This window comes from Pseudomonas grimontii (assembly GCF_007858185.1).
In the GTDB taxonomy this organism is placed as follows: Bacteria; Pseudomonadota; Gammaproteobacteria; order Pseudomonadales; family Pseudomonadaceae; genus Aquipseudomonas; species Aquipseudomonas grimontii.
In genome coordinates this window covers 1-56495 of sequence record NZ_VFES01000022.1, presented here as the reverse complement: position 1 = coordinate 56495, position 56495 = coordinate 1, and the positions used below count along the sequence as shown (strand labels likewise).

Below are 56495 nucleotides of genomic sequence, written 5' to 3'. Positions count from 1 at the left end.
GCGAGCTGATGAGCGCCATCCGCGCCGTACTGTCCGGTTACAACTACTTCCCCAGCCAGGCCTTGACCCCCGGCGATGAGAGCGGCAAGGAACTTGAACTGTTCAAGGCCGTTAACGATCGTGAGTTGATGGTATTGCAACTTTTTGCACAAGGCCGCACCAACAAGGAAATCGCCAAAGGTATGTTCCTGAGTAACAAAACAGTAAGTACATATAAAAAGAGGCTGATGCAAAAACTTCAAGCCAAATCCTTGGTAGAACTTATCGAGATGGCAAAACGAAACGCGCTAGTGTGAGAAAGCGGATGCCCAGGCGTATAAAGGACTATTTGATTATATTGAGTGCCGGTTTGTGCTTCAGCACCGCTGTGCCTGCAACCCCACCAGCGAGCCCGGAGCATTTCAACCTATTGAGTCGCGCGAGCTCCGTACAGTTGGAACCCCACCTGAACAAGGCCCAGCGCCAATGGCTCCAGAACAAACGTGAACTGGTACTGGGCGCGGCGTTTCCTGACTACCCGCCTTTTGACCTCACCTCCAGCGGGCGTGACTATGAAGGACTCACCGCCGACTATGCCGGCCTGCTGGCAATGGCGCTGGCCGTGCCGGTAAAGGTGTTGCGCTACCCCTCCCGAGAGGCCGCCATTCGAGCCCTCGAAGCGGGGGATATCGATTTACTGGGCTCATCCAACAGCTTTGAAGCGGCAAACCCCAAGCTGACCCTGTCGGCGCCGTATGCCGTGGACCGGCCGGTCCTGGTGACCCGCGAAGGCGAAACCCGCAGCCTGAGTGATGGGCTGGCCGGCATGCGCCTGGCACTGGTCTATCACTACCTGCCGCTGCACGAGGTGGAAAAGCTGTACCCCAAGGCAATCATCCGTGCCTACCCTTCTTATCAAAACGCCTTGAATGCAGTGGCTTTCGACCAGGCAGACGTATTTCTCGGCGATACCATTTCCACCCACTACATGATCAACAAGGGCTACCTGAAGAATATTCGCATGGCGAACTTCGGCAAACATGAAGCCTATGGATTCAGCTTTGCAATGCCCGAGGAACAGCAAACGCTGTTGAGCATTGTCGACGCCGTACTGAGGGCCGTACCCACCTCCGAACGGGAAACGATCGCCAAGCGCTGGAGTGCCGGCAGCGACATCCTGTTGACCGACCAAAAGCTGCAACTGACCTTTCGCGAAGAACGTTGGCTGAGAGAAAACCCGGTAGTCAAAGTGATCGTGAACCCCACCTTTGCGCCGCTGACATTCTTCGACACCGATGGCAATTTTCGCGGCGTTACTGCCGACTTGCTGGAACTGATTCGCCTGCGCACCGGGCTGCGCTTCGAGATCCAGCGCGGGCGCGATGTGAACACGATGATCGAGCATGTAGAAACCGGCAAGGCGGACATCATCGGAGCCATCATCCCAAGCGTCGAGCGAGAAGCCCAACTGAACTTCAGTCGTCCGTACCTGGAAAACTCCTACGTGATGCTGACGCGCAAGGACGGCCAGGCACCCACAGGCCTGGAGGAAATGGAGGGCAAGCGCCTGGCGGTCACACAAGGCAGTCCGCTGAAAAAATTCCTGCGTGAGCACTTCCCAAAGATCCAGCTGGTAGAAACCGGCGATACGTTCAAGTCAGCCGAACTGCTGGTACAAGGCAATGTAGAAGGCGCGGTGAATACCCTGGTGGTCGCCAATTACTTCCTGTCCTCGCAGATGCTCCAGGACAAGCTTCAAATCAGCTTCAGCATCGGCACGATGCCGGCCACCTTCGGGCTGGCGACATCACGCAGCGCCACCGAACTCAGCTCGATTCTCGACAAGGCTTTGCTCAGCATCGCGCCGGATGAACTGGGAGTGATCAACAGTCGTTGGCGCGGCTATACCGCCGACTCAGACAGCTACTGGCGTGACTATCACCAACTGATTGCGCGCATCGTCATCGGGACCGGGCTGCTGCTACTGGTTTCCCTGAGCTGGAATGCGTACATGCGCCGCCAGATCAAGCACCGAAAAATGGCCGAGCGCGCCCTCAATGACCAGTTCGAGTTCATGCGCGCCCTGGTCAATGAAACCCCGCACCCGATCTACGTACGTGATAACAAGGGGCTGCTGCAGACCTGCAACGATAGTTACTTGCAGACGTTCGACGTCAAGCGCGAAGACGTGATAGGTAAAAGCGCGGTCCAGATCAGCACAGCCCTTGCAGTAGAGGCGGCGCAGTACCATGCCGACTATCAGCGCGTGGTGGCCGAAGGCAACCCGCTGATCCTGGACCGCACCCTGCATATCCGCGGAAAAAAACTGACGATCTACCACTGGATCCTGCCGTACCGCGACTCCGTCGGCGAAGTTCAGGGCATCATCGGTGGCTGGATCGACATCAGTGAGAGACGCCAGCTGTTCGACGAACTTCGCACCGCCAAGGAGCGAGCCGACGAAGCCAATCGGGCCAAGAGCACGTTCCTCGCCACCATGAGCCACGAAATCCGCACGCCGATGAACGCGGTGATCGGCATGCTGGAGCTGACACTCAAGCGAGCGGACCAGGGCCACCTCGACCGCCCGGCCATCGAAGTCGCCTACAACTCGGCCAAGGATCTGCTGGAGCTGATCGGCGACATCCTGGACATTGCGCGCATTGAATCCGGTCGCCTCAGCCTGGCACCGGAACGGGTCAACCTGAGGGAGGTAATCGAGTCGGTGGTGCGTGTCTTCGACGGTCTGGCCCGCCAGAAGACCCTTAGCCTGTTGCTGGAGTTCACGCCTGATCTTGAACACACCGAAGTCCTGATCGACCCGCTGCGTTTCAAGCAGGTGCTGTCCAACCTGATCAGCAATGCCATCAAATTCACCGAACGTGGCCAGGTAAAAATCAAGGTGGAAGTATCAGCCACTGAACTGGCGCAACAGGTCGAGATGAAACTGGTGGTGGAGGACACCGGTATCGGTATCAGCCGGGACGACCAGATGCGCCTGTTCGAACCCTTTGCGCAGGCGGACAACTCAGGCCAGTTGGCCAGGAGCGGTGCGGGCCTTGGGCTGGTGATCTGTCGCAGCCTGTGCGCGATGATGGGCGGGCAACTGAGCCTGAGCAGCGTGCCCATGGTAGGCACCCAAGTGCACGTGAGCCTGAAGATGAATCGCCTGCCGGCGCTGCAGATGGTAGACGAACTCAAGCCCGCCGCAACCACGAACGTGCCTGTGCTGAATGTGCTGGTGGTGGACGATCATCCGGCGAATCGCCTGTTGATGTGCCAGCAGCTCGGCTACCTGGGCCATCAGTACACCGCCGCCCAGAACGGCGCCGCCGGCTTCCAGGCCTGGCGTCAGGAGCACTTCGACCTGGTGATCGCCGATTGCAACATGCCGATCATGAATGGCTACGAGTTGAGCCGCTCGATCCGCGAATACGAGCAGCGCGAACAACTGACGCCTTGCGTGGTACTGGGTTTTACTGCCAATGCCCAGCCCGAAGAGAAACAACGCTGCGCACAGGCGGGCATGAATGACTGCCTGTTCAAACCCATCAACCTTACGGCGCTGGAGCGGCAACTGGCAAAGATCAGTCCTCAACCCACCGGTCTGATCCTGGACATCGGCAACTTCGACGCCCTTACCGGTGGCGACCCGCGCATGAGCCGCCTATTACTGGAAGAATTACTGAACAGCAGTCGCCAGGATCGCCAGGAGTTGGTCGCACTGATGGCTGCACAGGCCTGCGCCGAGGGCATCATCGAGCAGGCTCACAAGATCAAGGGCGCTGCGCGCATCGTTCAAGCCTGTGCGCTGGCCTCGCAGTGCGAAGCCCTCGAACAGGCGTGTGCGCGGGGCGATGAGCCGCCCCTGATCGAAGCGGGTATAAAGTCCCTGGAGAAGCTGATGCTGGAGCTGGAGAGAATGCTCCAAGTGCGGCTTAACGAGTTGGATAGCCAATAAGGGGCGGGCCGCGCCCCCTATTTGATCAGCAGTCGGTCAAGCGCAGGAAAATCGCCGCCAGTTGTTCGATACCCGCCTGATCCTGCGGGGTAAAGCGGGCCAACGACGGGCTATCGAGGTCAAGGACACCAATCAATTTGCCGTCCTTGACCAGTGGCACCACCAGTTCGCTGTTGGACGCGCTGTCACAGGCGATATGCCCGGGAAACGCGTGTACATCTTCTACCCGCTGGGTTTGCCGCGAGGCCGCGGCCGCCCCGCACACCCCACGGCCAAACGGAATACGCACACAGGCAATCTGCCCCTGGAACGGGCCAAGCACCAGCTCTTCATTGCGGTTGAGGTAAAAGCCGGCCCAGTTCAGGTCATCCAACTGGCTGAACAGGAAAGCCGAAAACTGCGCACTGTTGGCGATGAAGTCGCGCTCATCGGCCAGCAGCGACTCCAACTGGGCACACAGCATGGCATAGCCGTCGAGGCCAGTGCCGGCTTGTCGTAAATCGATCATGGTTGACGCTCCAGCAATTTGAGGCCCACCCAGTAACGGGCGAATTGATACGCGCAACGACCGTTGCGGTTGCCACGCCCGGTGGCCCAGCGCACGGCGAGAATGTCGAGGGCCTCATCGCGCTGCCACTGCAAACCCGCCTTGTTCGCCAGTTCACCGATCCAGTGCTCGACCACATCGAGGAAATGTTCCTGAGTGAACGGGTAGAACGACAGCCACAAGCCAAAGCGGTCGGACAAGGCAATCTTGTCTTCCACCGCCTCGCTTGGGTGCAGTTCACCGTCCACACGCTTCCAGTTATCGTTGTCGCTCTGGTTTTCCGGCACCAGATGGCGGCGGTTGGACGTGGCATACAGCAGCACGTTTTCGGGGGCCTGTTCCAGGGAGCCATCGAGCACGCTCTTGAGCACGCGGTAGTCACCTTCGCCAGCTTCGAACGACAGGTCGTCGCAGAACAGGATGAAACGTTGCGGTAACTTGAGCAGTTGCTCAACCACACGCGGCAAATCGGCCAAGTGGTCACGCTCGATTTCGATCAGGCGCAAACCGGCCTTGGCATGTTGCGCGAGCAAAGCGCGCACCATGGACGATTTACCGGTGCCCCGCGACCCCCACAGCAACGCATGGTTGGCAGGCAGGCCATCAAGAAACTGTTGGGTGTTGCGCGCCAGTGTTTCACGTTGCTTGTCCACGCCAATCAGATCGGACAGGCGCATGTCCAGGCTCACGTCCAGCGGCAACAGGAAGCCACTACGGCCCTCGCGCTGCCAACGGGCGGCCAGGCACTGGTCCCAGTCGATGGCTTGGCGTGGCGCGGGCAACAGGGGTTCCAGGCGAGCGAGTACTGCATCGGCTCGCTCTAGAAAGGCACTCAATCGAGAATCCACAATTATTCCTCTGGCAAGTTCTTGCAAAAGATGGCGTATTGGCAACCCTGCGACAGACCGCTTGGGGCTGCGTAAAAAACGATTCATGCCGGGCAAGCCTGAGCTTGTGGATGTTCAGCTATGCTTGCCGGGCGAAGGGAAACGTGAAGTGGTTCAACACTCAATGGATATCAAGTTCGCCCACCGCTTGTCTTATAAACAAGCCCGATTGACTGTGCTGGTCGGTTTCGTCTTGGGAACCTTGCTCAGCCTGATCCAAATCGGCATTGATTATGCCAGCGAAGACGCCTCCATCAACCGCGAAATACGTTCGCTGATCGAAATCAGCCATAATCCTACGTCACGTATCGCCTACAACATCGATGCCGAACTGGCCCAGGAACTGACGCTGGGCCTGCTCCATTCCCCCGCCATCATTCGCGCGCAGTTGATCGACAACAACGGCGTGGTGCTGGCCGATGTCGACCGACCACGCCAGGAAAGCACCTACCGGCCCATCAGTGACTTCATGTTTGGCGCCAACCGCCAGTTCGAAGACCAGTTGTTCCTGAGTCACATGCCCAACGAGTCACTTGGCGTACTGCGCCTGGATGTCGACACCTACGCCTTTGGTAGCCGGTTCCTACGCCGCGCCGAGATCACCCTGCTCAACGGGTTCACACGCAGCCTGCTGCTGAGCGGGATTTTGCTGGGCCTGTTCTACATGATGCTGACCCAGCCGCTGGTGCGCATTATTCGTGAGCTGAGCACACGCAAGCAGGCGCGCCTGGACTGCCCGCCAGGGCATGAGCACGACGAAATCGGTGTGCTGGTGAACGTCGCCAACCAGCAATTCGAAAACATGGAAACCGAAATCCAACAGCGCCGCCACGCCGAAGACCGGCTGACTGAATACCTGGGGCAACTGGAAGACATCGTTTCCGCGCGCACCCTTGAACTCAAGGCCAGCAACCAGCGACTGACCCAGTCCAACGATGAGCTGGAAGCGGCGAAGATGAATGCATTGGGCATGGCCCAGGCCCGGGCGGCCTTCCTGGCGAACATGAGTCACGAAATCCGCACCCCGCTCAACGGCCTGCTGGGCATGATCGCACTGTCGCTGGACAGTCCGTTGAACGCCGAGCAGCGCCAGCAACTGTCTATCGCCCATGACTCCGGCAAAGTGCTGGTGGAGTTACTCAACGATATTCTCGACCTGTCCAAGTTCGACGCTGGCCAGTTGGAGCTGGAACGCATCCCGTTCGACCTGGGGGCGCTGGTGGAAGACACCGCCAACCTGTTGTCGCAGAACGCCGCCCCGAGCGTGGAACTGAGTTGCCTGATCGACCCGCAGTTCCCGGCCCAGGTGCTGGGTGATCCGACCCGTGTGCGGCAGATTGTCAGCAACTTACTCTCCAACGCCTTGAAGTTCACACGCTTTGGTCGGGTTGATGTGCGCCTGCGCACTCACGACGGCGGGGTGCGCATTGAAGTCTGCGATACCGGCATCGGCATTGCGCAGGAAGCGCAGGTGAAAATTTTCCAACCGTTCACCCAGGCCGGTGCCGGTATCACTCGCCAGTTTGGCGGGACAGGCCTGGGCCTGGCGCTGACGCACAACCTGTGCGAAGCGATGAAGGGACGTTTGAGTATCAGCTCGGAAGTGGGCTTTGGCAGCCAGTTCTGCGCAGACCTGCCACTGCCTGCCCATTTGCCCGCCGTACAGCCACCGCCGCTCAAAGGTGAGGTTATCGCCATCACCAACGCCGGCAGCGGCCTGACAGAGTTGCTCACAACCCTGCTGCCCAGTTGGGGACTGGCCCCCCGTTGTTTCACCATGGAAGACGACTTGAGCGGGCAAACGCCTGACTTGCTGATTACCGACTGCCCGGAATGCCTGTTCCGCATACGACCGGGCATTACCGCGCCCATCCTGCTGGTGACCGCCTACGGCAATTTCATGCCCAGCGAAGAAGTCGCGGCGCTGGTGCCGCTGCACCAACAAGCGCGCCCCTTGAGCCGTAACGCGCTGTACCAGATCCTGCAACGCAACTTACGCACCGACGCGCACCTGGTGCTTGACCCCGTCCAACTGGATGCCGCGCCGCTCGCACATCGGGCGCGCATCCTGCTGGTGGAGGACAACCCGGTCAACCAACTGGTAGCCAAGGGTATGCTCAGCAAGCTGGGCTGCGAAGTGATCGTGGCCGCCCATGGTGGCGAAGCACTCACGTTTCTTGAAGAGCAGCGCTTCGATATGGTGCTGATGGACTGCAACATGCCGGTGATGGACGGCTATGAGGCCAGCCGGCAGATTCGTCGCAGCGGGCGCTGGCCGGACCTGCCGATTGTCGCGTTGACCGCCAACGCCCTGTCCGAAGAACGCGAGCGCTGCCGTGCGGCGGGCATGAATGACTATCTGGCCAAACCGTTCCGCCGTGAAGAACTCAACGCGCTGCTGGACTTGTGGGTGCCGGGGACGACAAGTCTTTAAGCTGCGCAAGCAACTGGTCGAGGCCATCGCGCAAGGCATCGGCCTGATTCAGGTCGATGCCGCGATCACACAACAAGCGGGTCTTCAGGCTATGGGCCTGGTCCCGCAGTTGCAAACCGGCCTCGCTCAGGCTCAAGTGCACTTCCCGCTCATCCCTGGCACTGCGCCGGCGCGTCACTAACTCAAGCTGCTCAAGACGCTTGAGCAGCGGCGTCAGCGTGCCCGAGTCGAGCATCAGGCGTTGACCCAGGGCCTTGACCGTCGGCTGCAGCGCAGGCGTGGCGTGCCACTCCCACAACACCAGCATCACCACATATTGCGGGTAGGTCAGCCCCAACTGGTCGAGCATCGGCTTATAGGCACGGGTGACAGCGCGTGACGCAGCGTAGAGTTTGAAACACAGCTGGTTGTCCAGGGCCAGGGACACGGTGGGCAGGTCGGTCATTTGAGCAAGGCTTCGATCTCTTGGGTCAAGTCCTGCGGCTTGGTGGTAGGACCGAAGCGCTTAACCACCTGGCCGTCGCGGCCGATGAGGAACTTGGTGAAATTCCACTTGATGCCCTTGGACCCCAGCAGGCCCGGCGCCTGTTTTTTCAGTTGCACAAACAGTGGATGGGCATCGCTGCCATTGACGTCGATCTTCTTGAACAACGGGAAGCTGACTCCGAAATTCAGCTCGCAGAATTCGGAAATCGCACCTTCGTCGCCGGGCTCCTGCTTGCCGAACTGGTTGCAAGGAAAGCCCAGCACCACCAGGCCCTGGTCCTTGTACTGCTGCCAGAGTTGCTCCAGGCCCTTGTACTGCGGGGTGAAGCCGCATTTGCTGGCGGTGTTGACCACCAGGACAGCCTTGCCGGCGAAATCGGCCAAGGTCTTTTGCTCCCCCTTGATGGTGGTGCACGGGATGCTCAGCAGGTTGTTGCTCATGGCAGTGCCTCGATTAAAGGGGAAGAAGGTGAAACATAGTAGGCAATTCAATTGTGTGCAATTTAATTGACCGGACTGATGGCATCCCATCAACACTTTGTAGGAGCGAGCTTGCTCGCGAAAAACTCAAGGACACCGCGCTGAACCAGAATGGCCGCGTAATCGTTGACGACTTTCGCGAGCGCTCCTACAGAGTCCCGACGCCCTTCAAGTTAACGAGGAACAAGGTCCAGGCACACCGAGTTGATGCAATAACGCAGCCCCGTCGGCGGCGGACCGTCCGGGAACACATGCCCAAGGTGCGCATCGCATTTGGCGCAGGTGACTTCGGTGCGGATCATGCCGTGGCTGACGTCACGGATCTCGATCATTGCGCTGTCGGCGATCGGCGCGTAGAAACTCGGCCAGCCGCAGCCGGAATCAAACTTGGTGGTCGAATCGAACAGCGGCTCATTGCAGCAGATGCAGTGATACACGCCGTCGGTCTTGGTCCCATTGTACTTACCGCTGAAAGGACGCTCGGTGCCCTTGAGGCGGCACACGTTGTACTGCTCTGGATCGAGCATTGCCTCCCATTCTTCAACGGTTTTCTGCAACTTTTCCATCGGTACACCTCGGCAACTGAAAAAGCCTGATCTGTATCTTTTCCATGGATCAGGCGGCACGTATGATTGCGCCTCTTCAAAACGCCAGTCTGGCACCCGCGCTACCGGCATTCAAACGTATTTATGGGTGCGGGCCTTGCAGCATTCACAGTACGGTAGTGCCCATACCGTCTGGATCGTTCATTTTCAGGATCACATCGCCATGCAGGTCAGCAAATCGAACAAGCTCGCCAACGTCTGCTACGACATTCGCGGCCCAGTGCTCAAGCACGCCAAGCGCCTGGAAGAGGAAGGCCATCGCATCCTCAAGCTGAACATTGGCAACCCGGCGCCCTTTGGTTTCGAAGCGCCGGATGAAATCCTCCAGGATGTGATCCGCAACCTGCCAACGGCCCAGGGCTACAGCGACTCCAAAGGCCTGTTCAGCGCGCGCAAGGCCGTGATGCAGTACTACCAGCAGAAGCAGGTCGAAGGTGTCGGCATCGAAGACATCTACCTGGGTAATGGCGTGTCCGAGCTGATCGTGATGTCCATGCAGGCCCTGCTCAACAACGGCGACGAAGTGCTGGTGCCGGCACCGGACTACCCGCTGTGGACCGCTGCCGTGACCCTGGCCGGCGGCCACCCGGTGCACTACCTGTGCGACGAGGGCGCCGACTGGTTCCCGGACCTGGCCGACATCAAGGCCAAGATCACGCCGAACACCAAGGCCCTGGTAATCATCAACCCGAACAACCCCACCGGCGCCGTGTATTCCAAGGAAGTGCTGCTGGGCATGCTCGAGTTGGCACGCCAGCACAACCTGGTGGTGTTCTCCGACGAGATCTACGACAAGATCCTCTACGACGATGCGGTGCATATCTGCACCGGTTCCCTGGCGCCGGACCTGCTGTGCCTGACCTTCAACGGCCTGTCCAAGTCCTACCGCGTGGCGGGTTTCCGCTCAGGCTGGATCGCGATTTCCGGACCCAAGCACAACGCCCAGAGCTACATCGAAGGTATCGACATGCTGGCCAACATGCGCCTGTGCGCCAACGTGCCGAGCCAGCACGCCATCCAGACCGCCCTGGGTGGCTACCAGAGCATCAATGACCTGATCCTGCCCCAGGGCCGCCTGCTGGAGCAGCGCAACCGTACCTGGGAACTGCTCAATGCGATCCCGGGCGTGAGCTGCGTGAAGCCCATGGGCGCGTTGTACGCCTTCCCAAGGATCGACCCGAAAGTCTGCCCGATCCTCAACGACGAGAAGTTCGTGCTCGACCTGCTGCTGTCGGAAAAGCTGCTGGTGGTCCAGGGCACGGCGTTCAACTGGCCGTGGCCGGATCACTTCCGTGTGGTGACCCTGCCGCGCGTGGATGACCTGGACATGGCCATTGGCCGTATCGGCAACTTCCTCAAGTCCTATCGCCAGTAACCGGCATGGCGCTGTACGACCCACATTCGGTCGTACAGCGATTATCTGGCAACACTTCTCTGGCTATCCACTTTCCCCGCACTGCACTTGCGTCTCTACATCCACAAGCCCCTGTAGTTACGGGGCCGCAAGGCAAAAAGTGGCTTTTCACGGATGGCATTCGTCATCGGAAAATCCCTTCAAGGCTCTACATTCAGGCTGTAGGACACAGTTTGAAATAGTCGCTCGGTTGAATCACCCCAAGCCGCACCTTATATACCCCGCAGTACGCGACATATTAAGCATGAGGAGAACTCTACAACCATGATGCGCATCCTGCTGTTCTTGGCCACCAACCTGGCGGTCGTGCTGATTGCCAGCATCACCCTGAGCCTTTTCGGCTTCAACGGGTTCATGGCGGCCAACGGGGTTGATCTGAACCTCAATCAGCTGCTGATTTTCTGTGCGGTCTTTGGTTTCGCCGGTTCGCTGTTCTCGCTGTTCATCTCCAAGTGGATGGCGAAGATGAGCACCAGCACCCAGATCATCACTCAACCACGCACTCGCCATGAACAATGGCTGATGCAAACCGTGGAGCAGTTGTCTCAAGAAGCAGGTATTAAAATGCCCGAAGTCGGGATTTTCCCTGCTTACGAGGCCAATGCCTTTGCGACGGGCTGGAACAAGAACGACGCCCTCGTGGCGGTCAGCCAAGGGCTGCTCGAGCGCTTTTCACCCGATGAAGTGAAGGCGGTACTCGCACACGAGATTGGCCACGTAGCCAACGGCGACATGATTACCCTGGCGCTGGTGCAAGGCGTGGTTAACACCTTCGTGATGTTCTTTGCGCGGATCATCGGCAACTTTGTCGACAAGGTGATCTTCAAGAACGAAGGCGGCCGCGGTATCGCCTACTTCGTAGCGACCATCTTTGCCGAAGTGGTACTGGGCTTCCTGGCCAGCGCGATTGTGATGTGGTTCTCGCGCAAACGAGAGTTCCGCGCAGACGAAGCCGGCGCACGCCTGGCTGGCACCAGCGCAATGATCAGCGCGCTGCAGCGCTTGCGCTCCGAACAGGGCCTGCCGGTGCATATGCCCGACAGCTTGACCGCTTTTGGCATCAACGGTGGCGTCAAGCAGGGCTTGGCTCGCATGTTCATGAGCCACCCACCGCTGGAAGAGCGTATCGACGCGCTGCGTCGTCGGGGCTGATACCCGGGAATGCAAAAAGGGGCGATTGGATCGCCCCTTTTTTTGTGCACGGTTTTTACACCTTGGTGAGCCGATAGGCGCACTCTTCCAGGCGCGTGACACCGTCCTGCACGAACTTCCAACTCTCCCCCAGAATATCCTGGGCCTCGAGCACCTCCAGGCCCCACTGGAAACCCAGTAGCACCTTTACCTCATCATCCGTCACCGCAAAGGGTGGGCCGGCTTTTTGCGTCTGGTCGTAGTCCAGGGTGATCAGCAGCCCCTGGCAGCCTGGCCGCAACAGGCTATTCAACTGCTCGGCGTACTGCGCGCGCATCAGCGGCGGCAAGGCGATCAGTGCGGCACGGTCGTAAAGCGCAGTGCAATCAGCCAGTACCCCAGCGTCCAAGGCAAAGAAATCGCCGCACCATACTTCGATCAAATCAGCCTGGTACACCTTGAACACGCCGTGCCGAGTGATTCGCGGCGTCAGATTCTGCTCGCTGAAAAAAGCTTCAACCGCCTGCTCCGACAGTTCAACGCCGAGTACGCGATAGCCGTTACTGGCCAGCCACATCAGGTCCAGGCTTTTGCCACACAGCGGCACCAGCACCTTGGCGCCCTGGGCAAGTGTCAGCGAAGGCCAATACCGCAGCAGGTAAGGATTGACCTCGGGCAAGTGAAAACCGATCTGATTGCGCGCCCAGCGTTCCTGCCAAAATTTGGGCTCCATGGAATCACCTCCGAAAATTCGATCAAAAAGCGCTAAAACTTATATTAGATTTAGATCAATGATCTGATTGAAGATGGGCCCATGTTAAACCTCAGGACCTTCCTTATGTTGCCCAGCCTGTTTATCTCCCACGGATCGCCCATGCTTGCCCTGCAACCCGGCGCCAGCGGCCCCGCCCTGCAACGCCTGGCCGCTGAACTGCCACGGCCGAAGGCAATTGTGGTGGTGTCGGCGCACTGGGAAAGCCAGGAACTGCTGGTCAGCGGCAGCGCTGCGCCCGAAACCTGGCACGACTTCGGCGGCTTCCCCCGCGAGCTGTTCGCCGTGCAGTACCCGGCGCCGGGCGACCCGCAATTGGCCAACGAAATCGTCGAGCTGCTTCATGCAGACGGTTTGAATGCGCGAATCGATGAGCTCCGCCCTTTTGACCATGGCACCTGGGTGCCGCTCTCGCTGATGTACCCGGCAGCGGACATTCCAGTGGTGCAAGTCTCATTGCCCAGTCACATGGGCCCTGCCCTGCAAACCCGCGTCGGGCATGCCCTCGCCAGCTTGCGCGAACAGGACGTACTGTTGATCGGCTCCGGCAGCATCACCCATAACCTGGGCGAGCTGAACTGGCAGGCCGGACCCGAGAGTATCGAACCCTGGGCACGCGACTTCCGCGACTGGATGGTGGACACACTCGCCGCCAACGACGAGGCAGCCTTGCATGATTACCGTCGCCAGGCGCCCCACGCCGTGCGTAGCCATCCCAGCGATGAACATTTGTTACCGCTGTACTTTGCGCGCGGCGCCGGGGGTGCCTTCAGCGTGGCGCATCAAGGGTTCACCATGGGCGCGCTGGGCATGGACATCTACCGTTTCGGTTAACACCGGACAAAAAAATCCCCGAACCAGTCGGGGATTTTTTATGTGCGATCAATCAGCCCAAGGGCGGATCAATCTTCGCGGTAGCGACGCAGCTTCAATTGCTTGCCGGCAACGCGGGTGTCTTTCAGCTTGGTCAGCAGTTTTTCCAGACCGTCTTCCGGCAGCTCCACCAGGGAGAAGCTGTCACGGACCTGGATGCGACCGATGGCTTCACGTGCCAGGCCACCCTCGTTGAGGATAGCGCCCAGCAGGTTCTTGGCAGCGATACCATCACGCGCGCCCAGCGCGGTACGGCAACGAGCACGGCCTTCAGCCAATGGAACCGGAGCGCGACGCTCACGATCACCACGGTCCGGACGGTCGCCGGTACGCTCTGGACGATCACCGCGTGGCACGTTGTTCGGCACCAGAGGGCGCTCTTTCTCGATGGCTGCCAGGGTCAGGGCCTGACCGTTGGTAGCCTTGCGCAGCAGGGCTGCAGCCAGGGCACGTGGGGTGCAACCGATATCGGCGGTCAGGCGGTCCAGCAGGTCGCCGTGGGTCGATTCAGCGTCAGCTACCAGCGGCGACAGGCTGTTAGTCAGTTTCTTGATGCGGGCATCGAGAACGGCCTGGGCATCCGGCAGGCGGACTTCAGCCACTTTCTGACCGGTTACACGCTCGATCACTTGCAGCATGCGGCGCTCACGTGGAGTCACCAGCAGCAGTGCACGACCTTCGCGACCGGCACGGCCGGTACGGCCGATACGGTGAACGTAGGACTCTGGATCGTAAGGCATGTCAACGTTAAACACGTGGGTGATACGCGGAACGTCGAGACCACGAGCCGCTACGTCGGTCGCTACAACGATGTCCAGACGGCCATCCTTGAGGGAGTCGATCACGCGCTCACGTTGGTTCTGGGCGATGTCACCGTTCAGCGCAGCAGCTTTGTAGCCTTTGGCTTCCAGGGCACTGGCCAGGTCCAGGGTCGCTTGCTTGGTACGCACGAACATGATCAGGGCGTCGAAGTCTTCGACTTCCAGCAGGCTCAATACAGCCGAGGTCTTCTGGTCAGCGTGAACCAACAGGTGAGCCTGTTCGATCGCGGTAACGGTCTGAGTCTTGGTCTGGATCTTCACGTGTTGCGGATCGCGCAGGTGGCGTTCGGCAATGGCACGGATCGACTGTGGCAGGGTAGCCGAGAACAGGACGGTCTGACGGGTTGGAGGCAGTGCCTTGAAGATGACTTCCAGGTCATCCATGAAGCCCAGCTTCAACATTTCGTCAGCTTCGTCCAGAACCAGGTGGTTCACGGTCGACAGGACTTTCTCGTCGCGACGCAGGTGGTCGCACAGGCGGCCTGGGGTGGCAACAACGATCTGAGCGCCATTACGGATGGCTTTCAGTTGCGGGCCCATCGGCGCGCCGCCGTAAACGGCAACAACGGTAACGCCTGGCATTTGCTTGGCGTAGGTTTCGAAAGCGGTTGCTACTTGCAGCGCCAACTCACGCGTTGGCGCCAGGATCAGGGCTTGCGGTTCGCGCTTGGCAGGATCGATGCAGTGCAGGATAGGCAGGGCGAACGCGGCGGTTTTACCGGTACCGGTTTGCGCCTGGCCAATCATGTCCTGGCCGGCCATGATGATCGGGATCGATTGCTGCTGAATCGCCGAAGGTTCTTCGTAGCCGGTCGCGATGACGGCAGCGAGAATGTTCGGGTTAAGATTAAAAGCGGCGAAGCCGCCGGTTTCCTGGGTCATGGGTCTGCCTCTAAGTGCATCCGCAAAGACCCATGCTCCAAAGCTGCGCATGCCGTGTTGAGACTCAAGAGTCGCCCTGGCTGCTTTGTCGGCGGGGATTTGCGAAAACGAATGAATGAAAAAGATTCGTCAAGGGAGAGTCCGCTGTGCGGACGTGCAGCCGAAGCTGACTTCGGGGAATTGCGCTACCTAAACGCGGCCCGGTTAAAGGCCGGCGCGCACTATACCGGAAATACCTGAAAAAGGGAGCTTTTTTTATCGCCAGGCGCCGATAAACCGCGCTGCATCACAGTCTTTGCAGATAAGCGCGCCAGGGTCTATTTTTCAAAGGCCCGGCCCTGTTGGTCATCACGCTTAAACGGTTCACCCAGCATCGAGACCCTTTGGTCTGAAACCCTTCATTGCGCCCGAGGGAACACCCGATGAATCAAGCCAACCGCAGCCGCGTCAGCCGTGAACTCCAGGGCCATGTCCTGCTGTTGGGCCTGGATCGGGTCGCCAAGCGCAACGCCTTTGACCTGGATTTGCTCAATGAACTGAGCCTGGCTTATGGCGAATTTGATCGAAATGACGAAGCACGGGTGGCCGTAGTATTTGCCCACGGCGACCACTTCACCGCTGGCCTGGACCTGGCCAATGTCAGTGGCGTGATGGCGGGAGGCTGGCAACCCCCACTGGGAGGTTGCGATCCGTGGGGCGTTTTCGCAGGCCCCAGGGTCAGTAAACCGGTGATCGTCGCGGCCCAGGGCTACTGCCTGACCATCGGTATCGAGTTGATGCTCGCTGCGGATATTAATGTGTGCGCGAGCAATACCCGCTTTGCGCAGATGGAAGTACAACGTGGGATTTTTCCGTTTGGGGGTGCGACATTGCGTTTTCATCAGATCGCCGGCTGGGGCAACGCAATGCGCTGGCTGCTCACCGGCGATGAGTTCGACGCCCATGAAGCCCTGCGCCTGGGTTTGGTGCAGGAAGTAATGGCCAGTGAAGACCTGCTGCCCCGCGCCATCGAACTCGCCAGTCGCATCGCGCGCCAGGCGCCGCTCGGCGTCCAGGCCACCTTGATGTCGTCCCGCCGGGCACGTATGGAAGGCGAAACTGTTGCGGCGGCCGCGCTGCCGCCGATGGTGGATAAATTGCTGAACAGCGAGGATGCCAAGGAAGGCGTGCGAGCGATGGTCGAGAAGCGACCGGGGGTGTTCAAGGGTATTTGAGTCGCCTGTACCGACGCCATCGGGGGCAAGTCGATGGCGTCGGTACAGGCGACTAAGACTAAGTAGCCGGCCGAATCGCCTTGATCAACGACTGCAACGAATACCCCAATCGCGGTGCGAGGGCTTCGGCGCGCCCCCAGAGCGCATCAAGATCCAGCGCCTGGTCCAGATCCGAAGGCACCAATAGGATCACATTGCCCTCCTTCACCGGCAGTTCCCAGTAATGCCGGTGGTACAGACCACGCAGCAACGCCGCGCCCAAGGGTTTGCCATCATCGGTCGCCCACTGGTTGATCACCAGCCAACCGCCAGGGTTGAGTTTCTTCTGGCAGTTTTCCAGGAAGGTCCAGGCCAGGTGTCCGACGCCGGGGCCGACATCCGTGTAGAGGTCGACGAAAATCAGGTCCGCCGATTCAGCGGTCTCCAACAATTCCAAGGCGTCGCCGATGCGGATATACAGACGCGGATCATCATCCAGCCCCAAGTATTCGATGGCCAGGCGCGGCACATCGGGGCGTAGCTCGATGGCTTCGACATCTTCCAGCGGCAGGAACTTGAGGCACGCCTGGGTCAACGTACCCGCTCCCAGGCCGAGGAACAGCGCGCTCTCCGGCTGCTCATGGCACAACGCACCGATCAGCATCGCACGGGTGTAGTCGTACTCCAGCCAGCTCGGGTCAGCGGTGAACACGCAGCTTTGCTCGATGGCGTCGCCAAACTCGAGAAACCGGTAATCGGCCACCTCGAGCACACGGATCATGCCGAAATCATCATGGACTTCGGCCAGCAGGCGCTCGACACGCTCCTCGGTCATCACTACTCCTAAAGGGTTTACCGCACGGTAAAGGCGCGATTGTCGGCCAACCGGCGGCAACAGGTCACGCACTAATTACTGATAACATTGGCGCCCCACCGTCAACCACCCAATCGAGTTCATGATGAGCCAACCCTGGAGCCCCGACAGCTGGCGCGCCCTGCCAATCCAGCAACAACCCCAGTACCCGGACGCTGCGCACTTGTTGCACGTAGAGCAGAGCCTGGCCAGCTATCCGCCGCTGGTGTTTGCCGGGGAAGCCCGCGAGTTGCGCCGTCAGTTTGCCGAGGTGACCCAGGGTCGCGCGTTCCTGCTGCAAGGTGGCGACTGCGCCGAGAGCTTTGCCGAGTTCTCCGCCGCAAAAATCCGCGACACCTTCAAGGTGCTGCTGCAGATGGCCATTGTGATGACCTTCGCCGCCGGCTGCCCGGTGGTGAAAGTCGGGCGCATGGCCGGCCAGTTCGCCAAGCCGCGCTCGGCCAACGATGAGACCATCGACGGCATCACCCTGCCCGCCTACCGTGGCGATATCGTCAACGGCATCGGCTTCGACGAAAAAAGCCGCGTGCCGGACCCGGACCGCCTGCTGCAGTCCTACCACCAGTCCACCGCCACCCTCAACCTGCTACGCGCGTTTGCCCAGGGCGGTTTTGCCGACCTGCACCAGGTGCACAAGTGGAACCTGGACTTTATCGCCAACTCCGCCCTGGCCGAAAAATACAGCCAGTTGGCCGACCGCATCGACGAAACCCTGGCCTTCATGCGTGCCTGCGGCATGGACAGCTCACCGCAACTGCGCGAAACCAGCTTTTTCACCGCCCATGAAGCGCTGCTGCTCAACTACGAACAAGCCTTCGTGCGCCGCGACAGCCTGACCAACGACTACTACGACTGCTCGGCCCACATGCTGTGGATCGGCGACCGCACCCGTCAGTTGGATGGCGCTCATGTCGAGTTCCTGCGCGGGGTGAACAACCCGATCGGCGTCAAAGTCGGCCCGAGCATGAACCCGGATGACCTGATCCGCCTGATCGACATCCTCAACCCCGACAACGACCCCGGCCGCCTCAACCTGATCGCGCGCATGGGCGCAGGCAAAGTCGGCGACCATCTGCCCAACCTGATTCGCGCCGTGCAGCGCGAAGGCAAGCAGGTGCTGTGGAGCTCCGACCCGATGCACGGCAACACCATCAAGGCCAGCAGCGGCTACAAGACCCGCGACTTCGCGCAGATCCTCGGCGAGGTCAAGGAGTTCTTCCAGGTGCACCAGGCCGAGGGCACGTATGCCGGCGGGATTCATATCGAGATGACCGGGCAGAACGTCACCGAGTGCATCGGCGGCGCGCGGCCGATCACTGAAGATGGCTTGTCGGACCGCTACCACACCCATTGCGACCCACGGATGAACGCCGACCAGTCGCTGGAGTTGGCGTTCCTGATTGCCGAGACTTTGAAGCAGGTCAAGCGCTAGCAGACGTGTGGAAAATAGGGCTTGTTGTGGCGAGCGGGCTTGCCCCGCGTTGGGTGGCGAAGCCGCCCCAAAACCCACGCCGCAATTGCGCCTGAACCCCTTCAGTGATCTTACTGGGGCTGCTTCGCAGCCCAACGCGGGGCAAGCCCGCTCGCCACGAAAGTACCTTCCTCCTACAAGTGCAGCATGGCTAACCGCAACCGGTCGGCACTCGACCGCTGGCAATTGAGCTGGATATGTTCGAGCCCCAGCCAGTCGGCCATTTGCCGCAGGTTCAACGCCAGCGCCAACATCCCCTCCTCATCCAGCCCCGGCTCTTCCTCATGCACCGCATGCACGGCCAGGCGCCCGTTGGCGCGTTCGGCCCGCAGGTCGATCCGTGCAACGATCCGCTCGTGGTGCAAAAACGGCAGCACGTAGTAGCCGTACACCCGCTTGTCTTGCGGGGTGTAGATCTCCAGCCGGTAGCGGAAATCGAACAAGCGCTCGGTGCGGCTGCGCTCCCAGACCAGCGAGTCGAAGGGCGACAGCAATGCGCTGGCCGACACCTTGCGTGGCACGTTGGGCGCGGGCAGGCAATATGCCGCTTGCTTCCAGCCTTGCACCTGGCAAACCTGCAATTGCCCGTCCTCGACCAACTCCGCGAGGCGACTGCGACTGTCGGCGGGGTCAAGGCGGAAGTAGTCGCGCAGGTCTTTTTCGGTGCCTACACCTAAGGCGGTGGCGCTGTGCAGGAGCAAGCCACGTTGGGCCTCGGCCTCGGCCAACGGTGCCTGCCGGAGGATGTCGCCAGGGATGACACGCTCGGGCAAGTCGTAGAGCCGCTCGAAACCACGCCTGCCGGCAACGGTAACCAGGCCGGCGGCGAACAGCCACTCCAGCGCATGTTTTTCATCGCTCCAGTCCCACCAGGGTCCGGCCCGTTCTTCGCGGGTCGACAAACTGCCCGCGCCCAGCGCGCCCTGCTGTTCGACGGTCTGCAAAACGCGCTGGATCGTGGCCTGCTGCTCACGACCAAAGCGCGCCATCTGCGAATAGATACCACGCCCCTCTTGCGCCCGCTCCATACGCCAACGCATCAACGGGTACAACGCCATCGGCAGCAACGAGGCCTCGTGCCCCCAATACTCAAACAGGGAACGCCGCCGGCCCTGGCTCCAAGCCGCTTGTTCAAGCAACAACGGGGAGTAATTGCCCAGGCGGGAAAACAGCGGCAGGTAATGAGAGCGCACCAGCGCATTGACCGAGTCAATCTGCACCACGCCCAAGCGCTCGATCACGCGGTTGAGGTGCGCAGCTTTTATCAGTGCGGGCGCCTGGCGCCCGGAAAATCCCTGGGCCGCCAGCGCCATGCGTCGAGCTTGCTTGAGGGAAAAGGACAAGTCGGCGGGCATGGGAATCTCCTTGAATGCTCGCGACCTACCCTACTGTATCCGCGGTCATTTTCGCAGCGGATCTTCCCAGAAATGCCGATGGCTCTCCTGCTCCACATCGGCACGGCTGAGGCCGATGTCCTTGAGCGCATCATCGCTCATGCTCGCCAGCATCAGCCGTTCGTGGCGCAACACCTGCCACCGAAATACCACCCGCAGTAGCCCGGAAAACGGCCGCTTGGCGATCAACACAAAACCTTTCTGACCTTTCATCTTCTCGCCCTCCAGTGGGGATGACGCAAGTGTGTGCCGTGCAATATGATCAATCCAACGAATGTTTCTTATGCAATACATCTCGGAGATTGATCAATTGTCCGGCTACCCGAGTATCGACACTGAAGTGCTGCGTACCTTCGTCGCCATCGCCGACCAGGGCGGTTTCACCCGCGCCGGTGAACTGGTTAACCGCACCCAATCGGCGGTGAGCATGCAGATGAAGCGTCTGGAAGAAGACGTGTTGCAGCGCAAGCTGTTCGAGCGCGATGGCAGGCAGGTGCGGCTGACGCCCGAGGGCCAGGTGTTGCTGGGTTATGCGCGGCGCATCCTGAAGCTCCACAGCGAGGTGTTCAACACCCTGCGCGAGCCACATATGGTGGGGTTGGTACGTATCGGTACACCGGACGACTACGTGATGCGTTTCCTTCCCGGGATCCTCAAGCGGTTTTCCAAGGCCTACCCGCTGATCCAGATCGAGCTGCACTGCGAATCGTCAAGGGTGCTGATGCAGCGACGGGATCTGGCACTGACAGTTATCAGCCGCGAGCCCGGCAAGGAAATCGGCGAGCTGTTACGCACCGAGCGCATGGTGTGGGCAGCGGCACCCTGCTTTTGCGTGGAAGAGCACGATGCCGTGCCCTTGGCGGTGTCCGGTGCCGACTGCGTGTACACGCAGTGGACCCGCACCGCATTGGATGCAACCGGACGGGACTATCGCCTGGCGTACCACAGCACCAACGTCGCGGCGATCCAGGCCGTCGTGAGTGCCGGCCTGGCTGCCATGATCTGCATGGAAAGCCTGGTGACTGACGACTTGCGCATACTCGGCAGCGACGAGGGTTTCCCACCGCTGCCCTCGATGAATTTGCACTTGCTGCGTAACCCGCAAATGACCTCACCGATCACCGAGTGCCTGGCCGAATACATCCTAGAAGGCTTCAGACTTTAAAGGTGAGCATCACCGCACACAGCACCAGGAAGCCGCAGAACAGGCCGCGCAACACACGCTCCGGCAACGCATGGGCAACCTTCACGCCCCAACTGATACTGAGCAAGCCGCCAACGGCGAGCGGTACGCCGATCATCCAGTCCACCTCGTGGTGCCAGGCATAAGTGGCCAACGTCACACCCGTGCTGGGCAACGCCAAGGCCAGGGACAACCCTTGGGCGACGACCTGGGTGGTGCCGAACAGGCTGGTGAGCACCGGAGTGGCCACCACCGCGCCGCCAACTCCGAACAAACCGCCCATGGAACCGGACACCGCGCCCAACACGCCAAGCCAGGGCCAGGAGTAACGCATGTGGGCCGTCGGCGGTGCATTACGTGTGAACATGCGCAGCAGGTTGTAAGCCGAAAGTGTCAGCAAGAACGCAATAAAGCCAATACGCATGGCGCCTGCGTCCAACCCCACGGCCCAGATCGAGCCGAGCCAGGCAAAGCTGAACCCCATGATGCCCAAGGGCAACGCGTGCCGCAGTTCGATGCGATTGCGCTGGTGGTAACGCCACAGGGCGAGCATCACGTTCGGCACCACCATCACCAGCGCCGTGCCTTGGGCAAGTTGTTGGTCCAGGCCGAACCACACGCCGAGTACCGGGATTGCAATCAGCCCACCACCAATACCAAACAGGCCACCCACCGTGCCGAGGGCCACGCCCAATACCAGGTACACCGCTAAATCCAACACCGCTCGCTACTCCCCATTCTCAAGACCTGCATGCTACGCAGTCGACTCTGGCGCGGAAACGCACAGCAACGCACAATGGCTATGCCAATCTCGCACAAGCACGCGCCGATGAATCCTCATACGCTGACCGATCAACTGAGTCTGTTTCTCGATGTATTGGAAACGGGCAGCTTTTCCGCTGCAGCACGTCGCCATCCGCTGACGCCCTCGGCGGTGGCGCGGCGTATCGACAGCCTGGAAAGCTCCGTGGGCAGCCGCTTGTTCCAGCGCAGCACGCATGCGGTGGTGCCGACCCCGGCGGGCCTGGCCTTCGCCGAGCGGGCACGCAGGATCGTCAGCGAGTTGCAACTGGCGCGGGCGGAAGCCGCCTCCCTGAGCCATGCACCCGAAGGCCTGATTCGCGTGGACGCCCCGGCAGCGTTTGGTCGACGGCATCTGGCGCCAGTGATCGCGGACTTTCTGAATGTGTACCCGGGGCTGGATGTGCACCTGCACCTGATCGACAGCTTTGTCGATATGCAGGGCGCGCACTTGGGCAAGGTCGACCTGGTGCTGCGCGCGGGGCATATCGTCGATACACGGCTGATCGCCACGCCCCTGGCCAGTATCGTGCGCATCGCCTGCGCCAGTCCGGCCTACCTGAAAAGCCGTGGCACCCCGGCCCACCCCCGCGAATTGAGCGAGCATGACGGCCTGGACTGGGACGGCCTGGCGCCGATGTTCGCGTGGCGCTTCGAAATGGATGGGCGCCGTGCAACGTACCGCCCGCGGCGCATCCGCATGAGTGCCAACAACGCTGAAGCGCTGTTATCGGGTGCTCTCGCCGGGCTCGGCATCGCCCACCTTCCCACCTGGCTGGCCAGTGAGTACCTGGTACGCGGGGAGTTGCTGCCGCTGTTTTGCGAAGACGGCCTGCCCAGCCCGGAGACCACCGGGATCTACGCATTGCGCCTGGAACAGCAGCCCAATGCGCGCAGCCGATTGCTGCTGGAATACCTCAAGTCCCGATTCAGCCCCGTGCCGCCTTGGGATCTGGCACTGCAAAGCGGCCTGGTCTGACCAGCCAGACAGAATTATCTGGCGCATTAAAGATTTGCCCGCTAGATTCCAGGGCAGACACGCTTTTTTGAGGCACCGCCATGAGCAAAAATCCCGCCCCTTGCGAATCCCTATTGCTGGACAATCAACTGTGTTTCGCCCTGCACTCCACGTCGCTGCTCATGACCAAGGTCTACAAACCGCTGCTGCAAGCTCTCGGCCTGACCTACCCGCAGTACCTGGCCATGATGGTGCTGTGGGAAGAAGATGGTTTGACCGTCGGCGAAATCAGCAGCCGCCTGCTGACCGACCCGGGCTCCCTTACGCCCCTGCTCAAGCGCCTGGAAGCCGAAGGCCTGCTCAGCCGCACCCGCAGCCGTGAAGATGAGCGCGTGGTAGTGGTGGAACTGACCGACGCTGGACGTGCCTTGCAGGAGAAGGCCATGGGTATTCCCCAGTGCATTCTCGGCGCCAGCGGTTTGGAGCTGGACCAATTGCGCAAGCTGCAGGCTGATTTGCTTACGTTGCGGGGCAACCTGCAGAGCGCGATCTAAACACAGCAAAACACTCAACATGTGGGAGAGGGCTTGCTCCCGATGACGGTTTATCCGTCGACGAATCTTTTGGCTGAAACACCGTTATCGGGAGCAAGCCCCCTCCCACATTGGTTTGCAGCGACTGAAAAAATATTTATACATTTATCTTGCGCACTAAACATTAGCGCTATACATTCATCTCACCAACTACTTAGCGCGCAAAATATTAGCGCTATAAACCAAGAGGACGACACCATGCAAACGCTCTATACCGCAGTAGCCACCGCCACCGGCGGCCGTGATGGTCGCGCTGTTTCCAGCGACAACATCCTCGATGTGAAACTCTCCACCCCCAAAGAATTGGGCGGCGCCGGTGGCCAGGCAACCAACCCGGAACAACTGTTCGCTGCCGGTTATTCGGCCTGCTTTATCGGCGCCCTGAAATTCGTCGCCAGCCAGACCAAACGCAAAATCCCGGACGATGCCTCGATCACTGCCCACGTCGGCATCGGCCAGATCCCTGGTGGTTTCGGCCTGGATATCGACCTGCACGTCAGCCTGCCAGGCCTGGACCAGGACGATGCGCAAAGCCTGGTCGACGCCGCTCACCAAGTCTGCCCGTACTCCAACGCCACCCGTGGCAACGTCGATGTGCGCCTGCACGTAACCGTCTAACCACTGCTGCTGTCACTGGAGAAGAACATGAACACATTTGCCAAAGTGCTGACCGGCAGCCTGCTCGCCCTGTCCATCACTCACGCTTTCGCCGCCAATGGCGACGTTGAACACACTACCCAGGCCTTCCTGGATGTGTTGAACGCCGGCACCGGCAAGCCGATGGAACAACTGACGCCCAAGGAAGCCCGCGCCGTACTGACGGGGGCCCAGGCCGGTGTGAAGTTGACCTTGCCCAAGGCGGACGTGAGCCAGAAGACCATTCAGGTCGATGGCCAGCCGCTCGACCTGACCATCGTGCGGCCAGCCGGGGTCAAGGGCACATTGCCGGTGTTCATGTTCTTTCACGGCGGCGGCTGGGTATTGGGGGATTACCCGACTCACGAGCGCCTGGTGCGCGACCTGGTGGTGGGCTCGGGGGCCGTGGCGGTCTTCGTCAACTACACGCCTTCACCGGAAGCGCACTACCCGGTGGCGATCAACCAGGCTTACGGCGCAACCAAGTGGGTCGCCGAGCACGGCAAGGACATCAACGTCGACGGCAAACGGCTGGCGGTCGCGGGCAATAGTGTCGGTGGCAATATGGCAGCCGTCGTCAGCCTGATGGCCAAGGACAAGGGCACACCCGCGATCAAGTTCCAGTTGCTGTTGTGGCCGGTGACCGATGCCAACTTCGAAACGGCGTCCTACAACCAGTACGCCGAAGGACACTTCCTCACCAGGAACATGATGAAGTGGTTCTGGGATAACTACACCACCGACGCCAACCAGCGGGCCGAGATCTATGCCTCGCCGTTGCGGGCGACCACGGATCAGCTCAAGGGCTTGCCGCCCGCGCTGATTCAGACTGCCGGTGCCGATGTGTTGCGTGACGAAGGCGAAGCCTATGCGCGCAAGCTGGACCAGGCCGGGGTTCCCGTAACAGCCGTGCGCTATAACGGCATGATCCACGACTACGGTTTGCTCAATGTGGTCAGCCAGGTACCCGCAGTGCGTTCGGCCTTGCTGCAGGCATCGGACGAGCTGAAGCAACACCTGAAGTAAAAAGCAGCGCCCACGAAAAAGCCCGACGCAAGGTCGGGCTTTTTCGTATCGGCGGGGCCAGAATTACTTCTTGGCGCGACCTTTGTACGAACCGCCTTCGCGGGTGTCGATCTCGATCAGGTCGTCGATTTCGATGAAATCGGCTACTTGCAGTTCGGTACCGTTGCTCAGTTTGGCAGGCTTCATCACTTTACCCGAAGTGTCACCGCGAGCGGAACCTTCGGTGTAGGCAACCTTACGCACGATAGTGGTCGGCAGCTCTACGGAAACCAGGCGCTCTTCGAAGAAAATAGCTTCGCAGACGTCTTCCATGCCTTCTTCGATGAACGGCAGAACGGCTTCGATATCTTCAGCGTTCAGCTCGTACATGGTGTAGTCGGTGGTGTCCATGAACGTGTAGGTGTCGCCGCTGATGAAGGACAGGGTCGCTTCTTTGCGGTCGAGGATCACGTCGTCCAGTTTGTCATCGGCGCTGTAGACGATCTCGGTCTTGTAACCGGTCAGCAGGTTCTTCAGCTTGGTCTTCATGATTGCGCTGTTACGACCAGACTTGGTGAACTCAGCTTTCTGAACCAGCCAAGGGTCGTTTTCGAGACGGATCACTGTACCGGGTTTCAGTTCTTTACCAGTTTTCATTGCGTATATCCGAAATTTGGATGGGATTTACAAAAATCAAGGTCGCGTATCATATCCAACTTTCATAAAACTGTACCAGCGCCGTCGCAAGATCGGCCTGCAAGCCTTGTTCCAGACACCACGTCTGCGCGTGCTGACTAAGCTCAGGCCAGTGCTCCAGCAGCATTTTCCACGGTTGTGCCATATCGCCATCAGTGTTCCAGGCTTGCCAGAGTTCGACCAAGGCGACCTTTGCGGCCGGCGACAGGGCGGCGGTGTACAGGTCCAGGAAGGCGTCGAGCTTGTCCAGGTGGATGTCTTCGTCCTGGCGATAGATGTGCCACAGCAGCGGCCGCCCCGCCCATTGGGCGCGCACGAACGAGTCTTCGCCGCGCACGGCGTTGAAGTCGCAACACCACAGCAGGCGGTCATATTGCTCCTGGCGCACAAACGGCAGCACCTGCACGGTCAGGGCGCCGTGCTGATGAACGTCTCCCACCGACAGGCCTTCTACGCCGAGCCAATGCTGCACATCCCCGAGGATGCGCCCTTCCGGTACCAAGAGATGCGTGACGCGCCCGTCTGTCGACAGTACGTCCAGCCAACTGGCCAACCCGGCGTTTTCGTAGGCGAACAACGAGATGAGCCGCGCACCAGCTGCCGGAAACACACCCAAGGCTTGCAGGAATTGCCGCTGCGCATCGGCATCCTGCTGAAACGCCTGACGCTGCTCCAGCAACCCTGCCTCGCGTAACAGCCCCCCGGTGCCGGGTCGGAAACCCGGAAAAAAGAAGTACTTCTGCACACCCTTGAACTTCACCGACGGCAACCGATGGCACCCCACCACCCAATCTTCGGCGCTGAGATAGTCCAGGTTCATCCACAACGGTGTGCGTTCACGCGCGGCCATGGCTTCCATGTAGTCAGGCGGCAACTGGCAGGCGAAGGCGGCGATCACCACATCGGCTGCCGGAGCGCTCGACCACGTGGCCGGCCAATGGCGCACATCGACACCCTCTTGCCATTGCTGGTCCAGGCGCACATCAATGTCGGGACACATACGCTCGAAGGCGCGCAGGTCGTCGACCCACAAGCGCACCTCGCACCGCTGCTCAGCCACCAATTGCCGGGCCAGGCGCCAGGTCACGCCAATGTCGCCGTAGTTATCGACGACGCTGCAAAAAATATCCCAGCGGGCTCTCATTCCGGGCTCCAACGCTCAAAGGCTCGATTGTCCGCATAAATGCGCTGATGCAGAAGGCTTGATCGCGATTATTCTGCACAGTAGCTGTGCGACAATCGCCGCCATGCCGTTAATGCCTGCCAGGAGGCCATCATGTCCGATCGCTCGTTGTCGCTGCCCAAGCTCACCCTCGCCATTGCCCTGGGGGTGTGGCTGGGGTTTATCGCCATCGCGCTGACCACCTGGCTGGCGTCGCGCTATCTATTCCCGCAAAGCCTGGCGCCCGTGGCCCAGGCTGTTCAGCAACTGGGTAAACCTGCACCGGTTGCACCGGAGCCGCCGAACCGTATGTTCGAGCAGTACCAACAGAACCTGCAGAAGCAGGAACAACAGCAAGCCTTGGACCAGGCCCGCAACAACACGCGCAACCTGTCCAACCCCAAATGCCAGTTCTGGCTGCAACAGGACCAGAACGCACCCAATGAAAAGACCCGGGCCAATGTCCTGCAATTCTGCGATTGATGACCATGAATAAACACGCCGTTCACCAGTTGATCCTGGAAAAGCTCACCGCCGACCTCGACATCGCCCAGCGCGCCGCGCAGACCGCTTACGAAACCGCGACCCACGAAGAAAATATCGCCGAAAACAAATACGACACCCTCGGGCTGGAGGCGTCTTACCTGGCAGCCGGGCAAGCCAAGCGCGTCGAGGAAATCAAGCAGGCGTTGGCGCTGTGCCAGAACCTGCCACTGCGTGCGTACGATGATCAATGTGGCATAGAAGTCGGCACGCTACTGGGCCTGGAGGACGAGAACGGCCGCCAGCAGTGGCTGTTCCTGGCACCGGATGCGGCGGGTTTGAAGGTGGACGTGGTCGGCCAACCGGTGACCGTCATCACCCCGCGCTCCCCCCTGGGCAAAAGCCTGCTGGGCAAGTTCGAAGGTGATGAGGTGGAGATTCTGGTGGCAGGCGCCCGGCAACACTTTACGGTTACCGAGGCCAAATAAACCCCTTAATGGACGGGCAACTCCACGCCGTCGAACAGCTCTTCCAGTTCCTGCTTGTTGTGGCACTGGATCGCCTTGGCCATGACTTCACGGGTCAGGTGCGGGGCGAACTTCTCGATGAAGTCGCACATGAAGCCCCGCAGGAAGGTGCCACGGCGGAAGCCGATCTTGGTCACGCTGGACTCGAACAGCTCGCTGGCATCCAGCACTACCAGGTCTTTATCGAGGTTGGTATCGACGGCCATCTTGGCAACGATACCCACGCCCAGGCCCAGGCGCACATAGGTCTTGATGACGTCGGCGTCGGCGGCGGTGAACACCACTTTTGGCGTAAGACCGCGATGGCTGAAGGCTTCGTCGAGCTTGGAGCGGCCAGTAAAACCGAAGACGTAGGTCACGATCGGGTATTCAGCCAGGGCTTCCAGGGTCAGCTTCGGCAACTTGGCCAATGGGTGGCCTTGGGGCACGACGACGCAACGGTTCCAGCGGTAGCACGGCATCATCACCAGGTCACCGAACAGCTCCAGGGCTTCGGTGGCGATGGCGAAATCGACGGTGCCGTCAGCGGCCATCTCGGCGATCTGCATCGGCGAACCCTGGTGCATGTGCAGCGCCACGTCCGGGTATTGCTTGATGAAATCGCGGATCACCGGCGGCAATGCGTAACGCGCCTGGGTGTGAGTCGTGGCAATCGAGAGGGTGCCTTTCTTCTCGTTGGAGAATTCCTGGGCGATCTGCTTGATGCTCTCGACTTTGCGCAGGATCTCGCCAGCGGTGGTGATGATGCGTTCACCGGCCGGTGTGACACGGGTGAGGTGCTTGCCGCTGCGCGCGAACACTTCGACGCCCAGCTCGTCTTCGAGCAGGCGGATCTGCTTGCTGATACCGGGTTGCGAGGTGTAAAGGCTTTGAGCGGTAGCGGAAACGTTGAGGTCGTGGTGCGCCACTTCCCAGATGTAGCGCAGTTGTTGAAGCTTCATATGTATCCCTCAAAGCAGATAGACGCCACGGGTATCAGCGACGGTATATAACTATATTAAAGGTTCGACGGATAAATCTAGAACTTTTTATCCTTTTCTCACCCATCACACGTCATCACTGCGTCGACGTTGTAACGAAGGCACCAGGTAAACCGGCACGGTAGACAGCTGCAGCACCCGCGCGGCGGTGCGCCCAAGCGGAGTGGCGGCCGCCGTGGCATGGCTGTGACTGCCGACGATCAGCAGGTCGACGGACAGTTTGCGCAACTGCTCGAGTATCACTTCGCACGGATCCCCCTGGATCACCCGTACCGAGCGAATCAGCTCCAGGTCTTGCTCCCCCTCCCCCAACTCTTCACGAAAACTGTCCAGCACCCGTTGCTCGATGGTTGCCATGACAGTGGTCAGCCCCTGGCTCTGCCATTCACTCAAGGCCCTCTCATCAAGGTAGCTCTGCAACACCGATTCGGCGAACAACCCGATGGGCTCGACCACATGAATCACATCCAGGTCTGCCTTGAACGTTCGCGCCAGCGCCAGTGCATGCTGCATCACATACGGCGCATACAGACCAAGGTCCGTGGCGTACAGCATCGAACGAATCATAAAACCTCCCGGACGGCCAGGATGGAGGAGATTGAATGAGCTTAGCAGCGCCCCTAAGTCTCGGCTTGAATCCTCACCTCGTTACTGATGCCATGGGGCACATGCCCGGTGGCCACCACCTCCCTGGCTTTCTCGCAGTGACCGGCCTGGTCATCGAAAAACACATCCGCGGCAAACGCCTCGAGGAATGCGGACTTCTCCAGGCCGCCGAGAAACAGTGACTCATCCAGTCGGATGTCCCACTCACGCAAGGTCCGAATCACCCGCTCGTGAGAAGGCGCCGAACGGGCGGTCACCAGGGCCGTGCGGATCGGGCAGGCCTCGTCCGGAAACTCACGCTGCAATAAGTTGAGTGCCGCCAGGAAACCCTTGAAGGGCCCGCCGTGCAATGGCTGCCGCGCCGACTCGCGCTCGCTGGCCTGGAATGCCTCCAGCCCACCGGCCTGATACACGCGCTCCGACTCATCGGAGAACAGCACCGCGTCACCGTCAAAGGCGATCCGCAGTTCCTCGCTGGAAGCCCGGCGCGGACCACCCGACAGAATCGTCGCGGCGGCAAAGCCGGCGTCGAGGGCACTGCGGACATCTTCAGCATGGGTGGAAAGAAACAGATGACAGCCAAAAGCGGCCAAATAAGGATAAGGACTACGCCCACCTACAAAGGCTGCGCGGGAAATATCCAGGCCGTAATGCTGGATAGAATTGAACACGCGCAAGCCGGTGTCAGCACTGTTGCGCGACGCCAGCACCACCTCGACCCGAGCACGGCCCAGGCTGGCATTGAGGCTCAGCAGCTTCTTGACCAGCGGAAAGGCGTCACCGGGCTCGAGGATCTCTTCCTCGTGTTCGATCTGGTATTTGCGGTAGGCCTCCACCCCTTGGGCCAGGTAGACCTTGTGGCTGTCGCTCAGGTCGAACAGCGCCCGCGAGGAAATCGCCAGCACCAGTTTGTCGCCCAATCCCTTTGCCATGGTACATCCCCCGAATCAGCGGTTATGCCGATCAATAAAACTCAAGGCCTGGTACAGCGCCTGCATTCGCGGCAACTCGCAACCCGCAGCCTTCGCGGCAGCGAGCGGTCGCGCATAGATCGCCGCCAGTTCCAGCGGGCGCTTGTGTATATGGTCGTGGTACATGCTGGGCAGGTAATCGTCCATGGTTTGCGTCATGGCGAACATCTGCTCGGCGTAACTGCCGGGGATTTCATGGCCGCAGGCATGGGCGCCCTGCACCACTTCGGCCATCAGCGCCTGGATCAGCTCGCGGCTGGATTCGTCCGCCATCATCGCCGTGGTGCCGGTGCCCAGCAACACCGAGAGGCCGTTGTAGGGCACGTTCCACACCAGTTTGTGCCAGCGCGCCTGATGCACATTGGCCATGCCTTGGGACTCGATGCCGGCCTTATGAAACAACGCAGCGCCGGCTTCGACAATAGCCTTCTGGCGGCTCTCATCGTTGGCCGCCGTGCCGCTGTTGTAGCCCAGGTTGACCCGGCCCAACGCCTGGTGCTCGACGACGCCAGGCGCAGAGCGGTGTACGCCGATGTAGCACAGCCCGCCCAATAGATGCAGGGATGGCGGCAGGTGTTCACGCAGACTGTCCTCGACATCCAGGCCATTTTGCAGCAACACCACCTTGGCGTCCGGCGCCGCGACCTGGGCGAGGGTCGGGGCCAGCTCGACATTGCCGGTGGATTTGGTGCCCACCAGCAACCAGTCGCACGGTGGCATGTCGGCGGCACGGGCGTAGGCCTGCACCGGGTGCAGCTGCAGGTTGCCATGCACACGGCTATTGACGCGCAGGCCGTGCTCGCTGACCGCCGCGTATTCGCTGCGCAACAGAAAGTGCACGTCGAAGCCCGCGCGGGCCAGCATCAGGCCGTAGAAACCACCGATGGCGCCGGTGCCGATAATGCCAATGCGTGGCGACTGTGCTGTCATGGCAGATCCTCTGGAGTGCGGCTAAGCGCTTGGTTAATGGTGTCGACAAGGTCAGAAAGCGTAAGGCGTGTCTGTATCTGCCCGAGGAATTGACCCTCGCACACCACAAACAACGCGGGCAAATGAAAGATCTGGTAGCGTTCGACCGCACCGCCGTTGTGCCCGGCATCCACCCAACACAAACGGTCCACCGGCAAACGCCAGTCCGGCAATTGCTGGCGCGCCCAACGGCAACTGGAACATCCCACGCTGGTGAACACCACCAGCGAAATACCTGGCAATCCCAGCAATTGCTGGTCAATATCCAGGTCGGTCAATTCCAGTTCCTTCACTATACTGCTGCCACCGCCGTCAATTGGACGGTGCTCGGAGTCCGTGTACATGGGTCGTTTTTTACCTCACCCTGATGATGTCGCTGTCGAGTTAATCCAACGCCCCTCTCCCGCCATTCCCCGCCAACGCCTGCTCACTATCGGCCTGGGCGGCGTCGCCTGCAATTGGCCCCGCGCATGGCGCCAGGGCACGGCCGTTGACCTGCACATTCCCTCCCTCGGTGCCACGGCCCGCTATCCGGGGTATGTGGCGTGGTGTCGCAAGGTGGAAAACGGCTACCGCGTGGGCATTTCGTTTACCGACGAGCATGCGTTGTTCGGTGCACGAATGGGTGAGCAAGCATGCCGGATAGAGCGCTACTGCCGCCAGCATGAAGATGCCGAACCGACTCCGCAGCAACTTGAAGCCCTGGCCCGTGAGTGGGTGGCGCGCCATGCCGGCGAGTTTGCCCATGAGACGTTTGTGCGGCCAACGCTGGATTAAAGCGGGCTTTGCCCATTGTCGCGGGCCCGTGTTACGCGCTAAGGTTCCTCCCCCCTGCATTCAAATCATGCTGTGCCCGCCGCACGGGGATGGCTGGCGGCCGGCACCCGTGACCCTGGCGAGTAACACGATGGCTGATTTACCGATCAATGACCTAAACGTCGAATCCAACGAGACACTGATCACACCCGATCAGCTCAAGCGCGAAATCCCTTTGAGCGACGCTGCCCTGCAGACCGTCACCAAAGGCCGCGAAGTCATCCGTGACATTCTCGACGGCACCGACCACCGCCTCTTCGTCGTGATCGGGCCTTGCTCGATCCACGACCTCAAGGCTGCCCACGAATACGCCGAGCGCCTCAAAGTGCTGGCGGCTGAAGTGTCCGACACCTTGTACCTGGTGATGCGCGTCTATTTCGAGAAGCCGCGTACCACCGTCGGCTGGAAAGGTTTGATCAACGACCCGTACCTGGACGACTCGTTCAAGATCCAGGACGGTTTGCACATTGGTCGCAAGTTGCTGCTGGACCTGGCCGAAATGGGCCTGCCCACCGCCACCGAAGCCCTCGACCCGATCTCCCCGCAGTACCTGCAGGACCTGATCAGCTGGTCGGCCATCGGCGCACGTACCACCGAGTCGCAGACCCACCGCGAAATGGCGTCCGGCCTGTCCTCGGCCGTGGGTTTCAAGAACGGTACCGACGGCGGCCTGACCGTGGCGATCAACGCGCTGCAATCGGTCTCGAGCCCTCACCGTTTCCTGGGTATCAACCAGGAAGGCGGCGTCTCCATCGTCACCACCAAGGGCAATGCCTACGGTCACGTGGTGTTGCGCGGCGGTAACGGCAAGCCCAACTATGACTCGGTCAGCGTCGCGCTCTGCGAGCAGGCGCTGAACAAGGCCAAGATCAAGCCGAACATCATGGTCGACTGCAGCCACGCCAACTCCAACAAGGACCCGGCCCTGCAGCCGCTGGTGATGGAAAACGTCGCCAACCAAATCCTTGAAGGCAACCAGTCGATTATCGGCCTGATGGTCGAGAGCCACCTGAACTGGGGCTGCCAGGCGATTCCAAAGGACTTGGCCGACTTGCAGTACGGCGTGTCGATCACCGATGCCTGCATCGACTGGTCCGCCACCGAGAACACCCTGCGCAGCATGCATGCCAAGCTCAAGGACGTATTGCCGAAACGCAAGCGCACCTGAACCTGTATCTGAAGTGTGCGCACACAAAAACGCCGGGCTGAGCCCGGCGTTTTTCATGCTGCGTTTAATGCGTCAAAGCTTCGCGGCATGGCGCTGGTGGCGCTCCATGTAGCGTTCGACATAGGAGCACGACGGTATCACCGTGTAGCCTTGCTCTTCGGCGAACTTCAACGCTTCCTCGGTCAACGCGGCTGCAATGCCACGGCCGCGCAGTGCGTTGGGCACGAAGGTCCGATAGATGTCCAGGGTCTGCTTCCCGAGGTCCATATAGGTCAGATAGGCACGATGACCGTCCACATTGGTCTCGAACTGATGACCAGCCTGGTCATGGTGGATGGACAACGCCTCGCTCATCACTACTCCTCGCGGGTCTTGGATTCTGACCCCTACCTTACCGATGTTTTTCCGGCGAAGGAACATCTACGCCACCCCGTGCCGGTTTCGACAACGAGAAAACCTATAGCGCTCACAACCAGCACGTAGGGAATAGTAGGCACCAATCCTGTAATTGCTCAAGACGTACCCGTCATCCCTGCCACTGGCGGATATAGAAAGGGCCTCGATCAACCGGTGACCGAAAGCCTGAACATTGCCGGCAGTTGAACCTTGAGACGAACAGGCGCTCTTAAAGTCACCTCTACATGCGTAAAAGATACTCTGGCAAGCAACGTCAAACGCAACCAAAGTGTCGGCGCAGATATATAAATTTTCATCTGATTGCCAGGCTCGGCACATGCGGGCCGGAGCTTTCAGCCTGGATCCAATCTTCATCCGACTGAAAAAAATTGGACGGTTTTTATACAAACCTTCAAAAGGTTAGCCAAAATAGATTCGGCGCGAGAATTTTTTTTGCTTCTTGCGCTACGTCAGTTTACTTACTACAAGTAATGGGTAGTATGTACGCCGGCTATTAGCTCACTCTGAGAAAGTAGCCATTTAATAGAAAGTCCTTGAAGGGGAACACGATGAACAACGTTCTGAAATTCTCTGCTCTGGCTCTGGCCGCAGTTCTGGCTACCGGTTGCAGCAGCGTCTCCAAAGAAACCGAAGCTCGTCTGACTGCAACTGAAGACGCAGCAGCTCGCTCCCAGGCCCGTGCAGACGAAGCCTACCGTAAAGCTGATGAAGCTCTGGCTGCTGCTCAAAAAGCACAACAGACTGCTGACGAAGCTAACGAGCGCGCTCTGCGTATGCTTGAAAAAGCTAGCCGCAAGTAATAATCCCTCGGGGTTGTTATCAAGCCGATCCATTCTTGGATCGGCTTTTTATTGCCTGCGATTCGTACCTGAACCCTGCGCAATAAAAAGCCCGCCGCAGCGCAAGGCCGTGGCGGGCTCAGGAGCGGACCAGACGCTTATTGCTGCAGGTCGATCGGCGCGCTGGAAGCTATCGGTGCAGCACCTGGCACACCGATCTCAGTCGGCAGGCCATCTTCGGCCGCGACGACATCACGCACCTGATCCCAGTTCACCCGCAGGTTATTGGCCAGGTCTTCACGCTTGAGCAAGGCATTGATCACTGCCGTGTGCTTGTCGACCACCGACGGTGTGCCGTCGTCGTTCAAGGGCGTATGTGCTTCGAGGTAGACCTTGCCGCCACTGCTGCCGAACTTGTAGGCATCATTGATGATGCGCACCGACGTCCCCACCGGCACCATACCGGCCATTTCCAGCACGTTGTTGTTGAACATGCGGAAGCAGCCGTGGCTGGTGCGCGTACCGATGCCGAACTTCATATTTGAACCGTGAATCAGGTAACCCGGCGTCCCCAGGGTGAACTTGAACGGCCCCAGAGGGTTGTCCGGGCCGGCCGGCACCACATTGGGCAGCGGGTCGCCGTTGGCGGCGTGCTCGGCCTTGATCGAGGCCGGCGGAGTCCAGGTCGGGTTCGGCGTCTTGGCAATAATGCTGGTGTGAGCAATGGGCGAGCCCCAGCCTTCACGACCAATCCCCAGCGGGAAGGTGTAGACCACGTCCTGGCCCTTGGGGAAGTAGTAAAGCCGATATTCAGCCAGGTTGATCACGATGCCTTCCCGAGGCCCCGGCGGCAGAATGAAGCGCGTCGGCAGGACAATCTCGGTCCCTGCTCCCGGCAACCAGGCATCGATCCCCGGATTGGCCGCGACCATTTCCGAATAGCCCAGGTCATAGGTAGTGCCCAGGTCGGCAAAAGTATCTTCGTACTTGGCCTTGATCACCTGCACCTGGCCGACGATGTCTTCACCGGGTGGTGGCAAGGGCAACTGCAAGGCGGCTGCAGAACCGGCGGCGCACAAGGCAGCAAGAGACAGGCAGCAGGTGACGACGGAAAGGCGCGACAACATCCGGAAAATCCTTCGCAGAACGATGGGTAGGTTAAAAGCGAGTCGCAAGCTGTAAGCTTTCAGCCACAAGCTTACAGCTTAGCGCTTGATGCTTGTAGCTGCTTCTATAGCTCAAAACGCAACTCCGGCCAGATCGGCGGCGTGCCGCGCTTCTGGGACTCAAGGATGGCCCGGCACAAAGGGCACAGGCGCTGGTCCTGGAAAATCGAACGGTCCACCAGCGACCAGCGGGGCTGAGCCGGCAATAAAGTGCCGCAGAGCGTGCGATCAATGGAGCCACCCAGTTCCAATTGACGTGTCACCAGATGCACCCGCACTTCCTGGCAGGCGAACAGATCCAGCTGCTCGTCCGGCTCGATCAGTTGGTAGTTAAACAGGGACCAGGCAGGACGCGACATCGGGGGCTCCAGATCGGGGGGGCGCCACCTTAGCCGAAAGCCTGCCGGTAGAAAAGCGTCATAGCAGCGGTTTTAGCGTCGGCCAGACATTTTCCAGCAATTTGCCCTGGGCGCCGACAGCCGGGTGAAGTTGATCAGCCTGCATCAGCTCCGGATGACCACCCACGCCCTCAAGGAAAAACGGTACCAGCGGGATGTTTTTTTCCTTGGCCAGCGTGCCGAAGACTTCGGCGAATGCCGTGGTGTATCGCGGGCCATAATTGGGTGGCAACTGCATCCCCAACAACAGCACCTTGGCACCGCCGGCCTTGGACTGATCAATCATCGACGCAAGATTTTGTTTCAATTGCGCCGGTGGCTGCCCACGCAAGCCGTCGTTACCGCCCAACTCGATCACAACCACGTCCGGCTTATGCTCTGCAAGCGCCGCCGGCAGCCGCGCCAGGCCTCCGGCACTGGTGTCACCACTGATGGAGGCGTTGACCACTTTATCGTCGAAACCCTCCTTCTTGAGCCGTTGCTCCAGCAGTGCCACCCACCCTTTGCGGGTATCCAGGCCGAAACCGGCACTGATACTATCGCCAACGATCAGGACTGTACCCGCCGCTGCGTTCTGGGCCATGCACATAAAGGCCAGGCCAGCACTCAAAAACCACATTCGCATCGGATTCTCCATGGGCGCAAGCATTCTCACCGCGCGAAACCTCAGCAAAGTGGTTCCCAGCGCGGAAGGTGAACTGACTATCCTGCACGAACTGAGCCTGGAACTGAACAAGGGCGATAGCCTGGCTATCGTCGGCAGCTCCGGTTCCGGCAAATCCACCCTCCTCGGCCTGCTGGCCGGCCTCGACCTGCCCAGCAGCGGTGAAGTCACCCTCGCCGGCCAGGCGCTCAGCACCCTCGACGAAGACCAGCGCGCGCGCATCCGTGCCGAACACGTGGGCTTTGTGTTCCAGTCGTTCCAACTGCTCGACAGCCTCAATGCGCTGGAGAACGTCATGCTGCCATTGGAGCTGGATGGCCGCAAAGACGCACGCGCACGCGCCAAGCATCTGCTGGAACGCGTGGGCCTCGGCCAGCGCCTGACCCACTCACCACGCCAGCTTTCCGGCGGCGAGCAGCAACGGGTGGCGATTGCCCGCGCCTTTGCCGCCGAACCGGACGTGCTGTTTGCCGATGAACCCACCGGCAACCTCGACAGCCACACCGGCGAGCGCATCAGCGACCTGCTGTTCGAACTCAATAAAGAGAACGGTACGACCCTGGTGCTGGTTACCCATGACGAGCGCCTGGCTCATCGCTGCCGACGCCTGATCCGCCTTGAAGCCGGCCTGATGGTCGCCCCCCTGGAGCCTTGATGGCACGCTTGCCGCTGTTGCGCCTGTTCAGCCTTGCCATGCGCCAATTACTGCGCGATGCCCGCGCCGGTGAATTGCGTGTGCTGTTCTTCGCCCTGTTGGTGGCTGTGGCCGCCAGTACCGCTATCGGTTATTTCGGTGCCCGCCTCAACGGTGCCATGCTGTTACGCGCCACCGAGTTCCTCGGCGCCGACCTGGTACTCGAAGGCAGCTCACCGGCCCGCCCCGAACAAATCAGATCCGGGACCGAACTGGGCCTGGATCACGCTCGCGTGGTTGAGTTTTCCAGCGTCATTGCCACCGATAATGGCATCCAGCTCTCCAGCATCAAGGCGGTCAACGAGCAGTATCCGCTGCGAGGTGAGCTCAAGAGCGCAGCAGCACCCTTTGGGGACGAAACCCCGGGCGGCGGACCGAAACCCGGTGAAGCCTGGGTGGAGTCACGGCTGCTGACAGCACTGGACCTGAAAGTCGGCGACAGTATCGATGTGGGTATGAAGACCTTGCGCCTGGCACGCGTATTGACCTACGAGCCGGATCGCGCCGGCAACTTCTATAGCCTGACGCCCAGGGTGATGATCAACCTGGCGGACCTGGACGCCACCGGGGTAGTCCAGCCAGGCAGTCGCGTCAGCTACCGCGAATTGTGGCGTGGGCCGCAGGCCAGCACCGCGCTGCAAACCTATCGTGACCTGATCAAGCCGGGGCTCGCCGCCAACCAGCGTCTTCAGGATTCACGGGACGGCAACCAGCAGATCGGCGGCGCCCTTGGCAAAGCCGAACGCTACCTGAACATGGCCAGCCTGGTGGCCGTACTGTTGGCCGGTGTAGCCGTAGCCCTCTCGGCCAACCGCTTTGCCACCCGACGTTTCGACGCCAGTGCGTTGCTGCGTTGCCTTGGGTTATCGCGACTCGAGGCCATGGTGCTGTTCAGCCTGCAATTGAGCGTATTGGGTTTGCTGGCGAGCCTGGCCGGCGCCCTGCTCGGTTGGCTGGCACAGTTTGGCCTGTTCTATTTCCTGCACGACCTGCTGCCGGCGGACGTTCCCCCAGGTGGACTGTTGCCGGCCATCGCCGGGATCGGCACCGGGCTGGTCGCTCTCGCGGGTTTCGCCCTGCCACCGCTGGCCGCACTCGGTCGCGTACCACCGCTGCGAGTGTTGAGGCGCGACCTGCTGCCCATCCCGTCCAGCACCTGGATGGTCTACGGCGCTGCGCTGTTCGCCCTGGGCCTGATCATGTGGCGCCTGAGCCTCGACCTGGTGCTGACCTTCGCCCTGCTGGGCGGCGGCGTGGTCGCCGCGCTGGTGCTGGGTGGCTTGCTTCTGCTGCTGTTGCAGAGCCTGCGACGCCTGTTGGCCAGAGCGTCCCTGCCCTGGCGCCTGGGCCTGGGCCAATTGCTGCGCCACCCGCTGGCGGCGGCAGGCCAGTCCCTGGCGTTCGGCCTGATCCTGTTGTCCATGGGCTTGATCGCCCTGCTGCGTGGCGAATTGCTGGACACCTGGCAAAACCAGCTGCCCAAGGACGCACCTAATTATTTCGCCCTGAATATCCTGCCGGCCGATAAGGACGCCTTCGGTGCCCGCCTGCTGGAAGTGCAGGCGCAGTCAGCGCCGCTGTACCCGGTCGTGCCAGGGCGGTTGATTAGTATCAATGGCGAGCCTGTACAGGAAATAGTCAGCAAGGACTCCAGTGGTGACCGCGCGGTACAACGCGACTTGAGCCTGACCTGGGCCGCCGACCTGCCGCCGGGCAATACCCTGACCGAAGGCTCATGGTGGTCGCAACAACCCACCGATGGAATTCCTGGAGTCTCGGTAGAAGCCAAGGTCGCGCAAAGCCTCAAGCTCAAGCTGAACGATCACCTGGTGTTCACCATTGCCGGGGAAAATCGCGAGGCGCGGGTTGCCAGCCTGCGAACCATCAACTGGGATAACTTCCAGCCGAACTTCTTCATGATTTTCCAACCGGGTACCTTGACGGACCTGCCGGCCACCTACCTGACCAGCTTCTACCTCGCCCCTGGGCATGATCAGCAGATCGTTGATCTGTCCCGCGCCTTTCCGGCGGTGACCATCCTGCAGGTGGAGGCGCTGCTGGAGCAACTGCGCAGCATCCTTGCCCAAGTGACCCTGGCAGTGGAATACGTGCTGTTGTTTGTACTCGCCGCAGGGATGGCCGTGCTGTTCTCCGGCCTGCAGGCCACATTGGATGAACGCATTCGCCAAGGCGCACTGCTGCGAGCACTGGGCGCAGAGCGCAAGCTGCTGGTCAAGGCGCGACGTATCGAGTTTGGCTTGTTGGGCGCAGTCAGTGGCTTGCTGGCAGCGCTGGGCACCGAGCTGGTGACGTGGGTGCTGTACCGCTATGCCTTCGACCTGGCCTGGCACCCGCACCCCTGGCTATTGCTGCTGCCTGTGATCGGCGCGGTATTGATCGGCGGTGCAGGGGTGTTCGGCACACGCCGTGCGTTGAATGCAAGCCCGCTGACCGTATTGCGCGAAGGCTGAGCGATCAATGACCCGCCTCCCTTACGGGGGCGGGCCAACGTCGCTTACTTCACGTACTCAATAGCGGTGATCCACCAGCACACCTCGCCTCCCGGGGTCTGCACAATGGCCTCATCGTCGACTTCCTTGCGCAGCAGCGCACGGGCCATCGGTGAATCGATGGAGATATAGTCCATCCGATCATAAATTTCGTCATAGCCGACAATGCGAAAACGCTTGGTCTCGCCCTGTTCGTTTTCAATATCGACCCAGGCACCGAAGAATACCTTTCCCTCCTGCTCGGGCATGTACTCCACCACCCGCATGTCTTCCAGGCGCTTGCGCAAGTAACGCACCCGCCGGTCGATTTCGCGTAGCAACTTCTTGTTGTACTGATAGTCGGCGTTCTCACTGCGATCCCCCAGGGAGGCGGCCCAGGTCACCTTGCGCGTGGTATCCGGACGCTTTTCGCGCCACAGGTAATCCAACTCTTTCTTCAGCGCTTCATGACCTTCTTTGGTAATCAGCTTGGTACTCAAACGCATGCATCCCCAGGCAATGTCCATAGGTGCCGATAGGCCAGGAAATTACACCCTGGCGTCGGTTCGCGGACATTGATGATAAATGAACCCGAGAAAGTAGCCAGGCCAGTCTAACCATCCAAGGCCTGATCCAGTTCAAGCAGCACACCCCGCAGGCTCTGTCGCATGCCCGATACTTGCGAGGTCATCGCCCGGAGTGCTTCGGCTCGCTGACTGACCGCCAACGACTGGTCATGCAGTTGAGTGGTGCGCTGCTCCAAATCCCGGGTCTTCTCATCCAACTGAGTTTGCTGCTGCTGCAATCGGGCCTGCCATTGATCAAGCGCCGTTTCCCGTTCGACTGCAGCGAGTTTTTGTTGGGTCAGCTCCTGAGCGACGCGCGCGAGGCTGGTCAGCGTACTGTCCACTTCGAACAAACTACCGTGGTCGGCTGGCGCCATAAGCTTGCGCTGCACCGAGGCGTCTGGCTCATTCAGGACAACAGGTGCAGCCTGCATAATGGTCACAGGCGCCTCGACTGGCATCTGCCGCGGCTCTTCTACAATAGGCTCGTGTACGGGAAGCTGGGTAGGCTCGGGAGGATTCGCCCCCGTGGCAGACACACTCATTTTCGACGAAAAGCGAATGGAAGGCACAATCAATGAAGCGCTTTCGATTGCCGGCATCATCGGAGCAGACATTCCCAGGGTGATCACTTTCATCACCAGCGCTTTCTTGATGATCACCGAGTGATGGTCCTCGGGCCTCGCAGGCGGCAGCTTGCAGCCTTTCAAATCGATAAAATGATAAGGAACCTGATTTTCGGTAGCACTACCCGTCTTAACGCCCGCCGCCGATGTAAGAATTTGTTTGAACACATGCATTGCCACATTCAGGTCGTCCTTGGACTCAACCCCGCCCAGAAAATACCTATCAAGTTTTTTGCGCAAGACTGCGACATAGACCCTGGAACTAGCCGGCTCAACCTCTTCATCCAAGCTATACACGAGGAAGTTGGAGGTAATCTGACCTACAGCAAACCCACAGAGCAATGCACCGTTGACCGGAGCATCCTGACCGTCACGTTCAAGAACAAGGGTACGTAGAAGCATCATGGTAATCAGGCCTCATTAAAAATTCGGAAAACATCTATAACCTTCAGACAAATACTCGACAATTAAAGGTCAATAAGCACAACACAATTGTTTCAGCGACCCGACTAGCGCGCACGTAGGAATTTTCTTATTAGCATTGATGGACGTTCCCAAAAACAGCTATTACTCGTACCCTTTTTTCAAACTCCCCCCCTACGGTCACACCAAGCTAAATGATCGAAATAATCAACTTGACAAAGCACCTGAACAAGAAAAAAATAATCAGCGATTTTTCATTTAGCGCAAACAAACAGGAATGCCTTGGACTATTTGGAGAAAATCCTACAGCTAAAACAGCACTTCTCGATCTAATATCGGGCTCAACCACCCCTTCCGGCGGGCATATAAAAATCCAAGGCATCAGTACTAAAGCCCATCCACTCAAAGCGAAAAAACTAATCGGCTACCAACTTCAAAAATGCGTCAGTCATCCTACGATGTCGGTTAAAGAGTTCCTTGACTACATCGCAGCCATTCGCGGACTACGTGGTACCGAAAAACACGCACAGGTGGAGCTGGCTGCGACACGACTGGAATTGTTGCCGGTGCTCAGCGAGCCACTCGCAGCGCTCTCCGTTGGCTTGAAGCGCAAGGTCTCCATTGCCCAGGCCATCCTGCATGGCCCGGCATTACTTTTACTGGATGAGCCGACCGAGGGGCTCGCACCCGATCAGAAACACAAATTCATGACGCTCATCCAGTCACTGACACAAGAAATGACGGTAATCGTCGCTTCCAACCACTGCGATGAATTGTCCAAGCTCTGTACACGCGCACTGGTTATCGCCGGTGATCGCTTGGTGGCCGATACTCTCATGCCTGATTTGCAACGGGACTCTCGCCATTTCCAGGCGGTCACCCTCGCTGCAGACGCCCCCTTGGACCTGCTGGCGCTCGCCGTACTGCCCGGGGTGGCAGGCATTGAAGAACATCGGCATGCCCCCGGTACAGTGACCGTCCTGGCCATGCCGGGGCACACCATCTACCCCCATATAAATACGCTCATTGCCAATCGCGGCTGGAAAATCAACTCACTGAACGTAGAGCCAGGTCGCATTAGCGACGTAGTTCACTATCTGAGCCGAGAGACCCCCCTTTGAAACTGCTGCCCGTCATTTTCAAGCGTCAGCTCGCTCATCATGCTGGCACCCCCAGCACCTATCTGAGTGTTGCCATTTTTTCAGTAGTGTCCGTGGCGCTGGGGCTGCACATGAGTTCTTGGCCAGAAGAAGACAGCAGCAACTTGCAGGTTTTCTTCCAGCTACACCCCTGGCTCTATTTTTTATTGATCCCTGTATTGGCGGCACAACTCTGGGCGGACGAGTCCAATACAGGTTTTCGCGACCTTATGAAAACATTACCCATCACGACCTTTGAATGGGTTATGGGTAAATTTTTTGCTGCCTGGGTCGTGTCGGGCATAGCCCTGATATTGACCTTCCCTCTCGTCATCATTGCCAATTACTTGGGCGGGGCGGACAACAGCGTTATCGCCTCGCAATTCATGTCGAGCTGGTTGCTGGCAGGCAGTTATTTATCTGTCGGTTGTTTTATTTTCACGCTGGTGCGTCAACGCACTGCCCTCTTCATATTGACAGTGGGCTTAATGCTCACTGTCAGTGGGTTCTCTTATTTGCTCGATGCACTTGAACATCAAGCCCCACTCTGGGCGGTAGACAGCCTGGTCTCCCTCAGCCCTTTTTCGAGGTACAGCGCTATCGACAATGGAAAATTCACGCTTCGTGACACACTTTACTTCATTAGCATGATCTTAGCCTTTCTCTCAGCGACAACAGTAACCCTCAACTACAAACATAGCTGAGAAGGAAAGCCTTCTATGCGACCGACTCTGCGCCCCGGCATGACACTCACTGTCATCTGGTTACTATTCCTGGCGTTCAACTTAGTGTGGGTAGGAAAGCTTCCTGATATCCGATGGGACTTTTCACAAGAGAAAACCCATACGTTATCTCCTCAAGTACGACAGTTACTCGCGTCACTGGAACACCCTCTGGATTTATATTACTTCAATGCCAAGAACGACCCGGAACGAAGCTACGCCTTGAAGCGCTATGGCAAGCGCATCAAAGACCGGTTGCAGGAGTACGAAAAAGCAGCGAAGGGCATGATTAACCTGCATCTTATTGATCCCGTGCCTTTTTCAGAAGACGCCTACAAAGCAAGGCTTTTCGGTCTCGACGACACTGCGGGCTTCATGGGTCTGATCGGCACCCGCGCCGGCCACGGAGCACAACGCATCGGCTCATTCAGCTTGGACCGGGAGCCATTGCTCGAATATGAAATCAGCCATCTGATCTACAAGTTGCAACATCCGGAGCGCCCCGTTATCGGACTGCTTTCAGGGCTGGAGATGGGAGAATCTGCAGGCCGGCTGCTGGGGGAACTGCGGCGACATTTCAGCCTTATCAACTTGGAAGCGACCGCCAAGGGCGTACCGGAACAAGTCAAAACGCTCATGGTCGTGCACCCACAGGCGCTGCCTGCGCAATCGCTGTATGAAATTGAACAGTTTGTATTGAGGGGAGGTAAATTGATGGTATTTATCGACCCCGTAAGCGAGCAAAGCTTGGGCATCACATCCGCCCCATCGCGACTGGCTGAGTTGCTTGCCGCCTGGGGGATAGAGATGCCAGCGGATAAATTCCTGGTCGACCACCGCTACGCGGCGTCGCAGGCTCCAGAGCCTGGGGAGCTCACAGTGCAGTATCCGGTCAGGTTGAACCTGCCTCGGCAGGCAATGAACACGTACGATATCAGCACCTGGAAATTGAATACCGTGACGGTATCGAGCAGCGGCGCACTCTTTGGCAGCAAAAAAGCTCGCACAACCCTCACTCCCCTTCTGCAAAGCTCCGGTCAATCCGAGTTGCTGGAAACCAACCGGTTTGCGTCAGCAATCGAGGTCGACTCCACGACCGATGAGGCCTCCCCCCGAGCGCAACAGCATGTGATTGCAGCCCGTATAGAGGGACCGGCCTATTCAGCATTCCCCGACGGCATTGAAGGGACGCCGACAGGTTTGCAAGAAGCGGCGCAGATCCATGTAGTGGTAGTCGCCGACACCGATTTACTCATGGATCAATTCAACAGCTCAGCACCCGATAGCAACGCGCTGTTTATCTTGAATACACTGGATAACTTGGCCGCCGGTGATGCGCTGACCAATATTCGCCCCCGCGCGCCAGCGGACACATCACCGCACAAGCTGGAACGGATGCGCCACAGCGCCGAACAGGCCTACGGTCAGAGAGCGATTGAATTGGAGCGGCGCCTGCTACGGACGGAACAGGAATGGCAAATGCTGAACCCAATGACGGTCCCCCTCGGCTCCCAGTCAGTGGACACTAACAACCAACTGGTGGCGCTCAACAAGGAACGCCTACGCTTACCGATGGAATTACATGCCTTGAGGGCCGAGACATACGCGCAGGTGCATCGCCTGGAGTTCGCTATAAAAATGGTCGCGACCTTGGCGATACCGCTGATGCTATGCCTTGTTGCCTGGATGGTTTTTCTAGGTAATCGACGGCGTCGATTGCAAGCGGAGGTCGTGCTCCACTGACCGTTCAACGCCTGGCAATCAGCCCCTGCCGGGCAATGCGTGTCAATTGTCGAATGACTTCCTGCGCGTTGCTCGCGCTGGGGGCCTGGATAACCGCCAGATCGAAGCTGTTATTCGCAAAACGAGCAAGAGAGTCGCCATCTTCAACAAACTGAATCAAGAATGCCGATGGCCGCCCGCTGCGACGTGGCCACCCGTCCAGATAACGTAAGAGCGTAGGCTGGTGCTTACCGCCCAGGAGGATTTTCGGATTGCGTTGGGTGAGGTCCGCGGTGATCGGGGCCAGGCGTATCAGGGGGCGTAGTGCATTCATTGTGTCGTGTCTCTGCCTCAAAAGTCTGCGGGCAGGTGAGAGGCAACACCGAACCAGCGCTTTAGCGGTATTTCGAAGTTGCCTCCGCAGGGGAAGACAGGCTTCTGTCGGGTCCTATTGAGACCCAGTGGCGCCCCGCAATTAGCTGTTTAAATCGGCGCATGAGCAGCATCCTAGAGAAGCCGGTGGGGCGGTGTCAAGAATCCTGAGCAACGAAAAGGCCCGCGCATGGCGGGCCTATCCAGGGTGTTGCAGAGCGATCAGTTAGCGATGGCGCGGTCGGCAGACAGTTTGCCGGCACCTTCCAGCAGCACCGCCAGGGAGCCGCCCAGCAAGGCCAGTGCGAACTCATAACCGTTGTTGGCCATGAACAAACCGTTATGGATATGCACCGAGAAGATCGCCACCAGCGACAGAATGGTCAGGCCCAAGGCGGCCGGGCGTACCAGCAAACCGATGATCAGGGCCAGGCCGGCAAAGAACTCGGTTCCGCCCGACAGCAGCGCCATCAGGGTACCCGGCGCCAGGCCGATGCTTTCCATCCACTGGGCGGTGCCTGCCAGGCCATAGCCGCCAAACCAGCCGAAGAGTTTTTGCGAACCATGGGCGGCGAAGATGATGCCGACCACGATGCGCAGGATGGTCAGGCCGTAGCCGGCACGAGTGGACAACAGGCTTTTGATCATTGGGCTCATGGGGTGAATCCTTTTCGAAGTAGGGGTTGGTTGGCCGCTATATTAATCAGTTTAAGCAATGATAAAAGCCGAAAAAATGCCTGATTAATATCGATAAAATCGATTATTTCCGTGAAGCGATTTTCGGCGATGGCGGCTCCAGGGACTCTCGCTCCCGATCGAACGCCAAGTAGTACTTGTTGACGCTATTAACATAGCTGACGCCCCCCATTCCCACCTGCTCCATGGCAATGCGTTCCACCTGGAAAAACCATTGGTTGGGATTCAGTCCACGGCGCCTGGCCTCGGCGCGCATACCCTGCACTCGCTCCGGCCCCATGTTGTACGCGGCCAATACGAAGGCCATGCGCTCGCGCTCGTTGAGCTTGGGGCTGGCGAAGAATTTGCGACGGATCAACGCCAGGTAACGCGCGCCCGCCTGCACATTACTGTCGAGACTTTCGATATTGTTGACGCCCACCCGCTGCGCCGCCGAAGGGGTGATCTGCATCAGGCCGGTTGGGCCTCCGCTGTTGCGCGCACCCGGGTCGAAGGCAGACTCCTTGAACGCCAGCGCCGCGAGGTTCAGCCAGTCCATGCCTTGCTCACGAGCGTGTTTTTGTAACACCGGGCGCAGTTTTTCCAGGCGCTGGCGGTCGGCGCGGGCCAGCGGGTTGCGCACCTGGTAGAGGCGTCGGTAGATGCGCTGGAATGCCACATCCTGATCGGACGGTGTGCGATAGGTCTTGAGAAATCGATCAATACTGGCCCGCAGCATCGAGGCGTCCTGGCGCACAAACCAGTACTCGTCACCCGGTTCGCTGATCGCCACCTGCTTGTCGAAGCGCAACTTGGGCAGGATCTTCGACCAGCGTTCAGCAATCGGCTTCTCGACGATAGTCAGGTGAAAAATACCCGCCTGGACCATCTCCAGCACATCCTCCACGGCCAGGGTGGGGTCAACCCATTCCACCTTGACCGGCGGCTGTTTGTGCAAGGCCAGCTTCTGGTTGACCTGGCTGATGGCATCCGCCGCCGCGCTGCCGGTGGTCAGCGCCAGGGTACGCCCGGACAACTGCTCCAGCTTGGTAAACCGCCGCTCTCCCTTCACCCCGACCAGCCATAACGGCACACCACTGGCGATCGGATCGCTGGTGCTGATCTTGTGCGCGGCCTTTACATCCAGCAATTCACCGGGGGCCACCAGGTCGCCTTCGCCACGAGCCAGTGCGCCGAGCAGTTGGTCCTTGGCCTTGGGAATGATCCTGAGGTTGATTTCCTGGCCATCACGGGCGTGGCCATTGAGGTATTGCTCGAACGCACGCAGGCGATGGTATTCGACACCGATGGCCTGGCCCTGGACCTCGCCGGAACTGTTACGGCTCTGGTTGACCAGTACACGCAGGGTGCGACTCGAGCGAATCTCCGCCAGGTCGCGCACTTTGCCGGGCTTGGTCACTTCCAGCGGCCCGTCCAGACGCGCGACCGCCGCCATGGGCAGCAGCAGCGTCAGGCACAACATAAGCAACGCCGAGGGTCGGATCATCCGCTCTCCGGAAAGAATACTGGCCAATGCCCTCGCGAAAAACGAGGTATTGGGGGTCAGAAACAGAGCGCTTTAAGCGCTGGCAAGACGCGCAACGGTGGCACAGTGCGAGGCGTTCAGCCAACCACGATGTCACTTGCGACGTTCAAAGACAGCTATAACTCGTTGTAGTTCTTAGTTTTTCTTATAAATCTACAGCTCTGATATGCTTTCCGGCCGCAGGCGGAGATAGCACCATGCAACTCATTGATATCGGCGTCAACCTGACCAACCCCAGTTTCGACGAGAAGCACCAGGCCGTTCTCGACCGCGCCTATGCGGCCGGCGTGCAACAATTGGTGCTGACCGGCACTAGCGTCGACGGCAGCGAACAGGCCTTGGAACTGTGCGTAAACCTCGATGACAGCGGCCAACGCCTGTTCAGTACTGCCGGCATCCACCCCCACTCCGCCAGCGATTGGAACGGCGATAGCGCCAAGCGTCTGCGCGGTTTACTCAGCGAAAGCCGCGTACGTGCGGTGGGCGAATGCGGGCTGGATTTCAACCGTGACTTCTCACCCCGCCCGCAACAGGAAAAAGTCCTGGAAGAGCACTTGGCTCTGGCGGTTGAGCTCAAGCTGCCGGTGTTTCTCCACGAGCGCGACGCCAACCAACGCCTGCTGGAGATCCTCAAGGACTACCGCGACCACCTGAGCGCCGCCGTGGTGCATTGCTTCACCGGCGAACAACAGGCGCTGTTCAGCTACCTCGATCTCGATTTGCACATCGGCATCACCGGCTGGATCTGCGATGAACGCCGTGGGACTCACCTGCATCCGCTGGTCGGAGAAATTCCTCGCGGTCGTCTGATGCTCGAGAGCGATGCGCCCTACCTGCTGCCGCGCACCCTGCGTCCAAAACCGAAAAACGGCCGTAACGAACCGGCCTACCTACCGGAAGTGCTGCGCGAAGTCGCCCTGCACCGCAACGAAACGGTGGAGGACCTGGCTCAGCACAGCACCGCCTGTGCCCGCGCGTTTTTTGGACTGCCTGCGGTGGATTGATGCGGCGCATTGACCCATGTCAAAACCGTTTTTCTGAGTAGCGGCACAATAATGGCACCTTGCCAATGCTGTTTCCGCTATCAGAGAAAACCTTCCATGGGTGCCTGGCTTAGCAATATCTCGCTGAAATACAAATTCTGGGCCGTCAACGCGGTCGCCTTTATCACGACCCTGCTTCTGGTGCTGTACGCCGTGCATCTCGAGCAGCAATCGCGCAGCCAGGCGTCCCAGGCCTCGGCACAAGCCCAGGCGCAATTGCTCGGTGCCTGGCCGGCCGACAAAGCCCTGCCCAAGAGCGAGCACTGGCTGACATTTGCCCGCGGCCAAGTCCCACAGCTTGCCGATCAGGATCTGACAGCCCTGAGCACCACCACGGGTTGGGTCGAACTCAACCACATGCCGCTGTTCGGCGAAAACACGCTGATGGGCGCAGAAGTGATCGCCCGCCCTGATGGGCAATACATTGCCGTGCTCGCCCACGCACCCAGCCTCAGCCAAGTATTCAGTGAACGCTTCGCCAACTATGCCGTGGCGGTGCTGATCCTGATGCTGGCGATGCTCTGCGCGTCGCAATTGCTGATCCGCTTTCTGCTCAGCCAGCTCAATACCCTCAAGGACGTGATGCTGCACGTGGAGAAAACCGGCGACCTGTCGGCCCGCGTGCCATTGGCCTGCAAGGATGAAGTCGGCCAGATGGCCAGCGCCTTCAATGCCATGCAAGCGGGCTATCAGCGAGTGGTCAACACCGTCGCGCGCACCGCCAAGCTACTGGACGATGGTGCCGCTCGATTGGCCAGCAGCATGAACGAGGTACAACACGGCATGCTTGGCCAGCAAAGCGAGACCGACCAGGCCGCCACCGCCATCAACGAAATGACCGCCACCGTCTACCACATCGCCCAACATGCCGGCGCCACCCGCGACTTGTCCCAGACCGCCGACACCCTCGCTGGCAGCGGTCAGGAAGTGGTCACCCGCGTACAACATTCAATCGCCGGCCTGTCTTCCGGCGTGCAACAGACCGCCGAAATGATCCAAAAGCTGGCCGAGGACAGCCAGAAAATCAACAGCGTGGTCAGTGTGATCCACAGCATCGCCGAACAGACCAACCTGCTCGCCCTCAACGCCGCCATCGAAGCCGCTCGCGCCGGGGAAATGGGCCGTGGGTTTGCCGTGGTCGCTGACGAAGTGCGCAACCTGGCCAAGCGCGTGCAAAGTTCCACCGACGAAATCACCCGCATGGTCTCAGCCCTGCAGGCCGGCACCCGCGACGCGGTGGACTTCATGCAGGAAAGCTCGTTCAAGGCCGACGACTGCGTACAACAAGCCCTGGAAGCCGGCACAGCGCTCGCCGAAATCACCAGCGCCGTGGCGCAGATGCGTGAAAGCAACACCCAGATCGCCGTCGCCGCCGAACAGCAAAGCCATGTGGCCGAAGAGATGAACCGCGCGGTGGTGAGCATTCGTGATGTGACCGAAAACACCGTGCAACAGACGGTTGATTCGGCGACCACCAGCAATGAGCTGGCGACGTTGGCTGGGGAGTTGAGCAAGGCGATTGGGCAACTGAAGCTGTAGGGCTTCTCCACCTGTAATCCGACTCCTACGATCGACTCCCCGTTTACCCGAAGTTTTGGCGAACCCTCCTAGCCGTCCTGGCGAATAGCGCCGACTTCTTTACCTGACGAACCTCTCCAAAGTCTCTCGCCTGATCATTCAGTGCGAGGGACCGCCGATGCACCTACCCGTTAATGCCCAGGTTGTCTGGGCTGCCTCTTGATTCCTGTCATTGCCAGCTTTGTCCTGGCCCCCATGGATGCCAAGGCGCCGGACGTTGAGCGCGTCTTTCGTGACTTTCGCGGTTGCCTGAACACCTTTGATGAGTGGGCCGGGAGCTTCTGGAGTGTTTCGGCACTGGAAGTGGAGCAAGTGTTCAAAGTTGGGGAAGAGGTGGCGCTGGTGGCGCCGGTCTCTTCCAACGCCCCAAGTAAAACGGTCGCCACGTGCGATACCCAGGGATCGTTGACTCTGGTGCATATGTTCGAAAGCACTCGATTTGTGCCAATCGGCAATACGCCGGTGATGCTGCAAGCCATTGCCCAGGACGGCAGCCCGCTCGGCGCACCACTCCATCGAACCATCGGCCCCAGCGGCATCCTCGAAATCACCGAGTGTGATCGCAACCAGCCGTACCAAATCACCTTCTATCCCAACGTTTCCAAGGATCACGTCAAGGCGCTGTATGCGTCTTATCAGTCGGTGATCGCGGGATTGGAAGGTCGCCTGCGTGACGAATGGACCAAGACCTTCCAGCCCCAATGGGACGACTTCGCCAACGCCACGCCGCTCGAACGTAGCGCGATGCAAGGTTTGGCGTTTTCAAGCGGGATGGCCAAGGCGCTCTACAACCTGTGGGACAACGTTACGCAGCTGTATGACTTGCTGGCGGACCTTAAGGCCAACAGCGAGAAATTGCTGCAGTACATCACCCAGGCCGAACTTGATGAACTGCTGAGGCTGGGCAGCGACGCCATCGCAAAGGGGCTGTTGGTGCTCAGCGATGAGCCGCTGCTGTTTATCTATCTGTCGGCCATGGTCAGTTGGATACGCCTGCTACCGCCGCCCGAGATGTATGAAGTGCTGGGCGAGATCACCGGAGAGGTACTGATCAATCTATTTCTGATCTGGGCGACCCGTGGCATGGGCGTGCAGATTCGCCTGGGCGCTCAGGTGCTGGGACATATCAAATCCGGACGAGCGCGCCAGTGGCTGGAGAGGCTGGCTGATCAGTTGGTGGGGCCGAAGTTGGACGCGCATGTCGAGGCGGTGAAGCCTTTGCTGCTCAGTGGCCCGACGACAGCGATCAAAACCGTACCGGTTGCGCCGTTGAAGGCTGGGGAGCATGTGGTTTCGAACCCCGTGCCGGCGGTTCGCAAGAAGACCCAGCAGACGGTATTGGTCAGGCAGGAGCCTGTGGATGATGTGCCTGTTTCGGGGAAGAACCCGAATGGGGATGCGGCGGCGGCTTCGGATAAGACGGTAACCAACGGCTGCCCCGTGTCGATGGTTACCGGGGAGGAGTTGCTCACTCTCACCGATGGCACGTTGGATGGGATCTTGCCGTTTGAGTGGACCCGGTTGTATCGCACCAGTGCGGTGGAAGTGGATGGCGGGTTGGGGTTTGGCTGGAGTCATTCGCTGGCGCATCGGCTGGTGGTGTCGGGCGATTCCGTCGTGTGGACGGACCATGAGAACCGCAGTACTTCGTTTCCGATGCCGACCGTTGCTCGGCCTGCAATCACCAACAGCTTGGCCGAAGCAGCGATCTATTTGGGCGCATCGCCAGATGAATTAGTGCTGGCCCAGGCATCGCGGTTTTATCACTTTCGCGACGGTGTGCTGGTCTCGATCAGTGATGCGTACGACAACCGGCTGCGGATTTCTCGGGATTATTTGGGGCGGATTGAGCGGCTGGATAACGGGGCGGGTTGTGCGCTGTTCCTGCGCTATGCGTCGGGTCGCATCGTGGCAGTGGACTACCAGGTGCAGCGGGCCAAGGGACGTGAACCCTACGTTTGGGTCACGGAGCAGAACGTCGTTTCCTACGCCTATGACGACGCTGGCCGGCTGGTCTCGGCGACCAATGCGATAGGCGAAAGCGAGGTTTATCGCTACGACGATCAGCACGTGATTCTTGAGCGTGGGCTGGCCGGTGGGGCGAGTTTCTTTTGGGAATGGGAACGGGCTGGCAAGGCCGCGCGGTGTGTGCGGCATTGGGCCAGTTTTTCCCAGATGGATACGCGGTATGCCTGGGGAGATGACGGCCGTGTCACGGTACATAACGCCGATGGCAGCCAGGAAGTGTATGTCCATGACGACCGGGCGCGGCTGGTACAGCGGATTGATCCGGACGGTGCTTCGCATTTCAAATCCTATGACGACAAGGGTCGGCTGACGGTCGAGCAGGATCCTCTGGGCGCTGTGACGGCGTATCAGTACGACGAAGCCGGACGGTTGGTGGCGTTGTTTCCCGGGGATGATGAGCCAACAACCTACGAGCATGACAATGGCTTCGTACGGGTTGTAAGGCGGGGTCTGGCGGTCTGGAAGTACGAGCGCAATGACCAGGGCGATGTCATTCGTAAGATCGATCCCGACGGCCATGTCACGGACTACAGCTACAACAAATACGGGCAACTGGTTGGGGTTTGGTATCCCGATCACAGTTGTCAGCGACTGGTGTGGAATGATCGTGGGCAGCTCATAGAGGAACAACTGCCCAATGGCGGGATCAAGCGGTACCGCTATGACGATCTTGGCCGACAGATTGCCCGTGAGGATGAACATGGGGCGCTGACCCAGTACCAATGGGACAGTGTCGGTCGGTTAACGCGTGTCGCTTTACCCGGCGGTGCTTGTAGGGAATACAGCTACAACCCCTACGGAAAAATCACCGCCGAACGCGATGAACGGGGCCACGTTACTCGCTACGAATACGCCGACGGCCTGCACCTGATCAGTCGGCGCATCAACGCCGACGGTACCCAGGTCAACTACCGCTACGACAATGCGCGATTACTGCTGACCGAGATCGAAAACGAGGTTGGCGAGACCTACCGACTTGCTTATCACCCCAACGGGCTGATCCAGCAGGAAACCGGGTTTGACGGGCAGCGTACGGCGTATGCCTACAACCTCAACGGCAATCTGCTGGAAAAGACCGAATACGGCGACGATGGCAGTCAGTTAGTCACTCGTTACGAACGCGATCACGCTGACCGCCTCGTACGAAAAACCCTGCCCGACGGCGGCCTTGTTGAATATGCCTACGACCGTCAGGGCAACCTTCTCAGCGTCGATGACGGCCACTGGGCGCTGGCCTACGAATACGACCAACAAAACCGCCTCACCGCCGAACACCAAGGCTGGGGCACCTTGCGCTACGGCTACGACGCCTGCGGCCAACTTAAAAACCTGCGCCTGCCCGACAACAACCGCTTGGTGTTCAACCACAGCAAAGGCGGCCACCTCGCCAACGTCGAATTAAACGGCGCGCCGCTGACCTCCCATCTGTTCAAGGCCGGCCAAGAACACCAACGCCAACAAGGCCAACTCCTCAGCCACTACCACTACGACGACCAGCAACGCCTGCACGCCCACGCGATCACCCAGCAACAAGATCACCTCTACCAACGTCAATACGACTACGACAAAACCGGCAACCTCACCCGCCTGCTCGACACCCGCAAAGGCGAACACCACTACCACTACGATCCCGTAAGCCGCCTCACCCGCGCCGACCACTCCCAAGACCTGCAGGAACGCTTCGGCCACACCCCTGCCGGCACCCTGCTGATGCAAGACCGCCCCGGCCCCGACATCGTTGCCGGCAACCGCCTAATGATCCAAGGCGACCGTCAGTACGACTACGACGCCTTCGGCAACCTGATCCGCGAACGACGGGGCCGTGGGCACGCGCTGATTACCGAATACCGCTACGACTGCCAACACCGCCTGATCGGCATTACCCAACCCAACGGCCAAACCGCGAGCTATCGCTACGACCCGTTTGGGCGGCGCATCAGCAAAACCGTTGACGGCCTAACGACGGAGTTTTTCTGGCAAGGCGACAAGCTGATTGCTGAACACCATGCGGAACGCCATCGCACCTATCTCTATGAACCGGATAGCTTTCGCCCGCTGGTTCTGTTGGAAGGCTTTGGGCCACAAGACACCAACGCTTTCCACTACCAACTCGACCACCTCGGCACACCGCAGGAACTCACCGAACCGGATGGCGAAATCGTCTGGTCCGCCCACTACCGCGCCTACGGCCAGATCAGCCGTCTCGACAAAGGCAAAATCGACAACCCGCTACGGTTTCAGGGTCAGTACTTTGATCAGGAAAGCGGACTGCACTACAACCGTCATCGCTACTACAATCCAGATATTGGTCGTTATCTGACGCCGGACCCGGTGAAGCTGGCGGGTGGGATCAATGCGTACTTGTACGCGCCCAACCCGACCGGGTGGGTTGATCCTTTGGGGCTCAGCGCAAATTGCCCTGGATCAATAAGGAAAAATCCCGCTTGCGCTACTCCTACTGAACCGGATGCCCCTGACGTTTCTCGTAAGGGGGCTTTCAGGCAAGCTAAAAGAGATGCCCATATACCGATGAATCAGAGCCCAGATGTGATGACCCACCCGAAAACAGGACGGACGACACAGTACAAAATAGAAAATATGACCGATTTGAATGATAAAAAAATACTGGATGCCACCGGCCACCCCATCAAGACGAGGGTATATCAATTTACAAGAAAAGATGGCTCACAAGTCCTTATTCAAGATCATTCTGCAGGGCATAAATACGGTAGAGCAGATGGAATTGGAGATCAAACAACACATTTCAATCTACGACCTATTGAACAACCCCGGAACGGAAAGCTCATCGACGCAGAAGCACACTACTTCTTCAGGAAAAAAAATGAAATACTGGAATGAACTAGATAAAAACATATTCTTTGAAAAAATTTTTAGCCAGCCTGTAGAGATAGGAGAAATCACTCTCTTCTCCTTACAAATAGACAATGATCGACCGTCTCTGGGGATTGGGTTCGACATACCTGATTTCCCAGATATTCTACCGGAAAAATGGAAAAACAAAGGTTACAACGTTTGCAGACTTGGTGTTGATTGTCATGGCATTAGCGATCTAAAAATACTCAACATACCCGGCCGAGATAATTTTTACGTAAGCGTAAAAAAAGAAAAGGGTCAACTCTGCTTCTATGCTGCCAACAAAAACTCCTTAATCGAATTTAAGTCCAAGAGCATCTCAATTTGCGACCCTAACGTTTACATCAGAGGTAATGATGAAAATTTTTAAAATAACAGACATTAGAAATCAAAGTCAGTCATACGCTTCTTGTGCACATGGGCGACCATGAGTTCTTTATTTTCGCATGAACGTGGCTTGCCACATTGCATTCTGTCAAGTGATGAATGCAGCGTATCCAAATTAGAGTAAAGACTAGCATGGAAGTCATTTCCAAAAAACGGCGTGTACAAAGCGGCCCAAATAAAGTGGCCGAAGTAAATATTGATGACCCAATACTAGTCCCAAGCAAAGAAGGGCCGAAATCACCTCATATTGGTTATCAACCCCCCGGAAAGAGAGCGGGCGGAGGGGCAAAAAGAGGTCATATTGTAGTGGTCAACTAATCCCGGACACGACGTTAAGTTTTTTCTCGGCCTGAGCCGGTGGCAGCCCACCATTAAATTGGTGCGGTCGAATCCAGTTGTACCGGTGCATCAAAAAATGGCTGATATCCC

General features: G+C 59.2%; 55 protein-coding genes (1 of these 55 running past the window's edge). 28 read left to right on the top strand and 27 right to left on the bottom strand.

The window, feature by feature from the left end; all coding sequences use genetic code 11:
* Both FIV39_RS26805 and FIV39_RS26800 read left to right on the top strand, forming a co-directional pair.
* A protein-coding gene (locus tag FIV39_RS26805) for a response regulator transcription factor (RefSeq protein WP_090407238.1) crosses the window boundary here: on the top strand, nt 1–296 show its final stretch. Its footprint begins 325 nt before the window's first position; only the last 296 of its 621 coding nucleotides appear in the window; the start codon falls outside the window, past its left edge; the stop codon is at nt 294–296.
* Nucleotides 297–304: 8 nt separating this feature from the next.
* Nucleotides 305–3940 (top strand): transporter substrate-binding domain-containing protein, encoded by a 3636-nt coding sequence (locus FIV39_RS26800; protein WP_090407241.1) that lies wholly within the window; start codon nt 305–307, stop codon nt 3938–3940.
* 25 nt (nt 3941–3965) lie between these two features.
* On the opposite strand, the gene FIV39_RS26795 is transcribed toward FIV39_RS26800, so the two are convergent.
* Together FIV39_RS26795 and FIV39_RS26790 are read right to left on the bottom strand one after the other, a co-directional pair.
* The gene (locus FIV39_RS26795; protein ID WP_090407244.1) at nt 3966–4448 is read right to left on the bottom strand and encodes a GAF domain-containing protein; all 483 of its coding nucleotides are present in this window, start codon (nt 4446–4448) and stop codon (nt 3966–3968) included.
* The gene (locus tag FIV39_RS26790) at nt 4445–5335 is read right to left on the bottom strand and encodes an ATP-binding protein (protein ID WP_090407247.1); all 891 of its coding nucleotides are present in this window, start codon (nt 5333–5335) and stop codon (nt 4445–4447) included. The genes FIV39_RS26795 and FIV39_RS26790 overlap by 4 nt, the downstream gene beginning before the upstream one ends.
* A 163-nt stretch (nt 5336–5498) precedes the next feature.
* Here FIV39_RS26790 and FIV39_RS26785 point away from each other — a divergent pair, with 163 nt between their 5' ends.
* A complete protein-coding gene (locus FIV39_RS26785; RefSeq protein ID WP_090407250.1) occupies nt 5499–7808 on the top strand; it encodes a hybrid sensor histidine kinase/response regulator in 2310 nt (769 codons plus the stop codon).
* On the opposite strand, the gene FIV39_RS26780 is transcribed toward FIV39_RS26785, so the two are convergent.
* From FIV39_RS26780 to msrB, 3 genes are all read right to left on the bottom strand, one after another.
* A complete protein-coding gene (locus FIV39_RS26780) occupies nt 7762–8253 on the bottom strand; it encodes a MarR family winged helix-turn-helix transcriptional regulator (RefSeq protein ID WP_090407253.1) in 492 nt (163 codons plus the stop codon). The genes FIV39_RS26785 and FIV39_RS26780 overlap by 47 nt on opposite strands.
* Complete coding sequence (locus tag FIV39_RS26775; protein ID WP_090407255.1) at nt 8250–8735, bottom strand: glutathione peroxidase; 486 nt, start codon at nt 8733–8735, stop codon at nt 8250–8252. Before FIV39_RS26775 ends, FIV39_RS26780 begins: the two co-directional genes overlap by 4 nt.
* 212 nt (nt 8736–8947) lie before the next feature.
* Nucleotides 8948–9340, bottom strand: coding sequence for a peptide-methionine (R)-S-oxide reductase MsrB (gene msrB / locus FIV39_RS26770; RefSeq protein ID WP_090407258.1), 393 nt, complete (start codon nt 9338–9340; stop codon nt 8948–8950).
* 202 nt (nt 9341–9542) lie between these two features.
* On the opposite strand from msrB, the gene FIV39_RS26765 reads away from it, so the two are divergent.
* Together FIV39_RS26765 and htpX are read left to right on the top strand one after the other, a co-directional pair.
* Nucleotides 9543–10754 carry a pyridoxal phosphate-dependent aminotransferase gene (locus FIV39_RS26765; RefSeq protein WP_012723006.1) on the top strand — a complete coding sequence of 404 codons (1212 nt, stop codon included), beginning with the start codon at nt 9543–9545 and terminating at the stop codon, nt 10752–10754.
* Between the two features lie 303 nt (nt 10755–11057).
* On the top strand, nt 11058–11945 hold the full coding sequence (gene htpX, locus FIV39_RS26760; protein WP_027607000.1) for a protease HtpX: 888 nt from the start codon (nt 11058–11060) through the stop codon (nt 11943–11945).
* A 55-nt stretch (nt 11946–12000) separates the two neighbouring features.
* Here the strand turns inward: htpX and FIV39_RS26755 are convergent, their stop codons facing one another.
* Nucleotides 12001–12657: a thiopurine S-methyltransferase gene (locus FIV39_RS26755; protein ID WP_090407261.1), complete on the bottom strand. Its 657-nt coding sequence runs from the start codon at nt 12655–12657 to the stop codon at nt 12001–12003.
* 105 nt (nt 12658–12762) lie between these two features.
* Between FIV39_RS26755 and FIV39_RS26750 the strand changes: the two genes are divergently transcribed.
* A complete protein-coding gene (locus FIV39_RS26750) occupies nt 12763–13530 on the top strand; it encodes a DODA-type extradiol aromatic ring-opening family dioxygenase (protein WP_090407265.1) in 768 nt (255 codons plus the stop codon).
* Nucleotides 13531–13598: 68 nt separating this feature from the next.
* Here FIV39_RS26750 and FIV39_RS26745 read toward each other — a convergent pair whose 3' ends face one another.
* Nucleotides 13599–15272: a DEAD/DEAH box helicase gene (locus tag FIV39_RS26745; RefSeq protein WP_090407268.1), complete on the bottom strand. Its 1674-nt coding sequence runs from the start codon at nt 15270–15272 to the stop codon at nt 13599–13601.
* 422 nt (nt 15273–15694) lie between these two features.
* Here FIV39_RS26745 and FIV39_RS26735 point away from each other — a divergent pair, with 422 nt between their 5' ends.
* Nucleotides 15695–16486: a crotonase/enoyl-CoA hydratase family protein gene (locus FIV39_RS26735; RefSeq protein WP_090407272.1), complete on the top strand. Its 792-nt coding sequence runs from the start codon at nt 15695–15697 to the stop codon at nt 16484–16486.
* Nucleotides 16487–16544: 58 nt separating this feature from the next.
* Here FIV39_RS26735 and FIV39_RS26730 read toward each other — a convergent pair whose 3' ends face one another.
* A complete protein-coding gene (locus FIV39_RS26730; protein ID WP_090407275.1) occupies nt 16545–17300 on the bottom strand; it encodes a spermidine synthase in 756 nt (251 codons plus the stop codon).
* Between the two features lie 124 nt (nt 17301–17424).
* On the opposite strand from FIV39_RS26730, the gene FIV39_RS26725 reads away from it, so the two are divergent.
* Nucleotides 17425–18771, top strand: coding sequence for a class II 3-deoxy-7-phosphoheptulonate synthase (locus tag FIV39_RS26725; RefSeq protein ID WP_090407277.1), 1347 nt, complete (start codon nt 17425–17427; stop codon nt 18769–18771).
* A gap of 173 nt (nt 18772–18944) precedes the next feature.
* On the opposite strand, the gene FIV39_RS26720 is transcribed toward FIV39_RS26725, so the two are convergent.
* On the bottom strand, nt 18945–20165 hold the full coding sequence (locus FIV39_RS26720; RefSeq protein WP_090407280.1) for a winged helix-turn-helix domain-containing protein: 1221 nt from the start codon (nt 20163–20165) through the stop codon (nt 18945–18947).
* Between the two features lie 45 nt (nt 20166–20210).
* Entirely contained in the window at nt 20211–20417 is a 207-nt protein-coding gene (locus FIV39_RS26715; RefSeq protein ID WP_244176400.1) for a DUF1127 domain-containing protein, read from the bottom strand.
* Between the two features lie 70 nt (nt 20418–20487).
* Here FIV39_RS26715 and FIV39_RS26710 point away from each other — a divergent pair, with 70 nt between their 5' ends.
* Nucleotides 20488–21369: a LysR substrate-binding domain-containing protein gene (locus FIV39_RS26710; RefSeq protein WP_090407286.1), complete on the top strand. Its 882-nt coding sequence runs from the start codon at nt 20488–20490 to the stop codon at nt 21367–21369.
* On the opposite strand, the gene FIV39_RS26705 is transcribed toward FIV39_RS26710, so the two are convergent.
* The gene (locus tag FIV39_RS26705; protein ID WP_090407289.1) at nt 21359–22108 is read right to left on the bottom strand and encodes a sulfite exporter TauE/SafE family protein; all 750 of its coding nucleotides are present in this window, start codon (nt 22106–22108) and stop codon (nt 21359–21361) included. The genes FIV39_RS26710 and FIV39_RS26705 overlap by 11 nt on opposite strands.
* Nucleotides 22109–22216: 108 nt before the next feature.
* Here FIV39_RS26705 and FIV39_RS26700 point away from each other — a divergent pair, with 108 nt between their 5' ends.
* The 4 genes from FIV39_RS26700 (at nt 22217) to FIV39_RS26685 (ending at nt 25401) form a co-directional block, all read left to right on the top strand.
* Complete coding sequence (locus FIV39_RS26700) at nt 22217–23167, top strand: LysR family transcriptional regulator (protein ID WP_090407292.1); 951 nt, start codon at nt 22217–22219, stop codon at nt 23165–23167.
* 80 nt (nt 23168–23247) lie between these two features.
* A complete protein-coding gene (locus FIV39_RS26695) occupies nt 23248–23700 on the top strand; it encodes a MarR family winged helix-turn-helix transcriptional regulator (RefSeq protein WP_090407295.1) in 453 nt (150 codons plus the stop codon).
* Nucleotides 23701–23937: 237 nt separating this feature from the next.
* The gene (locus FIV39_RS26690; RefSeq protein ID WP_090407298.1) at nt 23938–24357 is read left to right on the top strand and encodes an organic hydroperoxide resistance protein; all 420 of its coding nucleotides are present in this window, start codon (nt 23938–23940) and stop codon (nt 24355–24357) included.
* A 27-nt stretch (nt 24358–24384) separates the two neighbouring features.
* The gene (locus tag FIV39_RS26685) at nt 24385–25401 is read left to right on the top strand and encodes an alpha/beta hydrolase (RefSeq protein ID WP_146371650.1); all 1017 of its coding nucleotides are present in this window, start codon (nt 24385–24387) and stop codon (nt 25399–25401) included.
* A gap of 63 nt (nt 25402–25464) precedes the next feature.
* On the opposite strand, the gene FIV39_RS26680 is transcribed toward FIV39_RS26685, so the two are convergent.
* Together FIV39_RS26680 and earP are read right to left on the bottom strand one after the other, a co-directional pair.
* A complete protein-coding gene (locus FIV39_RS26680; RefSeq protein WP_003172723.1) occupies nt 25465–26037 on the bottom strand; it encodes an elongation factor P in 573 nt (190 codons plus the stop codon).
* Between the two features lie 49 nt (nt 26038–26086).
* Nucleotides 26087–27220 carry an elongation factor P maturation arginine rhamnosyltransferase EarP gene (gene earP / locus FIV39_RS26675; protein WP_090407305.1) on the bottom strand — a complete coding sequence of 378 codons (1134 nt, stop codon included), beginning with the start codon at nt 27218–27220 and terminating at the stop codon, nt 26087–26089.
* A 132-nt stretch (nt 27221–27352) separates the two neighbouring features.
* Here earP and FIV39_RS26670 point away from each other — a divergent pair, with 132 nt between their 5' ends.
* Nucleotides 27353–27721 carry a hypothetical protein gene (locus FIV39_RS26670; RefSeq protein ID WP_090407308.1) on the top strand — a complete coding sequence of 123 codons (369 nt, stop codon included), beginning with the start codon at nt 27353–27355 and terminating at the stop codon, nt 27719–27721.
* Between the two features lie 5 nt (nt 27722–27726).
* Nucleotides 27727–28209: a GreA/GreB family elongation factor gene (locus FIV39_RS26665; RefSeq protein ID WP_090410098.1), complete on the top strand. Its 483-nt coding sequence runs from the start codon at nt 27727–27729 to the stop codon at nt 28207–28209.
* A 5-nt stretch (nt 28210–28214) separates the two neighbouring features.
* Here the strand turns inward: FIV39_RS26665 and cysB are convergent, their stop codons facing one another.
* The 5 genes from cysB to FIV39_RS26640 form a co-directional block, all read right to left on the bottom strand.
* Nucleotides 28215–29189, bottom strand: a complete 975-nt coding sequence (gene cysB, locus FIV39_RS26660) for an HTH-type transcriptional regulator CysB (protein ID WP_003189876.1) — start codon at nt 29187–29189, stop codon at nt 28215–28217.
* A 105-nt stretch (nt 29190–29294) separates the two neighbouring features.
* The gene (locus FIV39_RS26655; protein ID WP_090407311.1) at nt 29295–29795 is read right to left on the bottom strand and encodes a universal stress protein; all 501 of its coding nucleotides are present in this window, start codon (nt 29793–29795) and stop codon (nt 29295–29297) included.
* 53 nt (nt 29796–29848) lie between these two features.
* On the bottom strand, nt 29849–30766 hold the full coding sequence (locus FIV39_RS26650; RefSeq protein WP_090407313.1) for a 5'-nucleotidase: 918 nt from the start codon (nt 30764–30766) through the stop codon (nt 29849–29851).
* Nucleotides 30767–30781: 15 nt separating this feature from the next.
* A complete protein-coding gene (locus FIV39_RS26645; protein ID WP_090407316.1) occupies nt 30782–31735 on the bottom strand; it encodes a putative 2-dehydropantoate 2-reductase in 954 nt (317 codons plus the stop codon).
* The gene (locus FIV39_RS26640; RefSeq protein WP_090407319.1) at nt 31732–32118 is read right to left on the bottom strand and encodes a thioredoxin family protein; all 387 of its coding nucleotides are present in this window, start codon (nt 32116–32118) and stop codon (nt 31732–31734) included. The genes FIV39_RS26645 and FIV39_RS26640 overlap by 4 nt, the downstream gene beginning before the upstream one ends.
* Here FIV39_RS26640 and FIV39_RS26635 point away from each other — a divergent pair.
* Nucleotides 32117–32551, top strand: a complete 435-nt coding sequence (locus FIV39_RS26635; RefSeq protein WP_090407322.1) for a PilZ domain-containing protein — start codon at nt 32117–32119, stop codon at nt 32549–32551. The two genes, FIV39_RS26640 and FIV39_RS26635, sit on opposite strands and share 2 nt — an antisense overlap.
* Nucleotides 32552–32681: 130 nt before the next feature.
* Nucleotides 32682–33758, top strand: coding sequence for a 3-deoxy-7-phosphoheptulonate synthase (locus tag FIV39_RS26630; RefSeq protein WP_053130701.1), 1077 nt, complete (start codon nt 32682–32684; stop codon nt 33756–33758).
* Nucleotides 33759–33830: 72 nt separating this feature from the next.
* On the opposite strand, the gene FIV39_RS26625 is transcribed toward FIV39_RS26630, so the two are convergent.
* Nucleotides 33831–34112 carry a GNAT family N-acetyltransferase gene (locus tag FIV39_RS26625; protein WP_027606976.1) on the bottom strand — a complete coding sequence of 94 codons (282 nt, stop codon included), beginning with the start codon at nt 34110–34112 and terminating at the stop codon, nt 33831–33833.
* 611 nt (nt 34113–34723) lie between these two features.
* Here FIV39_RS26625 and oprI point away from each other — a divergent pair.
* A complete protein-coding gene (gene oprI, locus FIV39_RS26620; protein WP_003172710.1) occupies nt 34724–34975 on the top strand; it encodes an outer membrane lipoprotei OprI in 252 nt (83 codons plus the stop codon).
* Nucleotides 34976–35112: 137 nt separating this feature from the next.
* Here the strand turns inward: oprI and FIV39_RS26615 are convergent, their stop codons facing one another.
* From FIV39_RS26615 to FIV39_RS26605, 3 genes are all read right to left on the bottom strand, one after another.
* Nucleotides 35113–36081, bottom strand: a complete 969-nt coding sequence (locus FIV39_RS26615) for a L,D-transpeptidase family protein (protein ID WP_090407325.1) — start codon at nt 36079–36081, stop codon at nt 35113–35115.
* A 104-nt stretch (nt 36082–36185) separates the two neighbouring features.
* The gene (locus tag FIV39_RS26610) at nt 36186–36479 is read right to left on the bottom strand and encodes a hypothetical protein (protein WP_003172705.1); all 294 of its coding nucleotides are present in this window, start codon (nt 36477–36479) and stop codon (nt 36186–36188) included.
* A 58-nt stretch (nt 36480–36537) separates the two neighbouring features.
* Nucleotides 36538–37143 (bottom strand): arylesterase, encoded by a 606-nt coding sequence (locus FIV39_RS26605; protein WP_167361127.1) that lies wholly within the window; start codon nt 37141–37143, stop codon nt 36538–36540.
* 10 nt (nt 37144–37153) lie between these two features.
* Here FIV39_RS26605 and FIV39_RS26600 point away from each other — a divergent pair, with 10 nt between their 5' ends.
* Complete coding sequence (locus tag FIV39_RS26600; RefSeq protein WP_090407331.1) at nt 37154–37837, top strand: ABC transporter ATP-binding protein; 684 nt, start codon at nt 37154–37156, stop codon at nt 37835–37837.
* Nucleotides 37837–40347 carry an ABC transporter permease gene (locus FIV39_RS26595; RefSeq protein WP_090407335.1) on the top strand — a complete coding sequence of 837 codons (2511 nt, stop codon included), beginning with the start codon at nt 37837–37839 and terminating at the stop codon, nt 40345–40347. The genes FIV39_RS26600 and FIV39_RS26595 overlap by 1 nt, the downstream gene beginning before the upstream one ends.
* A 44-nt stretch (nt 40348–40391) precedes the next feature.
* Here the strand turns inward: FIV39_RS26595 and greB are convergent, their stop codons facing one another.
* A complete protein-coding gene (gene greB / locus FIV39_RS26590) occupies nt 40392–40865 on the bottom strand; it encodes a transcription elongation factor GreB (RefSeq protein WP_053130756.1) in 474 nt (157 codons plus the stop codon).
* 113 nt (nt 40866–40978) lie between these two features.
* The gene (locus tag FIV39_RS26585) at nt 40979–41962 is read right to left on the bottom strand and encodes a hypothetical protein (protein WP_090407337.1); all 984 of its coding nucleotides are present in this window, start codon (nt 41960–41962) and stop codon (nt 40979–40981) included.
* 212 nt (nt 41963–42174) lie between these two features.
* Here FIV39_RS26585 and FIV39_RS26580 point away from each other — a divergent pair, with 212 nt between their 5' ends.
* From FIV39_RS26580 to FIV39_RS26570, 3 genes are read left to right on the top strand one after another with little or no spacing between them, the layout of a single operon-like run.
* Entirely contained in the window at nt 42175–43101 is a 927-nt protein-coding gene (locus tag FIV39_RS26580) for an ATP-binding cassette domain-containing protein (RefSeq protein WP_090407338.1), read from the top strand.
* Nucleotides 43098–43823, top strand: a complete 726-nt coding sequence (locus FIV39_RS26575) for an ABC-2 transporter permease (RefSeq protein ID WP_090407340.1) — start codon at nt 43098–43100, stop codon at nt 43821–43823. The genes FIV39_RS26580 and FIV39_RS26575 overlap by 4 nt, the downstream gene beginning before the upstream one ends.
* A 15-nt stretch (nt 43824–43838) precedes the next feature.
* The gene (locus tag FIV39_RS26570) at nt 43839–45584 is read left to right on the top strand and encodes a Gldg family protein (protein ID WP_090407342.1); all 1746 of its coding nucleotides are present in this window, start codon (nt 43839–43841) and stop codon (nt 45582–45584) included.
* Nucleotides 45585–45588: 4 nt separating this feature from the next.
* Here FIV39_RS26570 and FIV39_RS26565 read toward each other — a convergent pair whose 3' ends face one another.
* From FIV39_RS26565 to FIV39_RS26555, 3 genes are all read right to left on the bottom strand, one after another.
* Entirely contained in the window at nt 45589–45897 is a 309-nt protein-coding gene (locus FIV39_RS26565) for a hypothetical protein (RefSeq protein WP_090407344.1), read from the bottom strand.
* 260 nt (nt 45898–46157) lie between these two features.
* The gene (locus tag FIV39_RS26560) at nt 46158–46592 is read right to left on the bottom strand and encodes a DoxX family protein (RefSeq protein WP_017529401.1); all 435 of its coding nucleotides are present in this window, start codon (nt 46590–46592) and stop codon (nt 46158–46160) included.
* Between the two features lie 103 nt (nt 46593–46695).
* On the bottom strand, nt 46696–48117 hold the full coding sequence (locus tag FIV39_RS26555; RefSeq protein WP_146371648.1) for an MltF family protein: 1422 nt from the start codon (nt 48115–48117) through the stop codon (nt 46696–46698).
* Nucleotides 48118–48353: 236 nt separating this feature from the next.
* On the opposite strand from FIV39_RS26555, the gene FIV39_RS26550 reads away from it, so the two are divergent.
* The 5 genes from FIV39_RS26550 (at nt 48354) to FIV39_RS34040 (ending at nt 56384) form a co-directional block, all read left to right on the top strand.
* Nucleotides 48354–49160 carry a TatD family hydrolase gene (locus FIV39_RS26550; protein ID WP_090407349.1) on the top strand — a complete coding sequence of 269 codons (807 nt, stop codon included), beginning with the start codon at nt 48354–48356 and terminating at the stop codon, nt 49158–49160.
* Between the two features lie 96 nt (nt 49161–49256).
* Complete coding sequence (locus tag FIV39_RS26545) at nt 49257–50738, top strand: methyl-accepting chemotaxis protein (protein WP_090407352.1); 1482 nt, start codon at nt 49257–49259, stop codon at nt 50736–50738.
* A gap of 198 nt (nt 50739–50936) precedes the next feature.
* Entirely contained in the window at nt 50937–55664 is a 4728-nt protein-coding gene (locus FIV39_RS26540) for an RHS repeat-associated core domain-containing protein (protein WP_090407355.1), read from the top strand.
* On the top strand, nt 55648–56049 hold the full coding sequence (locus FIV39_RS26535; RefSeq protein ID WP_090407357.1) for an Imm50 family immunity protein: 402 nt from the start codon (nt 55648–55650) through the stop codon (nt 56047–56049). Before FIV39_RS26540 ends, FIV39_RS26535 begins: the two co-directional genes overlap by 17 nt.
* Nucleotides 56050–56165: 116 nt before the next feature.
* Nucleotides 56166–56384 (top strand): polymorphic toxin type 47 domain-containing protein, encoded by a 219-nt coding sequence (locus FIV39_RS34040; RefSeq protein WP_143513897.1) that lies wholly within the window; start codon nt 56166–56168, stop codon nt 56382–56384.
* Nucleotides 56385–56495: the final 111 nt, after the last annotated feature.

Coding starts and splice junctions, on each gene's coding strand:
- FIV39_RS26800 (WP_090407241.1), top strand. CDS start 305: ATGCCCAGGCGTATAAAGGACTATTTGATTATATTGAGTGCCGGTTTG.
- FIV39_RS26795 (WP_090407244.1), bottom strand. CDS start 4,448: ATGATCGATTTACGACAAGCCGGCACTGGCCTCGACGGCTATGCCATG.
- FIV39_RS26785 (WP_090407250.1), top strand. CDS start 5,499: ATGGATATCAAGTTCGCCCACCGCTTGTCTTATAAACAAGCCCGATTG.
- FIV39_RS26780 (WP_090407253.1), bottom strand. CDS start 8,253: ATGACCGACCTGCCCACCGTGTCCCTGGCCCTGGACAACCAGCTGTGT.
- FIV39_RS26775 (WP_090407255.1), bottom strand. CDS start 8,735: ATGAGCAACAACCTGCTGAGCATCCCGTGCACCACCATCAAGGGGGAG.
- msrB (WP_090407258.1), bottom strand. CDS start 9,340: ATGGAAAAGTTGCAGAAAACCGTTGAAGAATGGGAGGCAATGCTCGAT.
- FIV39_RS26765 (WP_012723006.1), top strand. CDS start 9,543: ATGCAGGTCAGCAAATCGAACAAGCTCGCCAACGTCTGCTACGACATT.
- htpX (WP_027607000.1), top strand. CDS start 11,058: ATGATGCGCATCCTGCTGTTCTTGGCCACCAACCTGGCGGTCGTGCTG.
- FIV39_RS26755 (WP_090407261.1), bottom strand. CDS start 12,657: ATGGAGCCCAAATTTTGGCAGGAACGCTGGGCGCGCAATCAGATCGGT.
- FIV39_RS26750 (WP_090407265.1), top strand. CDS start 12,763: ATGTTGCCCAGCCTGTTTATCTCCCACGGATCGCCCATGCTTGCCCTG.
- FIV39_RS26745 (WP_090407268.1), bottom strand. CDS start 15,272: ATGACCCAGGAAACCGGCGGCTTCGCCGCTTTTAATCTTAACCCGAAC.
- FIV39_RS26735 (WP_090407272.1), top strand. CDS start 15,695: ATGAATCAAGCCAACCGCAGCCGCGTCAGCCGTGAACTCCAGGGCCAT.
- FIV39_RS26730 (WP_090407275.1), bottom strand. CDS start 17,300: ATGACCGAGGAGCGTGTCGAGCGCCTGCTGGCCGAAGTCCATGATGAT.
- FIV39_RS26725 (WP_090407277.1), top strand. CDS start 17,425: ATGAGCCAACCCTGGAGCCCCGACAGCTGGCGCGCCCTGCCAATCCAG.
- FIV39_RS26720 (WP_090407280.1), bottom strand. CDS start 20,165: ATGCCCGCCGACTTGTCCTTTTCCCTCAAGCAAGCTCGACGCATGGCG.
- FIV39_RS26715 (WP_244176400.1), bottom strand. CDS start 20,417: ATGAAAGGTCAGAAAGGTTTTGTGTTGATCGCCAAGCGGCCGTTTTCC.
- FIV39_RS26710 (WP_090407286.1), top strand. CDS start 20,488: ATGCAATACATCTCGGAGATTGATCAATTGTCCGGCTACCCGAGTATC.
- FIV39_RS26700 (WP_090407292.1), top strand. CDS start 22,217: ATGAATCCTCATACGCTGACCGATCAACTGAGTCTGTTTCTCGATGTA.
- FIV39_RS26695 (WP_090407295.1), top strand. CDS start 23,248: ATGAGCAAAAATCCCGCCCCTTGCGAATCCCTATTGCTGGACAATCAA.
- FIV39_RS26690 (WP_090407298.1), top strand. CDS start 23,938: ATGCAAACGCTCTATACCGCAGTAGCCACCGCCACCGGCGGCCGTGAT.
- FIV39_RS26685 (WP_146371650.1), top strand. CDS start 24,385: ATGAACACATTTGCCAAAGTGCTGACCGGCAGCCTGCTCGCCCTGTCC.
- FIV39_RS26680 (WP_003172723.1), bottom strand. CDS start 26,037: ATGAAAACTGGTAAAGAACTGAAACCCGGTACAGTGATCCGTCTCGAA.
- earP (WP_090407305.1), bottom strand. CDS start 27,220: ATGAGAGCCCGCTGGGATATTTTTTGCAGCGTCGTCGATAACTACGGC.
- FIV39_RS26670 (WP_090407308.1), top strand. CDS start 27,353: ATGTCCGATCGCTCGTTGTCGCTGCCCAAGCTCACCCTCGCCATTGCC.
- FIV39_RS26665 (WP_090410098.1), top strand. CDS start 27,727: ATGAATAAACACGCCGTTCACCAGTTGATCCTGGAAAAGCTCACCGCC.
- cysB (WP_003189876.1), bottom strand. CDS start 29,189: ATGAAGCTTCAACAACTGCGCTACATCTGGGAAGTGGCGCACCACGAC.
- FIV39_RS26655 (WP_090407311.1), bottom strand. CDS start 29,795: ATGATTCGTTCGATGCTGTACGCCACGGACCTTGGTCTGTATGCGCCG.
- FIV39_RS26650 (WP_090407313.1), bottom strand. CDS start 30,766: ATGGCAAAGGGATTGGGCGACAAACTGGTGCTGGCGATTTCCTCGCGG.
- FIV39_RS26645 (WP_090407316.1), bottom strand. CDS start 31,735: ATGACAGCACAGTCGCCACGCATTGGCATTATCGGCACCGGCGCCATC.
- FIV39_RS26635 (WP_090407322.1), top strand. CDS start 32,117: ATGGGTCGTTTTTTACCTCACCCTGATGATGTCGCTGTCGAGTTAATC.
- FIV39_RS26640 (WP_090407319.1), bottom strand. CDS start 32,118: ATGTACACGGACTCCGAGCACCGTCCAATTGACGGCGGTGGCAGCAGT.
- FIV39_RS26630 (WP_053130701.1), top strand. CDS start 32,682: ATGGCTGATTTACCGATCAATGACCTAAACGTCGAATCCAACGAGACA.
- FIV39_RS26625 (WP_027606976.1), bottom strand. CDS start 34,112: ATGAGCGAGGCGTTGTCCATCCACCATGACCAGGCTGGTCATCAGTTC.
- oprI (WP_003172710.1), top strand. CDS start 34,724: ATGAACAACGTTCTGAAATTCTCTGCTCTGGCTCTGGCCGCAGTTCTG.
- FIV39_RS26615 (WP_090407325.1), bottom strand. CDS start 36,081: ATGTTGTCGCGCCTTTCCGTCGTCACCTGCTGCCTGTCTCTTGCTGCC.
- FIV39_RS26610 (WP_003172705.1), bottom strand. CDS start 36,479: ATGTCGCGTCCTGCCTGGTCCCTGTTTAACTACCAACTGATCGAGCCG.
- FIV39_RS26605 (WP_167361127.1), bottom strand. CDS start 37,143: ATGCGAATGTGGTTTTTGAGTGCTGGCCTGGCCTTTATGTGCATGGCC.
- FIV39_RS26600 (WP_090407331.1), top strand. CDS start 37,154: ATGGGCGCAAGCATTCTCACCGCGCGAAACCTCAGCAAAGTGGTTCCC.
- FIV39_RS26595 (WP_090407335.1), top strand. CDS start 37,837: ATGGCACGCTTGCCGCTGTTGCGCCTGTTCAGCCTTGCCATGCGCCAA.
- FIV39_RS26585 (WP_090407337.1), bottom strand. CDS start 41,962: ATGATGCTTCTACGTACCCTTGTTCTTGAACGTGACGGTCAGGATGCT.
- FIV39_RS26580 (WP_090407338.1), top strand. CDS start 42,175: ATGATCGAAATAATCAACTTGACAAAGCACCTGAACAAGAAAAAAATA.
- FIV39_RS26570 (WP_090407342.1), top strand. CDS start 43,839: ATGCGACCGACTCTGCGCCCCGGCATGACACTCACTGTCATCTGGTTA.
- FIV39_RS26565 (WP_090407344.1), bottom strand. CDS start 45,897: ATGAATGCACTACGCCCCCTGATACGCCTGGCCCCGATCACCGCGGAC.
- FIV39_RS26560 (WP_017529401.1), bottom strand. CDS start 46,592: ATGAGCCCAATGATCAAAAGCCTGTTGTCCACTCGTGCCGGCTACGGC.
- FIV39_RS26555 (WP_146371648.1), bottom strand. CDS start 48,117: ATGATCCGACCCTCGGCGTTGCTTATGTTGTGCCTGACGCTGCTGCTG.
- FIV39_RS26550 (WP_090407349.1), top strand. CDS start 48,354: ATGCAACTCATTGATATCGGCGTCAACCTGACCAACCCCAGTTTCGAC.
- FIV39_RS26545 (WP_090407352.1), top strand. CDS start 49,257: ATGGGTGCCTGGCTTAGCAATATCTCGCTGAAATACAAATTCTGGGCC.
- FIV39_RS26535 (WP_090407357.1), top strand. CDS start 55,648: ATGAAATACTGGAATGAACTAGATAAAAACATATTCTTTGAAAAAATT.
- FIV39_RS34040 (WP_143513897.1), top strand. CDS start 56,166: ATGCAGCGTATCCAAATTAGAGTAAAGACTAGCATGGAAGTCATTTCC.